This window comes from Sphingopyxis sp., from assembly GCF_051861155.1.
Taxonomy (GTDB): domain Bacteria; phylum Pseudomonadota; class Alphaproteobacteria; order Sphingomonadales; family Sphingomonadaceae; genus Sphingopyxis.
Map to the genome: position 1 here is coordinate 57,672 of NZ_JBHYDE010000001.1, position 53,915 is coordinate 111,586.

Annotated in this window: 58 protein-coding genes and 1 pseudogene (1 of these 59 only partly in view); 26 read left to right on the top strand and 33 right to left on the bottom strand. The window is 65.8% G+C overall.

Features of this window, described 5'->3' with window-relative positions:
- A protein-coding gene (locus ACTIFP_RS00240) for a peroxiredoxin (protein WP_439566718.1) crosses the window boundary here: on the top strand, nt 1-331 show its 3' portion. It extends 152 nt beyond the left edge of the window; 331 of the gene's 483 nt are visible here — the last part of the coding sequence; its start codon lies beyond the left edge, outside the window; the stop codon is at nt 329-331.
- Between the two features lie 291 nt (nt 332-622).
- Nucleotides 623-2,107, top strand: coding sequence for an AMP nucleosidase (locus tag ACTIFP_RS00245; RefSeq protein WP_439566719.1), 1,485 nt, complete (start codon nt 623-625; stop codon nt 2,105-2,107).
- Between the two features lie 122 nt (nt 2,108-2,229).
- On the opposite strand, the gene ACTIFP_RS00250 is transcribed toward ACTIFP_RS00245, so the two are convergent.
- Both ACTIFP_RS00250 and ACTIFP_RS00255 read right to left on the bottom strand, forming a co-directional pair.
- Nucleotides 2,230-3,039, bottom strand: a complete 810-nt coding sequence (locus tag ACTIFP_RS00250) for a hypothetical protein (protein ID WP_439566720.1) — start codon at nt 3,037-3,039, stop codon at nt 2,230-2,232.
- A gap of 118 nt (nt 3,040-3,157) precedes the next feature.
- Nucleotides 3,158-3,640 (bottom strand): SRPBCC family protein, encoded by a 483-nt coding sequence (locus ACTIFP_RS00255; RefSeq protein WP_439566721.1) that lies wholly within the window; start codon nt 3,638-3,640, stop codon nt 3,158-3,160.
- Nucleotides 3,641-3,688: 48 nt separating this feature from the next.
- Between ACTIFP_RS00255 and ACTIFP_RS00260 the strand changes: the two genes are divergently transcribed.
- Nucleotides 3,689-4,048: an ArsR/SmtB family transcription factor gene (locus tag ACTIFP_RS00260; protein ID WP_439566722.1), complete on the top strand. Its 360-nt coding sequence runs from the start codon at nt 3,689-3,691 to the stop codon at nt 4,046-4,048.
- Here the strand turns inward: ACTIFP_RS00260 and ACTIFP_RS00265 are convergent.
- The 4 genes from ACTIFP_RS00265 to ACTIFP_RS00280 all read right to left on the bottom strand — a co-directional run bounded on the left by ACTIFP_RS00265 (nt 4,027) and on the right by ACTIFP_RS00280 (nt 8,178).
- Nucleotides 4,027-4,863 (bottom strand): arylamine N-acetyltransferase family protein, encoded by an 837-nt coding sequence (locus tag ACTIFP_RS00265; protein WP_439566723.1) that lies wholly within the window; start codon nt 4,861-4,863, stop codon nt 4,027-4,029. The two genes, ACTIFP_RS00260 and ACTIFP_RS00265, sit on opposite strands and share 22 nt — an antisense overlap.
- A complete protein-coding gene (locus ACTIFP_RS00270) occupies nt 4,860-6,707 on the bottom strand; it encodes a M2 family metallopeptidase (protein ID WP_439566724.1) in 1,848 nt (615 codons plus the stop codon). The genes ACTIFP_RS00265 and ACTIFP_RS00270 overlap by 4 nt, the downstream gene beginning before the upstream one ends.
- A 77-nt stretch (nt 6,708-6,784) precedes the next feature.
- Entirely contained in the window at nt 6,785-7,534 is a 750-nt protein-coding gene (locus tag ACTIFP_RS00275) for an alpha/beta fold hydrolase (protein ID WP_439566725.1), read from the bottom strand.
- Nucleotides 7,531-8,178 (bottom strand): 2-hydroxychromene-2-carboxylate isomerase, encoded by a 648-nt coding sequence (locus ACTIFP_RS00280; RefSeq protein WP_439566726.1) that lies wholly within the window; start codon nt 8,176-8,178, stop codon nt 7,531-7,533. Before ACTIFP_RS00280 ends, ACTIFP_RS00275 begins: the two co-directional genes overlap by 4 nt.
- Before the next feature lie 126 nt (nt 8,179-8,304).
- Between ACTIFP_RS00280 and ACTIFP_RS00285 the strand changes: the two genes are divergently transcribed.
- From ACTIFP_RS00285 to ACTIFP_RS00305, 5 genes are all read left to right on the top strand, one after another.
- Nucleotides 8,305-8,751 (top strand): MarR family winged helix-turn-helix transcriptional regulator, encoded by a 447-nt coding sequence (locus ACTIFP_RS00285; RefSeq protein ID WP_439566727.1) that lies wholly within the window; start codon nt 8,305-8,307, stop codon nt 8,749-8,751.
- On the top strand, nt 8,751-9,869 hold the full coding sequence (locus tag ACTIFP_RS00290) for an HlyD family secretion protein (protein WP_439566728.1): 1,119 nt from the start codon (nt 8,751-8,753) through the stop codon (nt 9,867-9,869). The genes ACTIFP_RS00285 and ACTIFP_RS00290 overlap by 1 nt, the downstream gene beginning before the upstream one ends.
- 148 nt (nt 9,870-10,017) lie before the next feature.
- Nucleotides 10,018-11,607, top strand: coding sequence for an MDR family MFS transporter (locus ACTIFP_RS00295; RefSeq protein WP_439566729.1), 1,590 nt, complete (start codon nt 10,018-10,020; stop codon nt 11,605-11,607).
- A gap of 6 nt (nt 11,608-11,613) precedes the next feature.
- Nucleotides 11,614-12,063, top strand: a complete 450-nt coding sequence (locus ACTIFP_RS00300; protein WP_439566730.1) for a DUF5990 family protein — start codon at nt 11,614-11,616, stop codon at nt 12,061-12,063.
- Between the two features lie 291 nt (nt 12,064-12,354).
- Nucleotides 12,355-13,008: a hypothetical protein gene (locus tag ACTIFP_RS00305; RefSeq protein WP_439566731.1), complete on the top strand. Its 654-nt coding sequence runs from the start codon at nt 12,355-12,357 to the stop codon at nt 13,006-13,008.
- 153 nt (nt 13,009-13,161) lie between these two features.
- Here ACTIFP_RS00305 and ACTIFP_RS00310 read toward each other — a convergent pair whose 3' ends face one another.
- The 7 genes from ACTIFP_RS00310 to ACTIFP_RS00340 all read right to left on the bottom strand — a co-directional run bounded on the left by ACTIFP_RS00310 (nt 13,162) and on the right by ACTIFP_RS00340 (nt 18,407).
- On the bottom strand, nt 13,162-13,767 hold the full coding sequence (locus ACTIFP_RS00310) for a hypothetical protein (RefSeq protein WP_439566732.1): 606 nt from the start codon (nt 13,765-13,767) through the stop codon (nt 13,162-13,164).
- A 3-nt stretch (nt 13,768-13,770) separates the two neighbouring features.
- Nucleotides 13,771-14,388, bottom strand: coding sequence for a DUF2238 domain-containing protein (locus ACTIFP_RS00315; protein ID WP_439566733.1), 618 nt, complete (start codon nt 14,386-14,388; stop codon nt 13,771-13,773).
- Nucleotides 14,385-15,164: a dimethylarginine dimethylaminohydrolase family protein gene (locus tag ACTIFP_RS00320; RefSeq protein WP_439566734.1), complete on the bottom strand. Its 780-nt coding sequence runs from the start codon at nt 15,162-15,164 to the stop codon at nt 14,385-14,387. Before ACTIFP_RS00320 ends, ACTIFP_RS00315 begins: the two co-directional genes overlap by 4 nt.
- Nucleotides 15,165-15,233: 69 nt before the next feature.
- Nucleotides 15,234-16,259 (bottom strand): aspartate-semialdehyde dehydrogenase, encoded by a 1,026-nt coding sequence (locus tag ACTIFP_RS00325; RefSeq protein WP_439566735.1) that lies wholly within the window; start codon nt 16,257-16,259, stop codon nt 15,234-15,236.
- 110 nt (nt 16,260-16,369) lie between these two features.
- Entirely contained in the window at nt 16,370-16,747 is a 378-nt protein-coding gene (rplS, locus tag ACTIFP_RS00330; protein WP_058816170.1) for a 50S ribosomal protein L19, read from the bottom strand.
- 5 nt (nt 16,748-16,752) lie between these two features.
- Complete coding sequence (gene trmD, locus ACTIFP_RS00335; RefSeq protein WP_439566736.1) at nt 16,753-17,490, bottom strand: tRNA (guanosine(37)-N1)-methyltransferase TrmD; 738 nt, start codon at nt 17,488-17,490, stop codon at nt 16,753-16,755.
- Nucleotides 17,487-18,407 (bottom strand): LysR substrate-binding domain-containing protein, encoded by a 921-nt coding sequence (locus ACTIFP_RS00340; protein ID WP_439566737.1) that lies wholly within the window; start codon nt 18,405-18,407, stop codon nt 17,487-17,489. The genes trmD and ACTIFP_RS00340 overlap by 4 nt, the downstream gene beginning before the upstream one ends.
- Before the next feature lie 103 nt (nt 18,408-18,510).
- Between ACTIFP_RS00340 and ACTIFP_RS00345 the strand changes: the two genes are divergently transcribed.
- Nucleotides 18,511-18,690, top strand: coding sequence for a hypothetical protein (locus ACTIFP_RS00345; protein WP_439566738.1), 180 nt, complete (start codon nt 18,511-18,513; stop codon nt 18,688-18,690).
- Nucleotides 18,691-18,909: 219 nt separating this feature from the next.
- Nucleotides 18,910-20,133 (top strand): sensor domain-containing diguanylate cyclase, encoded by a 1,224-nt coding sequence (locus tag ACTIFP_RS00350; protein ID WP_439566739.1) that lies wholly within the window; start codon nt 18,910-18,912, stop codon nt 20,131-20,133.
- 9 nt (nt 20,134-20,142) lie between these two features.
- Here the strand turns inward: ACTIFP_RS00350 and ACTIFP_RS00355 are convergent, their stop codons facing one another.
- From ACTIFP_RS00355 to ffh, 5 genes and pseudogenes are all read right to left on the bottom strand, one after another.
- Nucleotides 20,143-21,645 carry a serine hydrolase domain-containing protein gene (locus ACTIFP_RS00355; RefSeq protein ID WP_439566740.1) on the bottom strand — a complete coding sequence of 501 codons (1,503 nt, stop codon included), beginning with the start codon at nt 21,643-21,645 and terminating at the stop codon, nt 20,143-20,145.
- 59 nt (nt 21,646-21,704) lie between these two features.
- Nucleotides 21,705-22,439 carry a metallophosphoesterase family protein gene (locus tag ACTIFP_RS00360; protein WP_439566741.1) on the bottom strand — a complete coding sequence of 245 codons (735 nt, stop codon included), beginning with the start codon at nt 22,437-22,439 and terminating at the stop codon, nt 21,705-21,707.
- The gene (gene rimM, locus ACTIFP_RS00365; RefSeq protein WP_439566742.1) at nt 22,436-22,927 is read right to left on the bottom strand and encodes a ribosome maturation factor RimM; all 492 of its coding nucleotides are present in this window, start codon (nt 22,925-22,927) and stop codon (nt 22,436-22,438) included. The genes ACTIFP_RS00360 and rimM overlap by 4 nt, the downstream gene beginning before the upstream one ends.
- 216 nt (nt 22,928-23,143) lie before the next feature.
- Nucleotides 23,144-23,596: pseudogene (gene rpsP, locus ACTIFP_RS00370) on the bottom strand (30S ribosomal protein S16); the annotation flags it as partial.
- A gap of 40 nt (nt 23,597-23,636) precedes the next feature.
- Complete coding sequence (gene ffh, locus ACTIFP_RS00375; protein WP_439566743.1) at nt 23,637-25,070, bottom strand: signal recognition particle protein; 1,434 nt, start codon at nt 25,068-25,070, stop codon at nt 23,637-23,639.
- 248 nt (nt 25,071-25,318) lie between these two features.
- Between ffh and ACTIFP_RS00380 the strand changes: the two genes are divergently transcribed.
- The 6 genes from ACTIFP_RS00380 (at nt 25,319) to ACTIFP_RS00405 (ending at nt 31,485) form a co-directional block, all read left to right on the top strand.
- Nucleotides 25,319-26,962 carry a putative bifunctional diguanylate cyclase/phosphodiesterase gene (locus tag ACTIFP_RS00380; protein WP_439566744.1) on the top strand — a complete coding sequence of 548 codons (1,644 nt, stop codon included), beginning with the start codon at nt 25,319-25,321 and terminating at the stop codon, nt 26,960-26,962.
- A 234-nt stretch (nt 26,963-27,196) separates the two neighbouring features.
- Nucleotides 27,197-28,003, top strand: a complete 807-nt coding sequence (dapF, locus tag ACTIFP_RS00385; protein ID WP_439566745.1) for a diaminopimelate epimerase — start codon at nt 27,197-27,199, stop codon at nt 28,001-28,003.
- Entirely contained in the window at nt 28,000-29,229 is a 1,230-nt protein-coding gene (locus ACTIFP_RS00390; protein ID WP_439566746.1) for a MiaB/RimO family radical SAM methylthiotransferase, read from the top strand. The genes dapF and ACTIFP_RS00390 overlap by 4 nt, the downstream gene beginning before the upstream one ends.
- Nucleotides 29,226-30,152, top strand: a complete 927-nt coding sequence (gene ftsY, locus ACTIFP_RS00395) for a signal recognition particle-docking protein FtsY (protein ID WP_439566747.1) — start codon at nt 29,226-29,228, stop codon at nt 30,150-30,152. The genes ACTIFP_RS00390 and ftsY overlap by 4 nt, the downstream gene beginning before the upstream one ends.
- Nucleotides 30,149-30,832, top strand: coding sequence for an inner membrane-spanning protein YciB (locus ACTIFP_RS00400; RefSeq protein ID WP_439566748.1), 684 nt, complete (start codon nt 30,149-30,151; stop codon nt 30,830-30,832). The genes ftsY and ACTIFP_RS00400 overlap by 4 nt, the downstream gene beginning before the upstream one ends.
- 80 nt (nt 30,833-30,912) lie before the next feature.
- The gene (locus ACTIFP_RS00405) at nt 30,913-31,485 is read left to right on the top strand and encodes a urate hydroxylase PuuD (protein WP_439566749.1); all 573 of its coding nucleotides are present in this window, start codon (nt 30,913-30,915) and stop codon (nt 31,483-31,485) included.
- Nucleotides 31,486-31,575: 90 nt separating this feature from the next.
- On the opposite strand, the gene ACTIFP_RS00410 is transcribed toward ACTIFP_RS00405, so the two are convergent.
- From ACTIFP_RS00410 to ACTIFP_RS00425, 4 genes are all read right to left on the bottom strand, one after another.
- Nucleotides 31,576-32,130: a gamma carbonic anhydrase family protein gene (locus ACTIFP_RS00410; protein ID WP_439566750.1), complete on the bottom strand. Its 555-nt coding sequence runs from the start codon at nt 32,128-32,130 to the stop codon at nt 31,576-31,578.
- Nucleotides 32,127-34,382: a spermidine synthase gene (locus tag ACTIFP_RS00415; protein ID WP_439566751.1), complete on the bottom strand. Its 2,256-nt coding sequence runs from the start codon at nt 34,380-34,382 to the stop codon at nt 32,127-32,129. The genes ACTIFP_RS00410 and ACTIFP_RS00415 overlap by 4 nt, the downstream gene beginning before the upstream one ends.
- A gap of 22 nt (nt 34,383-34,404) precedes the next feature.
- On the bottom strand, nt 34,405-35,403 hold the full coding sequence (hemB, locus tag ACTIFP_RS00420; RefSeq protein WP_439566752.1) for a porphobilinogen synthase: 999 nt from the start codon (nt 35,401-35,403) through the stop codon (nt 34,405-34,407).
- A gap of 182 nt (nt 35,404-35,585) precedes the next feature.
- Nucleotides 35,586-37,100 carry a M23 family metallopeptidase gene (locus tag ACTIFP_RS00425; protein ID WP_439566753.1) on the bottom strand — a complete coding sequence of 505 codons (1,515 nt, stop codon included), beginning with the start codon at nt 37,098-37,100 and terminating at the stop codon, nt 35,586-35,588.
- Nucleotides 37,101-37,399: 299 nt separating this feature from the next.
- On the opposite strand from ACTIFP_RS00425, the gene ACTIFP_RS00430 reads away from it, so the two are divergent.
- The 6 genes from ACTIFP_RS00430 (at nt 37,400) to ACTIFP_RS00455 (ending at nt 46,256) form a co-directional block, all read left to right on the top strand.
- Nucleotides 37,400-40,183 carry a helicase-related protein gene (locus tag ACTIFP_RS00430; RefSeq protein ID WP_439566754.1) on the top strand — a complete coding sequence of 928 codons (2,784 nt, stop codon included), beginning with the start codon at nt 37,400-37,402 and terminating at the stop codon, nt 40,181-40,183.
- Nucleotides 40,183-40,542, top strand: a complete 360-nt coding sequence (locus ACTIFP_RS00435) for an RNA-binding S4 domain-containing protein (protein WP_439566755.1) — start codon at nt 40,183-40,185, stop codon at nt 40,540-40,542. The genes ACTIFP_RS00430 and ACTIFP_RS00435 overlap by 1 nt, the downstream gene beginning before the upstream one ends.
- 113 nt (nt 40,543-40,655) lie before the next feature.
- A complete protein-coding gene (gene fdxA, locus ACTIFP_RS00440; RefSeq protein WP_439566756.1) occupies nt 40,656-40,994 on the top strand; it encodes a ferredoxin FdxA in 339 nt (112 codons plus the stop codon).
- A gap of 153 nt (nt 40,995-41,147) precedes the next feature.
- Nucleotides 41,148-41,798, top strand: a complete 651-nt coding sequence (locus ACTIFP_RS00445) for an ATP-dependent Clp protease proteolytic subunit (protein WP_439566757.1) — start codon at nt 41,148-41,150, stop codon at nt 41,796-41,798.
- Nucleotides 41,799-42,056: 258 nt separating this feature from the next.
- Nucleotides 42,057-43,328: an ATP-dependent Clp protease ATP-binding subunit ClpX gene (clpX, locus tag ACTIFP_RS00450; protein ID WP_439566758.1), complete on the top strand. Its 1,272-nt coding sequence runs from the start codon at nt 42,057-42,059 to the stop codon at nt 43,326-43,328.
- Between the two features lie 303 nt (nt 43,329-43,631).
- Nucleotides 43,632-46,256 carry a TonB-dependent receptor gene (locus tag ACTIFP_RS00455; protein ID WP_439566759.1) on the top strand — a complete coding sequence of 875 codons (2,625 nt, stop codon included), beginning with the start codon at nt 43,632-43,634 and terminating at the stop codon, nt 46,254-46,256.
- A 108-nt stretch (nt 46,257-46,364) separates the two neighbouring features.
- Here the strand turns inward: ACTIFP_RS00455 and ACTIFP_RS00460 are convergent, their stop codons facing one another.
- The 10 genes from ACTIFP_RS00460 to ACTIFP_RS00505 form a co-directional block, all read right to left on the bottom strand.
- Complete coding sequence (locus ACTIFP_RS00460; protein WP_439566760.1) at nt 46,365-46,775, bottom strand: SufE family protein; 411 nt, start codon at nt 46,773-46,775, stop codon at nt 46,365-46,367.
- Nucleotides 46,776-46,867: 92 nt separating this feature from the next.
- Nucleotides 46,868-47,122 (bottom strand): hypothetical protein, encoded by a 255-nt coding sequence (locus ACTIFP_RS00465; RefSeq protein WP_405053381.1) that lies wholly within the window; start codon nt 47,120-47,122, stop codon nt 46,868-46,870.
- 28 nt (nt 47,123-47,150) lie between these two features.
- Nucleotides 47,151-47,417, bottom strand: a complete 267-nt coding sequence (locus tag ACTIFP_RS00470) for a hypothetical protein (protein WP_439566761.1) — start codon at nt 47,415-47,417, stop codon at nt 47,151-47,153.
- Between the two features lie 32 nt (nt 47,418-47,449).
- A complete protein-coding gene (locus tag ACTIFP_RS00475; protein ID WP_439566762.1) occupies nt 47,450-47,722 on the bottom strand; it encodes a hypothetical protein in 273 nt (90 codons plus the stop codon).
- A gap of 11 nt (nt 47,723-47,733) precedes the next feature.
- Nucleotides 47,734-48,051, bottom strand: coding sequence for a hypothetical protein (locus tag ACTIFP_RS00480; RefSeq protein ID WP_439566763.1), 318 nt, complete (start codon nt 48,049-48,051; stop codon nt 47,734-47,736).
- Nucleotides 48,052-48,064: 13 nt separating this feature from the next.
- Nucleotides 48,065-48,364, bottom strand: coding sequence for a hypothetical protein (locus ACTIFP_RS00485; protein ID WP_120217313.1), 300 nt, complete (start codon nt 48,362-48,364; stop codon nt 48,065-48,067).
- 47 nt (nt 48,365-48,411) lie between these two features.
- Complete coding sequence (pspC, locus tag ACTIFP_RS00490) at nt 48,412-48,792, bottom strand: envelope stress response membrane protein PspC (RefSeq protein ID WP_439566764.1); 381 nt, start codon at nt 48,790-48,792, stop codon at nt 48,412-48,414.
- 1 nt (nt 48,793) lies between these two features.
- Nucleotides 48,794-49,072 carry an envelope stress response membrane protein PspB gene (gene pspB, locus ACTIFP_RS00495; RefSeq protein ID WP_439566765.1) on the bottom strand — a complete coding sequence of 93 codons (279 nt, stop codon included), beginning with the start codon at nt 49,070-49,072 and terminating at the stop codon, nt 48,794-48,796.
- A 12-nt stretch (nt 49,073-49,084) separates the two neighbouring features.
- Nucleotides 49,085-49,747 carry a phage shock protein PspA gene (gene pspA, locus ACTIFP_RS00500; protein WP_439566766.1) on the bottom strand — a complete coding sequence of 221 codons (663 nt, stop codon included), beginning with the start codon at nt 49,745-49,747 and terminating at the stop codon, nt 49,085-49,087.
- Between the two features lie 115 nt (nt 49,748-49,862).
- The gene (locus tag ACTIFP_RS00505) at nt 49,863-50,033 is read right to left on the bottom strand and encodes a hypothetical protein (protein WP_439566767.1); all 171 of its coding nucleotides are present in this window, start codon (nt 50,031-50,033) and stop codon (nt 49,863-49,865) included.
- A gap of 177 nt (nt 50,034-50,210) precedes the next feature.
- On the opposite strand from ACTIFP_RS00505, the gene pspF reads away from it, so the two are divergent.
- A complete protein-coding gene (pspF, locus tag ACTIFP_RS00510) occupies nt 50,211-51,245 on the top strand; it encodes a phage shock protein operon transcriptional activator (RefSeq protein ID WP_439566768.1) in 1,035 nt (344 codons plus the stop codon).
- 83 nt (nt 51,246-51,328) lie between these two features.
- Here the strand turns inward: pspF and ACTIFP_RS00515 are convergent, their stop codons facing one another.
- Nucleotides 51,329-51,850, bottom strand: a complete 522-nt coding sequence (locus ACTIFP_RS00515) for a hypothetical protein (protein ID WP_439566769.1) — start codon at nt 51,848-51,850, stop codon at nt 51,329-51,331.
- A gap of 230 nt (nt 51,851-52,080) precedes the next feature.
- Between ACTIFP_RS00515 and rplU the strand changes: the two genes are divergently transcribed.
- From rplU to ACTIFP_RS00530, 3 genes are all read left to right on the top strand, one after another.
- Nucleotides 52,081-52,572, top strand: a complete 492-nt coding sequence (rplU, locus tag ACTIFP_RS00520) for a 50S ribosomal protein L21 (protein WP_439566770.1) — start codon at nt 52,081-52,083, stop codon at nt 52,570-52,572.
- A 48-nt stretch (nt 52,573-52,620) separates the two neighbouring features.
- The gene (gene rpmA, locus ACTIFP_RS00525; protein WP_037513604.1) at nt 52,621-52,890 is read left to right on the top strand and encodes a 50S ribosomal protein L27; all 270 of its coding nucleotides are present in this window, start codon (nt 52,621-52,623) and stop codon (nt 52,888-52,890) included.
- Nucleotides 52,891-53,130: 240 nt separating this feature from the next.
- Nucleotides 53,131-53,727 (top strand): GNAT family N-acetyltransferase, encoded by a 597-nt coding sequence (locus ACTIFP_RS00530; RefSeq protein WP_439566771.1) that lies wholly within the window; start codon nt 53,131-53,133, stop codon nt 53,725-53,727.
- Nucleotides 53,728-53,915: the final 188 nt, after the last annotated feature.

Sequence of the window (53,915 nt, forward strand, 5' to 3'; positions counted from 1 at the left end):
CAAGCATCTGCCGGGTTTCGTCGACAAGGCCGCTGAACTGAAAGCCAAGGGCGTCGACGAAATCGTCTGCACCGCGGTCAATGACGCGTTCGTGATGGGCGCATGGGGCAAGAGCGGCAACGCCGATGGCAGCGTCACCATGCTCGCCGATGGCAACGGCGATTTCGCCGAAGCGGTCGGGCTGACCATGGACGGCAAGGCGTTCGGCATGGGCAAGCGCGGCCAGCGTTTCTCGATGGTCGTCAACGACGGCGTCGTCGAACAGCTGAACGTCGAAGCCCCCGGCGAATTCAAGGTGTCGAGCGCCGATCATATGCTCGAACAGCTGTAAGGCAAAGTCTTGCCCCTCCCCTTCAGGAGTGCCGGGTCGGTCATGCCCCCGGCATGACCTGAACAGTCCGGGGGACTGTTCACCCGGCACTGGGCAGCGAGACTTGGTCCGGCTCTTGCCGGACCTTTAGTCGAGCGGGGTGGGGCCATCGGCCTTGGGCAACCTCGCGAGCCCCCACCCGCTGCGACTAGGCAGCAAGCTGCCAAGTCTCGCAGCCCTCCCCTGAAGGGGAGGGCGTCCAAGATCGTGCCCCTCTTCCCTTTTGTCATATTTTCGTGCAACAGCGACGCGATGACATCATCATCGCAAAACCCCGACATCACCGACCCCACCGCCCTCGTCGACGCGATCATCGCCGAGCTCCAGACGCGGTTCCGCACCTCGGTCACCAACCTCAAAACCGCCATCGCCGACTATGTCCGCGACCGCACCCTGCCGCCCGCCGACGCCGCGGCCACCGGCCTGTTCGACTATCCGGCGATCCGGCTGACGACCACCGGCGAACAGCGCGAGGGGCAAAAGGGGCATAATCTCGCTTTCGGCCGTTTCGAGCGCGCCGGCACCTTTGAAACCACCGTGACGCGCCCCGACCTGTTCGCCGATTATCTGCGCGACCAGCTCATGCTGCTCGCACGCCATTATGACATCAGTCTCGAAGTCACGCGCACCGGGCAACAAATCCCCTTCCCCTATGTGCTCGACGCCAGCGACGGGTCGGACATGGGTGGGGTTACCCCGCTCGAACTCGCGCGCCATTTCCCGACCACCGAGCTCGCCGACATCGGCGACGAACTCGCCGACGGGCTGTTCGGGCAAGACCCGGCGGCGGCGCAGCCACTCGCCTTGTTCGACGCGCTGCGCACCGACTTCTCGCTCGCGCGCCTCCGCCACTACACCGGCACCGCGCCCGAGCATTTTCAGCGCTACATCCTGTTCACCAACTATCACCGCTATGTCGACGAGTTCGTCGCCTGGGCGGGCGCGCAGGTTGGCCAGGGCCGCTATACCGCGCTCGCCGGCGCCGCGGGACTCTATGTCGACCAGCCTGGCGTCAACGCCAGCGCGCTCGTCGCCGACAGCGCCTGGCGGCGGCACCAGATGCCCGCCTATCACCTGATCGCGCCCGACGGCGGCGGCATCACGCTCGTCAACATCGGCGTCGGCCCGTCGAACGCCAAGACGATCTGCGACCATCTCGCGGTGCTGCGGCCCGAAGCGTGGCTGATGATCGGCCATTGCGGCGGGCTGCGCCCCAGCCAGCGCATCGGCGACTATGTGCTCGCCCACGCCTATCTCCGCGACGACCATATTCTCGACGCAGTGCTGCCGGTCGAAATCCCTATCCCGCCGATCGCCGAAGTGCAGGTTGCGCTCGCCACCGCCGCCGAGTCCGTTTCGGGCACCAGTGGCGCCGATCTCAAAAAACGCATGCGTACCGGCACCGTCGTCACCACCGATGACCGCAATTGGGAGCTGCGCTACACCGACAGCGCGCTGCGCTTTTCGCAATCGCGCGCGATCGGCATCGACATGGAATCGGCGACCATCGCCGCGCAGGGCTACCGCTTCCGCGTCCCCTATGGCACCCTGCTCTGCGTCAGCGACAAGCCGCTCCACGGCGAACTCAAGCTGCCCGGACAGGCGAACCGCTTCTACGAGGAAGCGATCGCCGCGCATCTCCAGATCGGCATCCGCGCATGCGAGACGATGCGCGACGAGGGCGCCAAGTTGCACAGCCGCAAACTCCGCGCGTTCAACGAACCGCCGTTCCGGTAATCGATACGTCGCCCCCGCGAAGGCGGGGGCCGCAAGCGGGCTGCTCCCGCCGCGCCGTATAAACCGATAGCGCCGCCCGCCTCCGCGGAGGCGACAGCTATGTAAATGGCCGCGGCCCCGCCCTATTTCGCCGGTCGGCAATCCTTGAGCCACACCGACGACAGCCCATAATCGAGCTCGTCGAAGGTACCGGTCAGCTCGACATGCTTGTTGGGTTTCAACTGAAGCGCATAAACACTTTGCCCCGGGGCGAGGATGCAGTTGACCGAAAAACCCGCCGACGCGCGGCCCGGGACGATGTCGGTCAGCACGCTGGACAGCAATTTCCATTCGACGCGATAGCTGCCGCGCGCCGGCCCCACATAGGACACCGGCCCATAAAGGGTGAATTGCCGACCCTCATAGCGTTTCTGCACCGCGGCGTTATTTTTGTCGGCCTGGCCGGTGATGTCCTGCGAAAAGCGCAGCACGCTCATGCGGACGGGCGCGCTGGGCGCGCTGGCCGCACCCAGCCCCCTGGCAGCAAGCGCCTCGCCCGCCTTGCCGCCCTTCAGCTGGGCCAGGATGCCGCACATTTCGGCCTTGGCGGCGGCGGCGGGGATGCCCATTCCGGCGCGCAGCTTGGCCTCCATGCGAACCGTGCCCGCGCCGTCAGCGGCAATCTCGATCGGGAAAGGGCGCGACTTGCCGGTCGGCGGCGGCTCGACCAGCATCGCACCGCCGTCGGGCTCGACGGCCAGGATCGCATAGCCTTTTGACGCGACGATGCCGTTGAGCTGGCCGATCGCGCTCCGCATGCTCATATTCGGCACGGTGGTTGTCGCGACAAAACGCAGCCCGGTGACCGGATTGCCCTTTTTGACGAAACTATCTTCGCAGGTCGCGGCCTGCGCCGTCCCGGCACCCAGAAACAGGCCCGCGGCCGTCAGCATGACACGCTTCACTCGATTTGCCTTTCCTTGCATCAAAGGCAAATGTCATCGCCGCGCCGGTGCGCCGACGCTATCGCAAAAATGTACCGGGTATCTCGCCGCGGCGGCGGCGGGCGATTCAGCGATACATGTCGGCGCGCAAATGGATGCCGTGCTCGATCCAGACTTTCAGCGCGCACAGCATCTGCGACCAGCCCTGGCAATTGCCATAGCTTGCGCCGAGCGCGCCCTGATTCTCGCGCCAGCCCTCTTCGGCGATCTCGACCAGCGTCCGGCCGTCGTCGAGGCCCTTGAAACTCATCGTCACGCGCGTGCGATAGTCCGCATCCTTGGGCTCACTGCCTTCGACATTGTGCGCCTCGCCTTCGCTCGCCTGCCATTCGAGCACGATCTTCTCGTCCGCCACGACCTCGGTGACATAGACCGGAAACGCACCCGGAAAATCGTGGAAGTCCCACGTCACCGTCGCGCCGGTCTCGAGCCGCCCCTTGGCGCCGCCCGTGGTGAAATAGTTCGACAGTTTCGCGGGGTCGGCGACCGCCTCGAACACCTCATGCACCGGCTTCGCGATCCGCGCCGCGACTCGAAATTTCAATTCCATATCGATTCTCCGCTTGAGTCGCCTCTCTTTATGTTATATTTATATAACATGTCAATTCACGACCAGTTCGACGCGACCTTCAAGGCTTTGGCCTCGCCGATCCGGCGGCAGATATTGGACGATCTGAGGGATCAGCCGCTGACCACGGGGGTCTTGTGTAGCCATTTCGCCGACATCGACCGCTGTACGGTGATGCAGCATCTGAAGGTGCTGGAGGATGCGGGGCTCGTCATCGCCGAGCGCCGCGGCCGCGAGCGGTGGAACCACCTGAACGCGACGCCGATCCAGGACATTCACGACCGCTGGATCGGGCCCCACGCCGCCGCGGCAAGCGCGAAACTCGCGCGGTTCAAACAGTCGGTCGAGGCGAATACCCCGGCGCCGGGTCAGCCAGTACCAAACAGCTGAGTGTGGCGATCGACGGCGCGGCGCCACAGCCGCGCGACCTCGGGCAGCTCCATCGCGAAAACCTCGCGCCCGACCGCCGCCATTTCGTCAGCCGATTCCAACAAGCGCGTCGTTTTTCCGGCGGGCGTCAGCTGGGTGAGGACGCGGCCGCGCAGCGTCCAATGCGTGTCGCCGCGGCGCAGCTGGATCACCAGATTCTGGACGAACGGTGACCAGTCTTCGCGCGCGAGCGCCGATCGCATCGCATCCAGTACGCCTTCGTCTGCCGCCCCTGTGGTGAAATCGAAGCCGAAGGGCGCGCCGTCGCCGACGGTTTCGTCGAAGGTCCAGCGATCGCCACCAACCTGCGCCAGATGGATCGCATAGGGGCCGTCAACGCCCGCCCCCGGCACAATCGCGAGCGGCGCGGTGATCGAGCCGCCGAAGCCGACATCGACCAGATAGGGCCGGTCGAGATCGATGCGCAGGCAGAGGTGGTTGCCCAGCCGTTCGGCGACATCGCCGCCGCGCCGCACATCGCCGCTCAGCCGGGTGACGGCATAGCCGAGATCGGCGAGCAGAACGCCGAACAGCGTGTTGACCTCGTAACACCAGCCGCCGCGCCGCTGATTGACCACCTTTTCGAAGATGGCATCGACCGTCACCGGCGGAACGCGGCCGAGTTGCACGTCGAGATTCTCGAACGGCACATGGTCCAGATGCGCGCGAACAAGCGCGCCGAGCGCCGCCAGATCAGGGCGGACCGGCGCCGCGGCGCCGATCCGGTCCAGATAGCGCGCGCGATCGAACCCGGCGGGCGCGGACGATTGGCTCACCACCCCTGCGGCTTGCCCTTGTTCTGCTCGTCGAGCCAGGCCTTCAGGGGCGCGAAATAATCCGCCATCGCCTTGCCCGACATCTCGCGGCTGCCGGTGAAGGCCTCCAGCGCGTCAGGCCACGGTTTCGACGCGCCCATTTCGAGCATCGCATTGAGCTTCGCGCCGACCTCCTTGTTGCCATAGAAGGAGCAGCGGTGGAGCGGCCCGGTCCAGCCTGCCTGCTTGCACGCCGCCTCGTAAAACTGGAACTGCAGGATGCGCGCGAGGAAATAGCGGGTATAGGGGGTGTTGCCGGGAATGTGGAATTTCGCGCCCGCGTCGAAGGCGTTCGCCGGCCGCTCGCCCGGCGGCACGATGCCCTGATATTGGGTGCGCAGCTGGGTCCAGGCCGTGTTGTACGCGGCGGGCTTGATCGTGCCGTCGAAGACGCCCCAGCGCCAGCGATCGACGAGCAGCCCGAACGGCAGGAACGCGACCTTGTCCATCGCCTGGCGCAGCAGCAGCCCGGTATCCTTGTCGGCGCTCGGCACCTTCGCCTTGTCGAGCAAGCCGATGTCGACCAGATATTGCGGGGTGATCGACAGCGCGACGAAATCGCCGATCGCTTCGTGGAAACCGTCGTTGGCGCCGTTCAGATAGAGCAACGGCTGCTTGTTATACGCGCGCTGGTAATAATTGTGGCCGAGCTCGTGGTGGATCGTGGTGAAGTCGTCGGCATTCACCTTGATGCACATCTTGATGCGGATGTCGTCCTTGTTGTCGACGTCCCACGCCGAGGCGTGGCAGACGACTTCGCGATCGGCGGGTTTGGTGAACATGCTCCGTTTCCAGAAGGTTTCGGGGAGCGGCGCCATGCCGAGCGACGAATAGAAATTCTCACCGATCTTGACCATATCGAGCGGCGACTTGCCCTGCGCGGTCAGCAGTTCACCGACATCATAGCCAAGGTCGCCCGAACCTGCAGGCGCGACGAGCGGGTAGATATTGCCCCATTCCTGCGCCCACATATTGCCGAGCAGGTCGGCGCGGATCGGGCCGGTCTTGGGCTGCACCGCGTCGCCATATTTCTCGTTCAGTTTCCAGCGCGTATAGGTGTGGAGCGCCATGTAGAGCGGCTTCACTTCCTGCCACAGCCGCTCGGTCGTCTTGGCAAAATCCTCCGGCGACATGTCATAGCCCGACCGCCACATCGCGCCGGTGTTGGCAAAACCCAGCTCCTTGGCGCCTTCGTTCGCGATGCCTACCATGCGGGCATAATCATCTTTCATCGGCGCGCCGACATTGTCGTGCCAGCTGGTCCACATTTCGGCGAGCTCAGCGGGCGTCCGTTCGATATTGCCCATCTGCTCCTCGATGTCGGAGCCCGAAATTTCCTTGCCGCCGAGCGTCCCGCGACCCTTGCCATATTGCGACTGCAGGTTGGTTGCGATCTGGTTGAGTTCGGTGGCGGCGCCGGGCTTGGTCGGCGCGGGCAGGACAAGGCCGGTGCGCAGGATGTCGAGCTTGCGCTTCGTGTCGGCGCTCAACCCCGCAACATTTGCATATTTTGCGGCTTCGAGCGCATATTTGACCGATTTCTCGGTGCCGACGGCATTGATCCGCGCCGCCATCGCATCGGTGTCCTCGGTCAGATAAGTGCTGTTGACCCAATTCACCTGGCTCGCCTCGACCGTATAATCGAAAAGATCCTTTTCGGCCGCCGCGATAAAGGCGTCGGCGTCGGCAGCGGTAGGTTTCGCGGCTTTCGCGGTCGACGCCGCGGGCTTCTGCTCCGCCGCAATGCCGGGTCCGGCGATGGCGAGCGACAGGGCAAGCGAAAGGCTTGAAATCATGGCTTTCATGGGGATGGATCCTCTGGAATGATCGGACGGCGCTCTGCGGCGCGATGGCCGAAACTTGGACCGCGTCGGCGGCGTGGTCAAGCGGTCAGGAACGCCGCCATCGCCTCGCCCAGCTCGGGCTGGGTCACGCTCGACATATGGGTACCGGGGATCGTCGCAAGCTGCGCATTGGCGAGCGCCGCGACCAGCTCGGGCGCCGACCCATTGTCCTGATCCTGTTCGCCGCACACCACGAGCACCGGCATCGTCAACGCCGCGAGCGCTTCCGGCGGGGTGTCGGTGAAGCTGTCGAGCAAATGCCCCGCGGCGATGCGGTCGACCTTCATCGTCTTCATGAACTGGATCGACAGCCAGGTGTCGTCGCCGCGCCTGGCGCTCTCATATTCGGCGATGGCGCGCTTGAAGAACGCCCCGCGCCGCTGCCAACCGGCCAGCCCGGCGAGCCCCATGCCGCCGAGGATCAACCGGCGCGGTTGCATGCCCGCGACAACCGCGCGCACGCTGGTCCGCGCGCCGAGCGAAAAGCCGCCGAGGTCGAAATCGGTGAGGCCAAGATGGGCGATCAGATCCTCCAGGTCGCGCACCAGCACGTCGGGGGGATAATGTTCCTCGTCGTGCGGCGCCTCGCTCGATCCGTGGACGCGGAGATCGGGCATGACCACGTGGTAGCCGGCGGCGGCAATGCGCGCGGCGGTGCCGAATTTGATCCAATTGACCTCGCCGCTCGAAAACAGGCCGTGGAGCAGGACGAGCGGACGCCCCGCGCCCTGCTCGCGCCACGCGAGCCGCACGCCGTCGCGGGCCGCGAAAAATGCGGGCTCGCTCATCGCGGCCGCAGCCCCTTTTGCTCCATCCGCCACTTCGCCATTTCAATCCGGTCCTGCCCAAAGAAGGGCTCCCCCTCGAAAACCAACGTCGGCACGCCCCAATGGCCCGCGATTTCCAGCGCGACCTGGTTGGCCGCGATCTCGTTGTCGAGCAGCGCCGCATCGCCTTCCGCCTCGGCATCAAGTTCGGCGAGATCAAGCCCGGCCCGCCGCGCCGCATCCGCCAGATGGTCGCCGAGATGCCAGTCGACCGCACCGCCCCAGATCAGCTGCGCCGCTTCATGCGCGAACGCCAGACTTTTGCCTCGGCGCGACGCCGCCTGGCCGAGCCGGGTAAGGCGATAGATATACGGCTGTTCGGCGGCGATTTCGCGCGTCGCCAGATCCTGCACGATCGGGTCGGGGCGTGGCGGACCAAAAGGGATGCCATGGAATTGTGCGACGCGGATCATGTCGCGCATCGTGTAGCTGAGCCAGTTCGGGTGGTTGCGCTCGAAAAAATCGGGCTGGCGGATCGCCAGCGGATAGACCGGGCGGAGGTTGATCGCGAGGTCATGACTGGCCGCGAGTGCGCGATAACGGGCGATGGCCAGATAGCTGTATGGCGAGCGGAAGGACCAGAAAAGGTCGGCGGTCAATGTCATCGCCCTATCCTGCCCAAAAAGCCGGTCAACGCAAGCAGTGTAAAGAAATTTTACACCATATTCGAGATTGTTGGCAACAGGATCAGGCGGTTGAATATAGTAGCATCTGCTATTATATTGCATGCCATGAGTGAAACGATCGGATTCCTGCTGAACGATTCGGCGCGGCTGTTCCGCCGGGCGTTCAACGCGCGCACCCGCGACACCGGCATCACCGCGCTGCAATGGCGGCTGATCACCTATCTACGCCGCCACGAAGGCATCCGGCAGGGGCCGCTGGCCGAGCTGATCGAGGTCGAGCCGATCACCCTGTCGCGGATGATCGACCGGCTGGTCGAAGCCGATCTGGTCGAACGCCGCGCCGACCCGACCGACCGCCGCGCCTGGCTGCTGTATCTGACCCCGCGCACCGGCGACCTGCTGAACGCGATGCGTGCCGACATCGACGCGATGACCGCCGAAGCGACCGAAGGGCTGAGCGCCGCCGAACGCGACCAGCTGGTCGCGCTGGTCGAGCGCGTCCGCGCGAACCTGTCGCGCCGTATCTGCCAGAAAGAAGAGGCCGCCGCCTGATGGACCAGCTGTCCCCCACCCGCCCCGCGTCCGACGACGCAAAAGCAGCGCCCAAGGCCGACCCGCTGCCGCCCGGCAGCGCGGCGACCGCGGTGGACGCGAAGGACGCGCCGAAGTGGCGCACCCGCCTGCTGATGTTCGGCCTGCCCGCGGTGCTGATCGCGGCGGGCGGCTGGTACTGGCTGACCAGCGGCGGGTCGGTGTCGACCGACAACGCCTATGTCCAGATGGACAAGGTGTCGGTCGCCGCCGAAGTGGGCGGCCGGATCACCGAAGTGGCCGTGCGCGACGGCCAGCAGGTCGCGGCGGGGCAATTGCTGTTCCGGATCGACGGCGAAGCCTATGCGCTGAGCGTGGCGCAGGCGACCGCGGCGATCGACGCCGCTGAGGTCGAGGTCGGCAATCTGTCGGCCAGCGCCAACACCTCGACCGTCGATATTGCCGCGGCGCGCGAGGATGTATCGTTCGCCGAGGTCAATTTCGCGCGGCAGGCGGCGCTGATGGAGAAGGGTTTCACCACCAAAGCCGCCTATGACGCATCGCGCCATGCGGTATCGCAGGCGCGCGAGCGCGTCCGCCAGGCGCAGGCGGCGGCGGCCGAAGCGCGCACCAAGCTGGCCGCGGGTCCGGCAAGCGGGGTCAATCCGCAGGTCGAGGCGGCGCGCGTCCAGCGCTCGCAGGCGCAAGTGAATTTGGGCCGTACGACGGTTCGCGCCCCGAGCGCCGGGCGCGTCGCACAATCCGACCGCTTGCAGATCGGCCAGATGATGGTCGCGGGGCTGCCCGCGGTCACACTGGTCGACACCGCGCATCCGTGGGTAGAGGCGAATTTCAAGGAAACCGACCTTGCCGACATGCGCGTCGGCCAGCGCGCCGAGGTGAGCTTTGATGCCTATCCGGGGCTGAAGGTGCGCGGCCATGTGCTGACGATCGGCGCGGGGACGGGCAGCGAATTTTCGGTGCTCCCGGCGCAGAATGCGACGGGCAACTGGGTCAAGGTGACGCAGCGGGTGCCGGTGCGGATCGCGTTCGACGAAAAGCCGTCGCGCGAGATGATCGCCGGGCTGTCGGCGGAAGTGCGGGTATTTACCGATGGTGGTGCGGTGGCGGGGGAGTAGGAGTGCGTATTCCGTACCCACATCTCGTCATTGCGAGCAAAGCGAAGCAATCTCCAGCTCTCGATCTTGCGCAAGGCCGAGAGCTGGGGATTGCCGCGTCGCCTCCGGCTCCTCGCAATGACGATGGTGGGGCCGCGAGAAGCAAATAATGGCTTCCCGCTCTCTCCCTCGCCGCCCTGCCGCCACTGCGCTGCCCACCGATGACAGCGTCCCGCTGCACGCGCGCGTCCGTCATCGCGGCCTGCTGACCGTCGCGGTCATGGGCGCGTCGATCATGCAGATCCTCGACACGACGATCGCCAATGTCGCCATCCCGCATATGCAGTCGGCCTTGGGCGCGACGAGCGAGACGGTGACCTGGGTGCTGACCAGCTACATCCTGGCGAGCGCGGTCGCGATGCCGATCACCGGCTGGCTGGCCGACCGCATCGGCCGCCGCGAGCTGTTTCTGGGCGCGATCTTTGGCTTCATCCTGGCGTCGATGGCGTGCGGCGCGGCGCAGTCGCTCGAACAGATGGTCGCTTTCCGCTTCCTGCAGGGGGTGTGCGCCGCGTTCATCGCGCCGCTGTCGCAATCGGTGATGCTCGACATCAACCCGCCCGAACGCCATGCGCGCGCCATGTCGATCTGGGGCATGGGGATCATGATCGGGCCGATCCTGGGGCCGATACTCGGCGGTTGGCTGACCGAACAGGCAAACTGGCGCTGGGTGTTTTACGTCAACCTGCCCTTCGGCGTGCTGACGCTGGCGCTGATGTGGGCGCTGTTACCCGCGACGCGCCGGACGGATCGCCGCTTTGACCTGTTCGGTTTTTCGATGCTCGCGCTCGGGCTGGCGGCGCTGCAATTGATGCTCGACCGCGGCGCGCATGCCGACTGGTTCGACAGCGCCGAAATCTGGATCGAATGCGGCGTCGCGGTCGCCTGTCTGTGGATGTTCGTCGTCCATATGGCCACCGCGCGCGCGCCGCTGTTCAGCCGCGCGATGCTGGCCGACCGCAATCTGGTGACGGCGTTGGGGTTCATGGTCGTGATCGGGGTCGTGATGTTCGCGTCGATGGCGCTGCTGCCGCCGATGCTGCAAAATCTGTTCGGCTGGCCGGTGATCGACACCGGGCTGGTGCTCGCACTGCGCGGGATCGGCATCTTGATGAGCATGTGGGTCGCGGGTCAATTGCTGGGCAAGATCGACGCGCGCTGGATGGTCGGCATCGGGCTGGCCATCGCCGCTTACTCGCTGTGGCAGATGAGCCATTGGTCGCTGGCGATGGGGATGGAGCCGGTGATCATCAGCGGACTGGTGCAGGGGCTGGGCATGGGGCTGATCTTCATCCCGCTCAACACGATGGCCTTCGCGACGATCGCGCCGCAGTATCGCACCGACGGGTCGAGCCTGCTCAACCTGTTCCGCAGCCTGGGCGCATCGATCGGCATTTCGATCGTCACCACCTTGTTGGGGTCGAATATCCAGACCAGCCACGCCGACCTGGCCGCGCATGTCACCAACAGTTCGACCAGCCTGCTCGACGCCTCGACCGCCGACCGCTTCGGCGTCGCGGGCGACACCGCGCTGGCGATGGTCAATGCCGAGATCAACCGCCAGGCGGCGATGGTCGCCTATATCGACGATTTCTGGGTGATGATGTGGGTGACGCTGGCGGCGGTGCCGCTGGTGCTGCTATTAAGACCGCCGAAAGCGGGCGGGCCGACGGCGACCGCGGCGGATATGGGGCATTAGGACGTCATGGCGCGAACCGATCAGAGCGACATTGGCATGCGGATCGTCATCAACCAGCCCGTTGCCGGGGTACTCCACAGCCTGCAAGCCAAGGACGGCCATCCGCTCGATCCGAAATCGTCGGGGGCGGGTGAACCGCTGGCGTTCGATTTTGCCATCCGGGTCGGCCCCGGTCCGAAATTCTTTGGCGACCAGGTGCGGCGCGAAGGGCCCGAGCGGCGGTTCGTCTATATCCGGGTCGGGCAAGCGGCGGGTGACCCGTTGTCGCCATGGACCCGCCGGATGAAGATCGACATCCACGACATCGAGCAGGCATTGCTCGACGCGGCAGTCAGCGGCGCGGGCCGCATAGAGATATCGGTCAACGGCACCGGACAAGACGGAACGCCCGCGTGCGCCACCGTGCGGGCGACGGGGCGACGGCTGGTTGCGGCGACGGCGGATATGAGCCGTTAGGGTCGGTGGCTGATTGAGGGTGGAGAGCTGTCGTAGCTGACCCCCGGCAAGGAGGAGGATCGGCAAACTTGCCCGACCCCGCCCTGCCCGCCCGCCCTTGTCAAAGGTCCGGCGCCCCCCTATCCCCGCGAACCGCGCCTTCGGATACCCGCTGCCGGGTGCCGCCACCAAAGATCGCTTCCGCTGAGCCCTGTTTCCGCCACCCCCTATGTCGCACAGCTCAGCATCGGGGCGGGGCGGCGCGCGCTTGCCATCGGCCTGGCGATCCTGATCCCGGCGCTGCTGCTGTTGATGCTGCTGACCTTTGGCGTGGAAAAGCCGCCGCAGGTCGAGGAGGAGTGGGTCAGCGTGGTCAGCGTCGCCGCACCGCAGGCGGCCGATGAGGCCGCCGAAGCGAGCCCGCGCGCGAGCGAGCGGGCCGAGGCGGAGCCGCTGCCCGAGCCGCCGACCCCCAACGAGCCGGTGCCGCCGAAAGCCGCCGAGCCGCTCGCCGCGCCGACACCGCCCGCGCCGCCCCAGCCGCCGCTGCCGCCGCCGACGGTCCCGCGGATCGGGGCGCGTCCGCCGGGCGGGCAGGTTTACGGGCCGCCCAATAGCGGCGGGTCTTCCTCGGCATACCGCGACACCGAACGGGTGGGGACAGCACCGAACGGCGAGCCGCTTTATGCCGCCGCCTGGTACCGCGAGCCGAGCGATGGCGAGCTGCGCGGCTATTTGTCCACCGCCGACGGCCCCGGCTGGGGCCTGATCGCGTGCCGCACCGCGCCCGATTATCGCATCGAGGATTGCGTCGGCCTGGACGAATATCCGACCGGATCGCAGATCATGCGCGCGGTGCTGGCCGCCGCCTGGCAATTCCGGGTGCGACCGCCGCGGCTGGGCGGCAAGCCGATGGTCGGCGCGTGGGTGCGGATCCGGATCGATTATGGGATCCGGCGGCGTTAGGTCGGCAGTTTTGGGGTGGTGAGCGGACGTTCTCACCTAACTTCGTCATTCCCGCGAAAGCGGGAACCTCGCTTTTTTCCTTCACCGTCGCAAAGCGGGATCCCCGCCTTCGCGGGTATGACAGGAAATGGTCGCTAGCGGTCGCGACGATCGTCACCGAAAGAAGCAGTTCACCCCCGCGAACAGCGCATCGATCCTGGCCGCGTCGCCCGGCGCCGCGAACATGCCGCCCACCACATTGTCGCCGGTGCCGATGCTGAATTCTTCGCCCAGCGTGCTGTCTTCCAGATCGACGATCGACGCCGATTCCGCCGCCTTGGCGCGGGTGGTGCCGATGGCGATACCGCTCATCGTCGAATAGGCGGCGGCGCCGGGTTCGTTGCCGAGGAACCAGCCGGTGAATTTGCCGTCCTGAAAATTCAGCGTCATCGCGTCGTAGCGGGTGAATTGCATCGGGCCGGCGCCGCATTCGTCGTTGGTGCTGCGGTCGTCGGCCTGTCCCGCGACATTGGCGAGCGCTGCCTCGGCCTCTGCGCGCGGGACGCCAAAGGCGAGCAGGCTGGCCTTGCCGCTGTTCTTGTCGATAAAGCGCAGCCCCTCGCCGTCGAGACCAACCGCGGTGGTCGCGGCGGCGGGGCCGTCGGCTTTGGCGACGGGAACCGGGGGCGCCGCACCTTCGGTCGCGGCGGGCGTCTTGTCCGGCGCCGGTTTGCACGCGGCGAGCAGCGTAACCATCGCAACAACCATCAACTTACGCATCGCCTATCTCCTCCGCACCGTCACCAGCACCAATATCGCGCCCAGCGTCGCAAGCGCCATATCCTTTTGCGCGTCCCAGATGTCGCCCTGCTGACCATTGTAGCGGTCGGCGGTTTCGCCCGCGGCGACGATGGTGAGCAGCCATTCGAAGATTTCGTAGAGGCAAGAAATGGCCAAGACCCAGCCAAGCACGGTTAACGCCGCCCCGCGCGGCCCCAGCCCGCCCCAGCGCCGCGCGATCTCGGCCACCGGGATCACCGATAGCGCACCGAACGCGAAATGGACGAGCCGGTCATAATGGTTGCGGGTCCAGCCGAACGCATCGGACAGGCTGGTCCCGGTCAGCGTCCGCGCCCAATCGTCATAGGGGACATTGCTGTACGCATAGCGCCCGCCGAGGGTGTGGAGCGCCATGAAGGCGACGATGCAGGCGACGGATGCAGTCGACAGCGGCCAGCGCCGCAGCAGCGCGGGCGATGCGATGAGCAGCAGCATCGTCGGCAGATGCTGGAGCAGTGCTATCTCGGGATAGGGCTGATCGATCTGCGCAACCAGCAGCAGCGCGAGGAGCGCGCCGATCAGGCGGCGCTGCGCGGGCGGGGTAGCGGAGGCCGCGGTCACCAGCGCAGCGACATGCAGCTGAGCCCCGCATCGATATGCGCGATCTGGTCGGTCGGGAGCGCGCGGGTTGCGACCCCGCGCGCGGTGAGCAACGCGCGTGTCGTGAGCCAGCGGTCGCCGACGAGGACGGTGTCGCGGACGCGCAGGATGTTCGCCGCCGCCTCCTCGCCAAGCGGGGTCAGCACGACCTCCAGCCCGACGAACTGCGGGCAATCGGCGAGCGCCGGGACCGCGAGGATGGTTGTGTCGTCGATCAGCCCGCAGCCGGTCTTGAAATGGAGGACGCCCGGCGGGGTCTGCGCGATTTCGGCGGCGTGGCCGAGCGTGCCGAGCAGGCCCGCGAGCTCCTCGGCCCCCGTGCGATCGGTGCGATCGGAGAGGCCGATGACCACCCGGTCGGCGAGGCGCAGCACATCGCCGCCGTCGGCATGGCCCGGCCCGGTCATTTCGAGCAGGCGCAGATGCCGAGCGGCGAGCGCGGCGCGGATATGCTGGGCCTCGCCCGCGCGGGTCGGCGCGCCGGGGCGAAGCAGGATCGCGCCCTCGGGAAAGGTCAGCGCGACATCTTCGGTGAACAGCGCGTCGGGGAAGGCGTCGAGCGGTTCGAGGACATCGACGGTGAGGCCGAGATCGCGCAGCGCAGCGACATAGGCGGCATGCTCGGCAGTAAGGCCCGCGAAGTCGGGATCGGGGCCGCCGTCGGCGCGGATGCCGTGGATCGCCGAGGGCGCCGGGGCGCGGCAGAGGGCGTGTGTGAAGGCGTAGGGTGCGGTCATCGCAGCGGCATAGCTTGCCGAGCCGGAGCAAGTAAGCCCCTCCCCTGAAGGGGAGGGGTTCGCAGCGGCTTACCCCTTCTTCAGATGCCGCCGCCCGAGCAGCTCCGCGATCTGCACCGCGTTCAGCGCCGCGCCCTTGCGCAAATTATCGCTGACGCACCACAGGTTGAGGCCGTTTTCGACCGTCGGATCCTCACGAACCCGCGACACGAAGGTCGCGAAATCGCCGACACATTCGACGGGGGTGATGTAGCCGCCATCCTCGCGCTTGTCGTGGAGCACGACGCCGGGGGCTTCGCGCAGGATGCGCTGGGCGTCCTCGGCCGACAGCTCGTTTTCCATCTCGATGTTGATCGCTTCGGAATGGCCGACGAACACCGGCACGCGGACGCAGGTCGCGGTGACCTTGATCTTGGGATCGAGGATCTTCTTGGTCTCGACCACCATCTTCCACTCTTCCTTGGTCGACCCGTCGTCGAGGAAGCTGTCGATGTGCGGGATCACGTTGAAGGCGATCTGCTTGGTGAACTTCTGCACATCCTTTTCGTCGCCGACGAAGATCTGGCGCGTCTGGTTCCACAGCTCGTCCATGCCCGCCTTGCCCGCGCCCGACACCGACTGATAGGTCGAAACGACAACGCGCGTGATCTTCGCGACATCGTGCAGCGGCTTCAGCGCGACGACCATCTGCGCGGTCGAGCAGTTCGGGTTGGCGATGATATTGCGCTTGGTATAGCCGTCGATCGCGTCGGGGTTCACCTCGGGCACGATCAGCGGCACGTCGGGGTCCATGCGGTACAGCGACGAGTTGTCGATCACGACGCAGCCCGCCGCAGCCGCCTTGGGCGCGTGGATTTTCGTGGCTTCGCTGCCGATCGCGAAAATCGCCATGTCCCAGCCGGTCCAGTCGAAATTTTCGATGTTCTGGCATTTGACGGTCTTGCCGGTGTCGCCGATTTCGATCTCGTCGCCCTGGCTGCGCGACGATGCGACCGCCGCCAGTTCGTCGTACGGAAATTCGCGCTCGGCGAGGATGGCGAGCACTTCGCGCCCGACATTGCCCGTCGCGCCGGCGACAACGATCCGGTAACCCATGTGACTTTGCCCTTTATGCTGCTGCTGAAATGAAAAACGACCGGTTCTGCCTGTTGGCGGAACCGGTCGTTTTGGAAAGCTGTTTCGGCTTTGTGGGGAGAAACCTCTCCTTAGCCTTCGCCGGCTTCCGACCGGTAGTCGCGGCGCTCTGCAATACGCGCCGATTTACCAGTGCGGCCGCGAAGATAATAAAGCTTCGCACGACGCACCGCACCCTTGCGGATGACGGTAATGCTGTCGATGTTGGGCGAATAGAGCGGGAACACGCGCTCGACACCTTCGCCGAACGACATTTTGCGCACGGTGAAGTTGGAGCCCATGCCCTTGTTCGAGCGTGCGATGCACACGCCTTCGAAATTCTGGACGCGGGTGCGTTCGCCTTCGACCACCTTCACGCCGACTTTCAGCGTGTCGCCGGGACGGAAGGTCGGAATGGTCTTCGCCGCTTTGGCGATTTCTTCGGCTTCGATCGTCTGGATGAGGTTCATGTCCTCTAGTCCTTTTCTTTTCGCCGCGCGCCAGAGGCAGGCCCAACCCGAGCATCGATATGACGCTCCCAAAGGTCCGGCCTGCGTAACCGTGTCTGATCCTCGGCCTGTTGTTTCCGCCAGGCTGCGATCTTCGCATGATCCCCCGATCGCAGCACTTCGGGGATCGTGCGCCCTTCCCAATTTACGGGCCGGGTATAGTGCGGATATTCGAGCAAGCCGTTTTCAAACGACTCATCGTCCCCGCTAGAAGCCGCGCCCATTACGCCGGGAAGCAGCCGAATGCAAGCGTCGAGCAGCAACAGCGCCCCCATCTCGCCGCCCGACAAGACGATGTCGCCCATCGACACCTCTTCGATCGGCCGCGCGTCGAAGATGCGTTCGTCGAATCCCTCGAACCGGCCGCAAAGGATGATCGCCCCCGGACCCGCCGAAAGCTGCCGCACGCGCGCCTGCGTGATCGAGGTGCCGCGCGGGGTCATCGCGAGGATCGGCAGGCCGGGATGCGCCGCCACCGCATGGTCGATCGCCGCGCCGAGCACATCAGCCTTGAGCACCATCCCCGCGCCGCCGCCCGCGGGTGTATCGTCGACGGTGCGGTGCCTGTCGGTCGCGAAATCGCGGATCTGCACCGGCGCGCAGGCCCATGTCCCGCTTTCGAGCGCGCGCCCCGCCATGCTCTGCCCCAGAGGGCCGGGGAACATGTCGGGGTAAAGCGTCAGGGGGACGGCGGTGAAGGTCATGGCAGCGGCTGCCATAGCGCCTCGGGCAGCAGGTGGCGATCCTTCTCCAACTCGGCGCGCAGCCATTCGCGGAAGCGTTCGATCTTGCGGACGCCGACGCGGTTTTCGCGGTGGACGAGGAAATGCGCGGTGCCGGGCTGGAAGAGGGTATCGAAGGGCTGGACCAGCCGCCTAGCGTCGAGTTCGGTGCGCCACAGCAGCGGCGTCATCATCGCGATGCCATAGCCGCTCTGCACCGCGCTCGCTTCCTGCAACTGGCTGTCGAGTTCGATGCCGCGGCGCTGCGGCGGCGGCACGCTGTCGACCCCCGCGGCGGCGAACCAACCCGCCCACCAGGGATCGTTGGGTGCCAGCCGGTCGACGTTCAGCAGGTCGGCGGGTGCCGCGATGCGGTTGACGTCGAGAAAGACCGGCGCGCAGATTGGCGTCACATGGCTGCGGTACAGAAAGTCGGCGCGCAGCCCCGGCCAGCTTCCACGACCCACCCGAATGGCGACATCGACATTGGTCGCGTCGAAATCGACGAGGTCGTTGCTCATCAGCATGCGCACGGCAAGGTCGGGATAGGCAAGCTGGAACCCGCCGATGCGCGCGCTGAGCCAGGTGCCGCCAAAGGTTGTCATCGCGCTGATCGTCAGCACGTCGGCCTCGTCGCTGCCCAGCGCCGCAAACGCATCGCCCATCGCGCCAAAGGCGCCCGAGATCGCGGGAAGCAGCCGTTGCCCGGTTTCGGACAGGCGCACCCGCCCCTTTTCGCGCACGAACAGCGCGCGGCCGAGCCGGTCCTCCAATTGGCGCACCTGATAACTGACCGCCGCCTGCGTCATCCCCAATTCCTCGGCCGCGCGCGAGAAGTTCTGGAGTCTTCCGGCGGCTTCGAAGGTGCGGATCGCGGCAAGGGGCGGCAGTTTGGGCATCACCAATATATAAGCTGACCTTATGATACAACGCAAAGCTTTTGTTGGCGCGGCGCCCCCCCAAGGCGCATCTTGGGACCATCGGATCAGCAGGAGAAGACCGATGAAAGACGAACTTTGGATGCGGACCTGGAACGACGGTCACCCGCGCTTCAGCGATGATTTGCACCGCGGCTTGCTGTGGCTGTTCGCGCCGTTGCGGCGCCTTGGTGCCCGGATCGTGCGGCGTGCAGCCACCGCAGAACCGGCGCCTTTGACTGCGCCCCGGCGCGACGCAGCCTGACCCATGGCACAAGTCTGGTTAATGAAGAGGGCGGGCAAGCCATAGCCGCGAGCTGGTCGAAGGGAGTCCCCGCCCCCCGGCGCCCTTCGACCAGCTGGCGGCTATGGCTTGCAGACATCACCACATTCCGAACGCGCTGTTAACCAAAAATCAGCCGCTCCACGCCTAGCGTCCGCCGTTCATAATGACGGGGGTCGCATGGCGCGAGGAGCGCGAATATTGGCGTTGGGCGCGGGGCTGTTGGCCGCCGCGACGCCCGCGCGCGCGCAATCCTCGTTCGCCGATGCGACCAGCATGACCTGGGACGGGGTGCTGACCGGCGTTTTTCTGGGGCTGTTGCTGTTCTCGCTCGCCTATAATGCCGCCTTTTTCGGCCTGCTGCGCGAACGCTTCCTGATCTGGCAAAGCGCCCGCACCTTCTGCTATTTCGCGCTGGCCGTGGCCTTGTCGCCGCTGGCCATGGGGCCGTGGCTGGCGCCCGACGGCTTTGCGCGTCAGGTGTGGATCACGATCTTCTTCGACCTGAGTCTGGTCGTGTCGGGGGCGTTCCTGCGGTCCTATCTTGAGCCGGGGATGGTCGGCCCGCGGCTGTACCGCTGGCTCGGCTGGCCGCCCGTCCTGATCCTGCTGACCACCCCCGCGACGCTGATGCCCGACGTGTCGTCCTATATGATGCTGCGCAGCGGCGTGCTGGTCGTCATGCTGGCGCTGTGCGCCGCGACCGTCGTCATCGCGCTGCGCCGCGGCAGCCGCACCGCCCGCTATCAGGCGGCGGCGTGGAGCGGGATCGGCGGCGTTTATGGCGTCAGCCTGTTTCACGACCTGGTGCTGGGGCAGCCCTTTGCCAGTTTCCTGTTCCTGCTGTTCCCCGCGCTGGGGCTGGAAGTCATGCTCACCGCGCTTGGCATCCTCGACCGCCTGGTGCGCCTGCGCCGCGAACGACAGGAAGCGCGCGCGCAGGCCGAGGCGATGCGGATCATCGCGCACACCGACCCGCTGACCGGGCTGCCGAACCGCCGCGCGATCGAGGCGAGTTTCAACGACGACGCTCCGGTAGCGATCGCGCTGGTCGACCTCGACCATTTCAAGGCAATCAACGACCGCCACGGCCATGACGTCGGCGACCGGGTGATCTTTGCCGCGGGGGTCGCATTGGGATCGGGATCGGCGCTGGCGGCGCGGGTCGGCGGCGAGGAATTTGCACTGCTGTTCCGCGGCGCTCCCGCCGCGGTCGCGATCGAGGCCGAACGGCTGCGCCAGCGGATCGGCGCCTATGTCGCGCAGATGGTGCCGCTGCTCGAACGCCCGGTGACCGCGAGCATGGGGCTGGTCCATATCGGCCGCGACACAAGTTTCGGTGCCGCGATGAAGTCGGCCGACATCAACCTGTACGCCGCGAAGGAAAGCGGGCGCAATCGGGTGGTGTTTATCGAGGCGGCTTGAGCGCGGACCTCAAGGCACCACGACGCGAAAGCGCAGCGCCTGGATGGTTGCCGGGGTCGTCGGCGCCAGGAGCAGCATGCCGTCGAGCTGGCCCTTAGCGCAATTCAGGCGGAAGCTCGCCGACATCGCCCCCGTCGGGGCCAGCGGCTCGGCAGTCGGGCAATCGCCGACCGCACCTTTCAGGCGCGCCAACTCGGCGGTCCAATTCGCCGCCGACCGGTCGAGTAGGAAATTCATCGCCAGCTTGCCGTCGAGCGGCGCAAGATTGCCCGCCGCATAAGCCGCCCGCACAGCAGCATAGGCATCCGCCACCGCGGGCGTCACCGGCACCGCGCGTCCGGGCAGCAAACCCGCCTGATCCATCGCCACCGCGCTGTCCCACGCGGGCGCCGATGGCCCCGCATAGGTGCGGTTCGACAGCGCAAACACCCCGACGCCATGGTCGGGCATCAGCATCACATGGCTCCCGTAACCCGGATAACCGCCGCCGTGCGCCAGCGTCAGGCCGAGGTCGCAATCCTGCGCCACGCGCCAGCCCATCGCATAGGCCGCCGCCTGTTTGCACGCGGTGGCGCCGCTGGCGCCGATGCGGTTGGCTACCGTCACGAAATTGAGCCCCTGCGCCATTTCGCGCACCGTTGCGCGCTTGACCGGCCCGTGGTCGGCGGCATCGCGCGCTGGCCAGGCGGAGAGCAGGAACGCGACCCATTTGGCATAATCATTGGCGCTGACCTGCAACCCGCCCATCGCGTTGAACGCGCCGTCGATCATCTCGGGCTCGGGCGACCAGGCGTCGTTTTCCCATCGATAGCCGCGGGCGTAATGGGCTTTCGGCGTCTTCGTCACGTCGAACCCGCTGCTGGTCATGCCGAGCGGGGTCAGGATCGTCCGCTGGACATAGTCGGTATAGGCCATGCCAGAGGCATTGGCGACGATCCGCCCGAGCAGCGCATAGCCATAGTTGGAATATTCATGCTGGCTTTGCGGGGTGCGGCTGAACGGCACCCCGGCGGCGATCATTTTTGTGAAGTCCTGCTGCGACAAAATCTGTTGCCGGTCACCCCAGGGGTCGTCGGTGACGAGCCCGCCGACGTGGTGGAGCAGGTCGCGCACCCGGATGCGCGGGCTGTCGCTGGTCGGATAGGTCCAGCGCTTCATTTCGGGAATATGATCTTCAGCCAGGTCGTCGAGGCGCAGCTTGCCCTGATCGCGCAGGTGCAGGATCGCCAGCGCTGTGAACGCCTTGGTCATCGACGCGATGCGGAACCGGCTATCGGCGGTGACCGCGCGCTTGTCGTCAAGCGTCTGGACGCCGACGCCCTTTACATAGGCGAGCCTGCCATCCTGGACGATGCCATAGACCATGCCGGGGATATGCGCGTCGGCCTGAAACTTTAGAAACAGCGCGTCGATTTCAGGGGTAAGTTGTTCGAGTTTCCGGGGCGGGGCGTCCTTGGCCTGGACGGGAAGTGGTGCGGCCAGCAGGGCGGTAAGCAAAAACAACGTCTTCATGGAATCCCCTTCTCCGAATTCCATGGGGCTATCATTCGCGCGCTATGGCAGCAACATCGCTATCGGGCACGGCCCGTACGCAGCGCCAGCGCCCAGTCGCCGCGCCCCTCGCCCTCTGCCTTGCGCGCGGCGCTTTCATGGTCATAGGCGACCGCTACCAGCTCGACGGCGAGCGTGTCGCCATCGACGACGGCATAGCGGGCATCGGGCGAGCCGGTTTCCATGACGTGATAGTGCGGTCGGTCCCAATCATAGGCGGGAAGCCCGACGCTGCCCGGATTGGCAACCGTCCGTCCGTCGGACAGCTTCACCTGCCGCGGGGCGTGGCTATGCCCGCACAGGACAAGCCGCTCGCGCCGCTCAGCTACGCGCGCCGCCACCGCGTCGGGCGGCGTATCGATCACCCCCGCCTCGCTCACATCGTGCAGCATATAATCAAGGTCGCTTTCGAGCGTTCCGTGGCACAGATATATGTCAGGCCGCCACGCCAGCGTCGGCGGCAGGGTTCGAAGCCACGCGCGGTCGCCCTCGCCAATCACGGCGTCGGCATAAAGGTCCGACGCGCCCATTTGATCGCGCGTCTGGGTCAGCAATTGGCGCTCATGGTTGCCGGCGATCGTCGGCCAATCGAGCGGGCGCAGGAAGGCAGCGGTTTCGACCGGCCATAATGGCCCTGAGAGTATATCGCCCAAGTTGATGAACTGGTCGCAACCGCGCTGCCGCGCGTCATCGACGCAGGCCTCCAGCGCCGGGAGATTGCCATGAATATCGGAAAGAACCGCGATCCTGTTCATTCGACGAAATCGCTGGAAACCACCACTTGCTCACCCCACTTGGGAACGGCGCGGTCGTTCATCGGGACCATGAAGCGTTTGCCGTCGGGCTTGGCGATTTCGAGGATGTCACCGGCGCCGAAATTTTCGACCGCGACGACTTCGCCGATGGCACCACCGTCGGTCGAGACGCACGGCAGGCCGAGCAGGTCGTGGTGGTAATATTCGCCCTCGCCCAGCGGCGGCAGCGCCGAGCGCGGGACGGTGAGGACGGTGCCGCGCAGCGCCTCGGCGCCCGAGCGATCGGTAATTTCGGCAAAGGTTGCCACCGCGCCCTGATTGGCGGGGCGCACCGATTTCAGGGTCAGCTTGCGCGCGCCTGCGTCGAAAATGGAAAAGGCGCGGAGAGTGTCCGCGCCTTCACCAAACAGCTTGAGCCGCACCTCGCCCCGCACCCCATGCGCGCCGGCGATGGCGGCCAGGGTGACGGGACGATCAGCGTTGGCCAAGACTTAGGCCTTGGCTTCTTCGCCGGCTTCTTCAGCAGGCGCTTCTTCGGTGGCAGCTTCTTCAGCAACCGGAGCTTCTTCAGCCGGGCCGCCTTCGGCAGCCTGTTCGGCCATCGCGGTCGCGTCTTCGGCGGTCGCGTCGGCGGGGGTTTCGTCAGCGACGGCTTCGGCCACCGCTTCGGCGGTGGTTTCGCTCTTCACCGAACCGGTCGAGTCCGATTCAGCAGCTTCGGGAGCGGCAGCTTCTTCAGCGGCGGGCGCTTCGGCGGCAGCTTCTTCGGCCGGCGCTTCGACTTCGGGCTCAGGGGCCGGAGCGGCGGCTTCTGCGGCGTCAGCGATCTTCTGCGCCTTTTCCTCGGCGCGTTCCTTGGCCTTTTCGCCCGGGACCGCCTTGTTCGGGTTGTTGCGCGCGGCGCGTTCCTGGACACCGGCGGCGTCGAGGAAGCGGGCGACGCGGTCGCTCGGCTGGGCGCCGACGCTCAGCCAATGCTTCGCGCGGTCGGCGTCGAGCTTGACGCGCTCGGGATTGTCCTTGGCGAGCAGCGGGTTGTAGCTGCCGATGCGTTCGATGAAGCGGCCGTCGCGCGGGCTGCGCGAGTCAGCAACGACAATTTTGTAATAAGGACGCTTTTTCGAACCGCCGCGAGCGAGGCGAATAGAGGTAGCCATGATATTTTCCTTTTGTCTGTAAACTGAAATTCGGGTTTAATTACTTCTTTTTGTTCATAAAATTTGCGAGTTCCGGCGGGATGGATCCACCGCCGCCAAGGCCGGGCATTCCACCGCCCATGCCGGGGATGCCGCCGCCCTTGCCGAACAGCGCGCCAAGCCCCTTGAGCCCGCCCATCTTGCGGATCTTCTTCATCGCGCTGGCCATTTCCTGGTGCATCTTCAGCACCTTGTTGACCTGTTGCACAGTCGTGCCCGATCCGTTGGCGATGCGGATCTTGCGCTTCGCGGTCAGGATTTCGGGCTTCGCGCGTTCCTTGGGCGTCATCGACCCCATGATCGCGTCGAAGTGGATGAGCATCTTGTCGTCGGCGGCGCCCGCCGCCATCTGCGCCTGCGCCTTCTTGATCCCGGGGATCATGCCGGCGAGCGCGCCGAGGCCGCCCATGCGGCGCATCTGGTTGAGCTGGGTGCGGAGGTCGTTGAGGTCGAAGATGCCCTTGGCCATCTTCGCCGCCATCGCCTCGGCCTCTTCGGCCTGGATCGTTTCGGCGGCGCGTTCGACGAGGCTGACGACGTCGCCCATGCCGAGGATGCGGCCCGCGATGCGCGAGGGCTGAAAGAGTTCGAGCCCGTCGAGCTTTTCGCCGGTGCCCGCGAATTTGATCGGCTTGCCGGTGACCGCGCGCATCGAGAGCGCGGCACCGCCGCGCGCGTCGCCGTCCATGCGGGTGAGCACGACGCCGGTGAGCGGCACCTGATCGGTAAAACGCTGCGCGACCTGCACCGCGTCCTGACCGGTCAGGCTGTCGACGACGAGCAGGGTTTCGGCGGGGTTCGCGGTGCGCGACACCGCCTGCATCTCGTCCATCAGCTGCTGATCGACGTGGAGGCGGCCCGCGGTATCGAGCATCAGGACATCGAAGCCCTGAAGCTTTGCCGCCTGCATGGCCCGCTGGGCGATTTCAACCGGCTGCTGCCCCGCGACGATCGGCAGGGTTGCGACGTCGATCTGCGCGCCGAGGACGGCGAGCTGTTCCTGCGCGGCGGGGCGATTGACGTCGAGCGACGCCATCAGCACCTTCTTGCGCTCTTTTTCCTTGAGCCGCTTGGCGATCTTCGCGGTCGTCGTCGTCTTGCCCGAGCCCTGCAGGCCGACCATCATGATCACCGCGGGCGGGGTGACGGCGAGGTCGAGTTCGGCGGTTTCGGAGCCGAGCATCTCGGTCAGCGCGTCGCTGACGATCTTGACGACCTGCTGCCCCGGGGTGACCGAGCGCAGGACATTCGCGCCGATCGCAAGGTCGGTGACCTGATCGATGAAGCTGCGCACGACGGGCAGTGCGACGTCAGCCTCGAGCAGCGCGATTCGCACTTCGCGCATCGCGGCGCGCACGTCGGCCTCGGTCAGCGCGCCGCGACCGCGGAGCTTCCCGAAAACATCGCCAAGCCGGTTGCTCAGACTATCGAACACAGCCACAAATCCTTGTCTTCGACGCCCGCAACGCAAAACACGCCGGTGAGCGAAACCTCGCCAACCAGCGGTATCCGTGGACAGGTTTTCCGTCGCGGATGTCGATATGCCCATGCGCAATATGCGCCCGGACGCGGCGGCCTCTACACAAATATGGGTGCGAAGGCAAGCTGCGGCCGCGAACGCTCGCTTAACCCAAATTTCACCGCTTTGCGCGCATTATGGCCGCGATGGTGGGGAAAAATCATATGATATCGACGTCGAGCCAGCCCGATCGCAGCGAAAGCGCCAAACGCGACATCGTGGCGGGCGGAATCGTCGTCGCGGCGATCCTGCTGTTCGTCGGGACGGGCAGCAATGTCATGCAGGCGGTCGTCCGCACGCTGATTGGCATCGGCGGCGGCCCTGACCGCGCGCTGGCCGCGGCGCTGGTGCTCAACGTCGCGCTGATCCTGTTCGGCTGGCGCCGCTACGAAGATCTCAACCGCGAAATCCGCGAACGCACCGAGGCCGAACAGCGCGCGCGCTATCTGGCCGATACCGATCCGCTGACCGGTTTCCTTAATCGCCGCGCGCTGCTCGCGACCGGCCAGCAGCAGATCGTCGATGCGATCGCCGACAAGCGCCAGGTCGCGCTGTTCCTGCTCGACCTCGACCATTTCAAGACCGTCAACGACATCCACGGCCACGCCGCGGGCGACCGCGTGCTACAGGTCGCCGCCGAACGCATTTCGACGATCCTGCCGCCCAATGCGACCAAGGCGCGGCTGGGCGGCGACGAATTTGTCGCGATGCTGGCGTTCGAGCCCGCTGCGCGCGCCAACATCGACGCCCTCGCCGCCGAACTGGTCACCGCGCTCGACAATTCGGTCACCCATGACGGCCAGCAGATCCGCATCGGCGCCTCGCTGGGCATTTCGCTTGCCGAAGACGCCAGCGTGACGATGGAAACCATGGTCCGTCAGGCCGACATCGCGATGTATCACTGCAAGGACGAAGGCCGGAACCGCTATTGCTGGTTCGAAGCCGGCATGGAAATGGCGGTGCAGGTCCGCAACCAGATCGAAACCGGTATCCGCGAGGGCATGCCGCGTGGCGAATTCGTGCCGCATTTCGAACCGCAGGTCGACATCGCCAGCGGCCGCCTGGTCGGTTTCGAGATGCTGATGCGCTGGGAATCACCCGAATATGGGATGATCCCGCCCGAACGCTTCATCCCCGTGGCCGAAGAAAGCGGGCTGATCGGCGAATTGTCGCTCCAGGTGATCCGCAACGCGATGGAGATCGCCAAGCGCTGGGATCCCTCGATCATGCTCGCGGTCAATATCTCGCCGCAGCAGCTGAAGGATCCGTGGTTCAGTCAGAAGCTGACCAAGCTGCTGGTCGAGGTCGGTTTCACCGCCAGCCAGCTCGAGGTCGAGATCACCGAAAGCTCGCTGTTCGAAAATCTGCCGCTCGTCCGCTCGATCGTCACCAGCCTTAAAAATCAGGGCGTGTCGCTCAGCCTCGACGATTTCGGCACCGGCTATTCATCGCTGTCGCACCTGCGCGCGCTGCCGTTCGACCGGATCAAGATCGACCGCAGCTTTGTCGCGGCGATGCGCGGCAGCCCCGATGCGCAGGCGATCGTCGTCGCGATCGTGCGACTGGGCGAAAGCCTGGCGATGCCGATCACCGCCGAAGGGGTCGAGGACGAGGCGACCGCGATCGAACTGACCCGGCTCGGCTGCGCCAAGGGCCAGGGCTGGTATTTCGGCCGCGCCGCATCGGCCGCCGACACCGAACGCCTGCTCGCCGACCGCGGCTTGCTCCGCACGCCGATGGTGCCGCCGACAAGCCCCGATACCGGGTCCGACGCCGACGGCGCCGAACAGTTGCGCAAGACGGCCTAAACTGCTCCCCTCCTCCTTGATGGGGGAGGCAGCGAGACTTGCCAGCTCGCTGGCTTAGTCGCAGCGGTGGGGGTGCGCTTGCGCCCTGAAGCTACGGCGCAAGGACGCACCATCACCCCAATCCAACTCCGCCTAATCGCTGCGCGATAAGGCTGCATATCCTTCCCCCATCAAGGGGGAAGGTCCGTATGCCTCGCTAGACTTCCCCGTCCTGCACCCTTACATGCGCGGACTATGGCGGATCGCTTCACCAAGATGCACGGGCTGGGCAATGATTTTGTCGTCATCGACGCGCGGACAAGCGCGGTCGAGATGACCCCGGCGCGCGCGCATGCGATCGCCGACCGGCGGCACGGCATCGGGTGCGACCAGCTGATCCTGCTCGAACCGTCGATTAAGGCCGACGTGCGGATGCGGATATTCAACGCCGACGGCGGCGAGGTCGAGGCGTGCGGCAATGCCACGCGCTGTGTCGCGACGCTGATCGGCCAGCCCGCGGTGATCGAAACATTGGGCGGGATGCTGCGCGTCACGCCTGCGGACGGCGGCGCCGAAGTCGTGCTGGGCGAGCCGTCGTTCGACTGGGAGCATATCCCGCTCGCGATGCCGATGGACACGCGCGACATGCCGGTTGCGTGGGACGAGCTGGAGCATGGTGCCGCGGTCAATGTCGGCAACCCGCACATCGTCTTTTTCGTGCCCGAGGCCGACGCCGTCGCACTCGACGAGCTTGGCCCGCGGATCGAGACCGACCCGCTGTTTCCCGAGCGCGTCAACGTCAATGTCGCGAGCCTCGATGGCGACAACCAGTTGCAGCTGCGCGTTTGGGAGCGCGGGGTCGGGTTGACGCAGGCGTGCGGCACCGGCGCCTGCGCCACCGCGGTCGCGGCGATCCGCGCCGGGCTGGTCCGGTCGCCGGTGACCGTCGCCTTGCCCGGCGGCGACCTGATCATCCGCTGGACGGCGGGCGAGCCGATCGTGATGAGCGGCGCGGCGACGCGGGTATATGAGGGCGAGACCGACTGGGCGCAGTTCGGATGAGCGGTGCGGTGTTGGACGGCGGGCTTGACGTCGTCAATTTCGGCTGCCGGCTGAATATTGCCGAGGGCGAAGCGATCCGCGCCGCGGCGGTCGAAGCCGGTGCACGCGAGACGATTGTCTTCAACAGCTGCGCGGTGACCGACGAAGCGATGCGCCAGGCGCGGCAGGCGGTGCGGCGCGCGCTGCGCGAGCGGCCGGGGGCGGATGTTGTCGTAACGGGGTGCGCGGCGGAGCTGGAGGCCGAAAGCTTTGCCGATATGGGCGCGCGGGTGGTACGGAACGATGCCAAGGGGCTGGCCCAGAGCTATGGCAGCCGAACCGCCGCGCCGACGCGACCCGGCACCTATACCCCGGCCCTCTCGGGCGCCGACCACGCCCGCGCCTTTCTGGGCGTCCAGACCGGCTGCTCACACAGCTGCACCTTTTGCGCGACGGTGATGGCGCGCGGAACGGCGCGCTCGGCGACGGTCGAGGCGGTGGTTGAGGCCGCGCGCACCGCGCTGGATCGCGGGCAGCGCGAGATCATCCTGACCGGGGTCGACCTCGCGAGTTATGGCGACGACAGCAGCACCAGTCTGGCGGCGCTGATCGAGGCGCTGCTCACCCTGCCTGTCCAGCGTCTCCGCCTGTCATCGCTCGACCCGAACCGCATCGACGATGCGCTGTTCGCGCTGCTGACACAGGAAGCGCGCATCATGCCGCACGTTCACCTGTCGCTGCAGGCGGGCGACGATATGGTGCTGACCCGCATGAAGCGCCGCCACCGCCGCGCCGATGCCGTCGCGCTCGTCGCACGGCTCAAAGCCGCAAGACCCGCGATTGCGATCGGTGCCGACCTGATCGCCGGATTTCCGACCGAGGATGAAGACATGTTCGCCAATTCGCTGGCCCTGATCGACGATTGCGACATCGTCTTTGGCCATATTTTTCCGTACAGCGCGCGCGCCGGAACCGCCGCCGCGCGGATGCCGCAGGTTGGCCGCGCGGTGGCGCGCGAGCGCGCCGCGACGCTGCGCGAGGCCAATATGCGCCGCCGTCACCTATGGCTCGATGCGCAGGTCGGCCGCACCGCGGCGATGCTAGTCGAGCGCGACGGGCTGAGCGGACATGCCGAGAATTTTGCCGCGCTGACGCTGGGCGCACCTGCCGCCGCCGGAACGATCGTCCCGGTCCACATCGGCGCACGCGACGGCGACCGGCTGACCGCCACGGAGCAGGCGGCATGAGCGGGCAAAGCTGGAGCGACCGGTTGCTCGGCGGTTTCAAGCGCACGTCGGAACGGCTGGGCGAAAATCTGGCGGGGCTGACCGGCAAGGCACGGCTCGACGAAGATGATCTCGACCGCATCGAAGAAGCGCTGATCACCGCAGACCTGGGTCCGGCGATGGCGGGCCGCATCCGCGAGCGGCTCGCCGCGCGGCGCGATGCGGTCGCGGGCGGCGTCGAGGAGTTGCGCAAGATCGTCGCCGAAGAAATTGCGGCGGTGCTGCGCCCGGTCGCCGAACCGCTCGACATCGACGCCTTTCCGCGCCCGCAGGTCATCCTCGTGATCGGGGTCAACGGGTCGGGCAAGACCACCACCATCGCCAAGCTGGCGCATCTGTTCCAGGAACAGGATTATGGCGTGATGCTGGTCGCGGGCGACACCTTTCGCGCTGCGGCGATCGGCCAGCTGAAGGTCTGGGCCGAGCGGCTGGGCGTGCCGATCATGGCGGGGCCCGAGGGCGGCGACAGCGCGGGTATCGTGTTCGACGCAGTCAAACAGGCGACCGCGACCGGCATCGACGTGCTGATCGTCGACACCGCCGGACGCCTCCAGAACAAGCGCGAGCTGATGGACGAACTCGCCAAGATCAAGCGAGTGCTGGGGCGGCTCAACCCCGCCGCACCGCACGATGTCGTGCTCGTCCTCGACGCGACGACAGGTCAGAACGCGCTGTCGCAGATCGATGTGTTCCGCGAGGTCGCCGGCGTCACGGGGTTGGTGATGACCAAGCTCGACGGCACCGCGCGCGGCGGGGTGCTTGTTTCGGCGGCCGAACGCCACGGGCTTCCCATTCACGCGATCGGCATCGGTGAAACCTTGGGCGACCTTCGCCCGTTCGACGCGGACGAGATCGCCGCCATTATCGCAGGAAATATAAGATGACCGCCTCCCCCATCGACGTGCCGCCGACCGGCCCCGAGGCGATTCCGGCGGCACCGCCCGCCAAACATGGCTGGCTGAATTTCGTGATCGATTTCGGGCCGCTACTCGTCTTTTTCCTCACCTATAAATTCACCTCGGGCGGCGAAGGCGCGTTCGCCGCGACCGCCGCGGCGATCAAAGGCACTGTCGCCTTCATGGTCGCGATCGTCATCGCGATGGCGGTGTCGAAGTGGAAACTGGGCAAGATTTCGCCGATGCTGTGGCTGTCGGGGGTGCTGGTCATCGGGTTCGGCGCGCTGACCATCTGGTTCCACGACGAACGCTTTATCGTGATGAAGCCGACGATCATCTATGGCGCCTTTGCCGCGCTGCTGCTCGGCGGGTGGTGGTTCAGGAAACCGATGCTGAAATATCTGCTCCAGTCCGCGTTGGAGGGGGTGACCGAAAAGGGCTGGTTGCTGTTGTCGCGCAATTGGGGGCTGTTTTTTGCCGCGCTCGGCGTCGCCAACCATGTCATGTATGTGCTGATCCAGCAGGACCGGTTCAGTTTCGACACCTGGCTGACGGTCAAGGTGTGGGGGATCACCGCATTATCGTTCCTGTTCACGTTGACGCAGGTGCCGGTGATGCTGAAGAACGGGCTGGCGGTGCCCGACGAGGCGGCAACCGACAAAAGTTGAGTCCGGCCCCCGACGCTGGCATAGCGATGCCGTTCGGCACCGGGTCGCTTCCCGTGCCGCAAAAACAGGGGGAAACTGCAATGGACAAATTTTTCGGCAATTTGCACGCGGTGCTCGGCGCCGGGCTGGTGCTCGCGATCATCCTGATGCTCGGCCTCAATGGCCAGAATTTCGAGGACGGGATCGCCGCGGGCAATGCAATCATGCGCTGGCTGCACACTTTCTTTGGCGTGCTGTGGATCGGCCTGCTCTATTATTTCAACTTCGTCCAGATTCCGACGATGCCGAAGATCCCGGCCGAACTGAAACCCGCCGTCGGCAAGCATATCGCGCCCGCCGCGCTGTTCTGGTTCCGCTGGGCGGCGCTGATCACCGTGCTGCTGGGCGTCGCAATCGCGGGCCACGCGAAGTATCTGGTCCCCGCGCTGGGCCTGCAGGATCCCTACAAGCTGATCGGCGTCGGCATGTGGCTGGGCCTGATCATGGCGTTCAACGTGTGGTTCGTGATCTGGCCGAACCAGAAAAAGGCGCTGGGCATCGTCGAGGCCGACGATGCGACCAAGGCCAAGGCCGCCAAGACCGCGATGATCTTTTCGCGCACCAACACCTTGCTGTCGATCCCGATGCTCTATGCGATGGTGAACTTCAGCTAAACTGAGAACAGCGGTTCAAAAAGAAAGGGCGCTCCGAGAGATCGGGGCGCCCTTTCTTTTTCCGTTCGTGTCGACAGGCCGGTTTTGCAATCAACCCTCCACCGCCGCCTTGTGCATCCGGCCGTTCATCACATAATGCGCGACGCCCAATTGCATCCCCGCGGCCTGCGCATCGTCGATCTCGCGTACCCGCCGCGCGGGCGATCCGGCCCAGAGTTCGCGGGTTAGAATTTCCTTGTTCTCGGTGAGCAGCGCGCCCGCAGCGAGCATCGCGTCGCTGCCAATGCGGCACCCGTTCATCACCGTCGCCTTCAGCCCGACAAACGCCCGGTCGGCGAGCGTACAGCCGTGGACCATCGCGAGATGGCCGATCAGCACATCCTCGCCGATGATCGTTGGAAAGCCTTCGGGGCGGTGCGGCATCGGGCCGTCGCAATGGACGATGCTGCCGTCCTGAATGTTCGAGCGCGCGCCGACCACGATCCGGCTGACGTCGGCGCGCAGCACGCAATTATACCAGATGCTGACGTCGGGGCCGATCGTCACGTCGCCGATGATCCTGCACCCCGGCGCGATGAAGGCGCTGGGGTCGATCTGCGGCGTCTTGCCATTGACCGTAATGATGCTGATGTCGCGGTAGGTCATTGGTCGCGGTTCCCGATGACATTTTTCCACAAAAGAACCGGCAGCGTCGAGGCGTAATCGTCGGTCCAGCGCTCGAAGCCCGGGCGCGCGCTCAGCGGCACCCAGGCGCCGTCGCGCGCAGCGTCGCCGCGCGGCCGGAGCCCCCCGGTCAGCTGCTGCATCCGCTGCGGCGTCGCGGTCAGCGCGACCCAGTTCGACCCGGTCAGGTCACCGAGTTCGTCGTTGATCGGCCCCGGATCCCGGCGGATCGCGCTCGCCCAGCCGCGCGCCTTCGCCTCCGTCGCCAGCACCGGTTCCAACCCGAAGAAGCGGTTCGAGATATGGATCAGCAGCACGCCGTCGGGTTTCAGCGCGCGTTCGTAGATGCCGATCGCCTCGCTGGTCAGCAGGTGCAGCGGGATCGCGTCGGACGAAAAGGCGTCGATCACCAATATGTCGAAGCGCGCCGCGGGCTGCTCGGCGATTTTCAGGCGCGCATCGCCGATCACGATCGGAGTGTCGCCGGCGCAATCGGACAGGAAGGTGAATTTTTTGGGATCGCGGGCGATATCGACCATCACCGGATCGATTTCGAAAATCGTCCATTGCTGGCCGGGGCGGCGATAGCAGGCGAGCGTCCCCGCCCCCAGCCCGACGATGCCGATCGACGCCTGCGGCCCGGCGAGCGCTTCCGCCTTGGCGAGCGTCAGCCCGACCCCCGACTGCGGCCCATAATAGGTCGTTGGTTCGCGGCGGTGCGCCGGATCGGTGCGCTGCAACCCGTGCAGCGTCGTACCATGCGCCAGTCGGCGCTGTTTCTGCTGCGGATAGTCGGTGACGGTATAGACCCCGAAATAGCTGCGGACGCGCGCGTCCGAAAAGCTTTCCATGATCGTGCTCCAGCCGCCGAGGCCAAGCATCAGCAACGCCAGCACAGTGACAAAGGCCCAGCGCCAGCGGATCACCAATATGCCGATCGCAAACACCGCGACGCCCCACATGGCGACGCTGTCGAGCCGGCCGGTCCATTCGCCGGTCATGTGCTGGGCGGCGAACATCGCGAGCGCGATGAACAGCAGGAGGGCCAGCCGCACCGCGCGGTCGCCCAGTTTCAGCCACTGGTCCCACGGCAATAGCGCCGGCAGCGGCAGCAGCATCGCGGCGGCGAGGATCAGCAACGGATGCTCATACACCCAGTCGAAGATCAGCGGCGCAAACAGCGCCGCGAACAGCCCGCCAAGCACGCCGCCCGCCGACATGACCAGATAGAAAAGCGTCAGGTGCCGCGGCGCCGGGCGCAGATGATAGAGATAGCCGTGCAGCGCGGTCGCAACGACGAACAGCATCGCGAGGCTGGCCATGGCGACCAGCATCGAACCGATCCCCGAGCTCATCAGCCCGAGCCCGCCGACCGCGAGCAGCACCACCGGTGCGATCAGCGTGATGATCTGGACCAGCCGGTCCAGCGTCGAAAAGGCGATCACGAAGCTGAACAGGTACAGCCCCAGCGGCAATACCCACAGCAAAGGCATGGCGACGATGTCGGTGGTGAGATGCGTCGTCGTCGACAGCATCAGCCCCGACGGCACCGCCGCAATCAGCAGCCAGCGGAGCTGGCGCCGCCACGTCGGGCGCGGCTCGTCGGCCGCGGCGGCGGCGTCACCCGCCGCGTCGGTGGCGCGGCCACGCCAGCGCGCCGCGGCGCAGGCTGCAACCAGCAGGACGAGCAGCGCATAGCCGGCGGTCCAGCCCCAGCTTTGCGCCGCCAGCGGCAGGCTGGGTTCGACCAGCGCCGGATAGCTGATCAGCCCGGCAAAGCTGCCGAGGTTCGATGCGGCATAAAGATAATAAGGATCGCCCGCTTGGCGGTCGGCAGCAAACCAGCGCTGCATCAACGGCGCCTGCGCCGACACCACGAAGAAGACCGGACCGATCGAGGCGAGCAGCAGCAGCGGCACCCACAAAGCCTCCTGCCCCGGGCCGGGCGGCGCGATTTGCGCGATACTGATCGGCAACCACAGCGCGGCGACCAGAAACAGCACGACATGGATGATCGCCTGGCGCTGCACCGTGAAGCGGCCGAGCCAATGGGCATAGGCATAGCCACCGAGCAGCAGCGCCTGATAGACCAGCATCGCGCTGTTCCACACCGCGGGCGCGCCGCCAAGCTTGGGCAGCACCATCCGCGCGACCATCGGCTGGACTTGAAAGAGCAGGAAACTGCCGACCAGGATGGTCAGCACAAACAGCCAGCGCCGCGGTAACGCAGTCATAAAAAGCCCACCCCTTATTCGATTATTCGTTCAGCAGCCGCGCCGCGTGCAGCGCATGATAGCTCAAAACCCCCGATGCCCCGGCGCGGCGAAACGCCAGCAGCGTTTCCAGCACCAGCGCGTCGCGGTCGCCCGCGCCCACCGCCGCTGCGGCCTCGATCATCGCATATTCGCCTGACACTTGATACGCATAGACCGGAACCGCAAAATGATCCTTAACCGCGCGGACGATGTCGAGATAGGGCAGCCCCGGCTTGACCATCACGCTGTCGGCGCCCTCGGCCAGATCCTGCGCGACCTCGCGCAGCGCTTCCTCGGCATTGGCCGGGTCCATCTGATAGGTTTTCTTGTCACCCTTCAGCAGCCCGCGCGAGCCCACCGCGTCGCGGAACGGGCCGTAGAAGGCTGAGGCATATTTGGCGGCATAGCTCATGATCTGGACATGGCCGAACCCCTCGACCTCCAGCGCCTCGCGGATCGCACCGATGCGGCCGTCCATCATGTCGCTGGGCGCGATGATGTCGGCGCCGGCGCGCGCCTGATTGAGCGCCTGTCCGACGAGCACGTCGACCGTTTCGTCGTTGAGGACATAGCCGCTGTCGCCCAACAGCCCGTCCTGCCCATGACTGGTGTAGGGGTCGAGTGCAACGTCGGTGAGTACGCCGATGTCGTCACCGAGCGCCTGCTTGATCGCGGCGGTGGCGCGGCACATCAGATTGTCGGGGTTGAGCGCCTCGGCGCCATCTGCGCTGCGCCGGTCGGGCTGCGTGTAGGGAAACAGCGCAAGGCACGGGATGCCAGCGGCGACGGCGTCGCGCGCCCGATCGACGAGCCGATCGACCGACCAGCGCGACACCCCGGGCAAGCTGGCGATCGGCTCCTCGGCGCCCGAACCGTCGCAGACGAACAGCGGCCAGATCAGGTTCGACGGCGACAGCACCGTCTCACGCACCATCGCTCGGCTCCAGCCGGTGCGGCGGGTGCGGCGGAGGCGGAGGTCGGGAAAGGCGGCGTGGGTCATCGGGCGTGCATAGCGGGGTGCGGGCGCGGGGCAAATGGTTCTTCTAAAGCCCCTCCCCTTCAGGGAGGGGTTGGGGTGGGGGCCAGCGGCATAGCGAAACGCCTATGGGGCCCACCCGCTGCGACTAGGCAGCAAGCTGCCAAGTCTCGCTTCCCTCCCCTGAAGGGGAGGGCGAAGTTTCTTCAAATCCCGCCTTCTGCCCTTTTCGACGCCACATCGGCGAGGCTGCCGAGTTTTGGCCCCTCGATCTGTTTCGGCGCGATCGGCGCCAGTGCGGCGCCGGGGGCGATCGCGGTCAGGGCGCGGATGCGGGCGCGGAAGTCGGCGAGCGCCTTGCCCTCGAGCAAGGCGCGGGTGACAAAGGTCACCGACGACGGATTGACCGCGCGCCCGTTGCGATAGAGTTCGTAGTGCAGATGCGGGCCGGTCGACAGGCCGGTCGAGCCGATATAGCCGATCACCTGACCGCGACCCACCCGCTGGCCCGGGCGCACTGCGATGCGGCTCATATGGCCATAGCCGGTACCCAGGCCATTGCCGTGGTTGAGCTTGACGAAATTGCCATAACCGCCGTGGCGGCCGGCGATCGACACGACCCCGTCGGTGACCGCATAGATTGGCGCGCCGTACCCGCCGCCGAAATCGATGCCGCTGTGCATCCGCCGATAACCGAGGATCGGGTGGCGGCGCATCCCGAAGGTCGAGGTGATGCGTCCGTTGGTCGGGCGCGCCATGCCGCCGCGCTGTTCGCCGACGCCCGATGCCTCGAACCATTGCACGCGGCCGTCGACATTCCATTCGAGCATCGACAGCTTGGCTTTGCCGCCGCGGACCAGCCCCGCGTAGAGCAGCTTGCCGGTCTCGCTCTCACCGGTTTCGGCGCGGCGGTAATCGACGATGATATCGAATTCGTCATTGGCGCGAATGTCGCTGCCGACCGAAATCTGGCGGCCGATGACGCGCAGGTATGACTGGATCGCCGTCGCGGGCGCCCCGGCGGCGCGCGCCGAACGGTACAGGCTGTCGCCGACCCGGCCGCGGATGCGCAGCGGGGTATTGTCGACCGCGATCGGGATGCGCCGCATCACCAGCCGGTCGCCCTCGCGCTCCATTTCGATGCGCAGGTCAAAGCGCGCACGCATCGCCAGCGCCTCGACCGGGCGCGGCATCGTGCGCGCGGCGCGGCGGCCGAGGATCAGGTCGATCCGCGTCCCCGGCGCGATGTCGGCGAGCGGTACCGCGCTCGACACCTGATTCGCCAGCGCCTGCGCCTCGCCGCTGCCGACGCCCGAGCGTTCGAGCAGGCGTGCAAAGCTGTCGCCGCTGCCCAGGGTGGCGGTGAGTTCGATCTGCGGGCGTTCGGGGGTCTGGGTCAGTGGGCGGACCGCATCGGTCGCCGCCATGTGCCGCCCGGTGTCGCCGCCGAGCGCCAGCGGCACGATCATCTGCGCGCGTGCTTCGTTGAAGTCGGCGGTGTCGAGCGCCGGGGTACCACCGATACTAAGCGGCTGAATTCCCGGGAAAGTGGCAATCGCGGTGCCGCACAACAGGGTTAATGTCGCGAGCCCGCGCCACCATTCGGCCGACCCGATATTGTCCCCCAGGTCGGGAACCAGATCGAGCTGCGCCAGCCGGTCGCGCCAGCCGAGCGCGTCCGAATCCGAATCGGCACGCCGCAGCGGGATCGCTTGCGACATCGTGAGGGCGGCCGCATTGCCGGACATCCCCGCGATGGGTTCGTGACGCTGAAACAAACTGCAACCCCCGCTCGACGGGCCTCCCATAACCCGGCCGCCGAATGATATTTCGGCCGCCTGTCTGTAAAGAAAGGTCGTTAAAGTCAATTTAATGGCCGATTTGCCGCGGCGCGTTGCGGCCAGTTGTGGCGGGGGTGGGATATGATGCAAGGCCGGCGGAAAAATCGGCCGCTGCCCCGCGGTTCGACGATCCGCTGTTGCGCGGCGCTCGCGGCCATGCCAGCTTGGTACCCAAGATAATGACGTCATCCTCTTCCCAGCCGGTCAAGGCTGTCCTTGGCCCCACAAACACCGGCAAAACCCATTTGGCGGTCGAGCGCCTGACCGCCCATTCGAGCGGCATGATCGGCTTCCCGCTCCGCTTGCTGGCGCGCGAAGTTTACGACCGGGTCGTCGCGATCAAAGGCGCCGCGCAGGTCGCGCTGGTTACCGGCGAAGAACGGATCATCCCGCCCGACGCGCGCTACCTGCTCGGCACGATGGAGGCGCTGCCGATCGAACGCGACGTCGCCTTCGTCGGCATCGACGAAGCGCAACTCGGCGCCGATCCCGAGCGCGGCCATGTCTTCACCGACCGCCTGCTGCGCGCGCGCGGCCGCGAAGAAACGATGATCCTGGGGTCGGCGAGCATCCGCGGGCTGGTGAAAAATCTCGTCCCCGAAGCCGAAATCGTCACCCGCCCGCGCTTTTCGACGCTGAGCTATGCCGGCACGTCGAAACTGTCGCGGCTGCCCAAACGATCGGCGATCGTCGCTTTCTCGGCCGAGGAAGTCTATGCGATCGCCGAAATGCTGCGCCGTTTTTCGGGCGGCGCCGCGGTGGTGATGGGCGCGCTCAGCCCGCGGACGCGCAACGCCCAGGTCGCGATGTTCGAGGCGGGCGAGGTCGACTATCTCGTTGCCACCGACGCGATCGGCATGGGGCTGAACCTCGACGTCCAGCATGTCGCCTTTGCGAGCCTGCAAAAATTCGACGGGCGACGGCTGCGGCGGCTGACAATCGCCGAAATGGCGCAGATCGCCGGCCGCGCCGGGCGGCACCAGCAGGACGGCAGTTTCGGCACCGTCGGGCTGCCGCAGGGGGGCTTTACCCCAGAGGAAGTGGCGGCGATCGAGGGGCATCATTTCCCGCCGCTGCCCAGCCTGTTCTGGCGCAATCCGACCCCCGGTTTCGGCTCGCTCGACCAGCTGCTGTCCGACCTGGCGCAGCCGCCGACGCAGCCGGTGCTGCGCCCTGCCCCCGAGGCGGTCGACATTGCGGTGCTGCGGCATTTGGCCGGCGACATGGAGGTGCGCGCGCGCGGCGGCGATTTCGACGCGGTCCAGCGATTGTGGGACATTTGCGGCCTGCCCGATTTCGAACAATTGGGCGCCGAGCATCACAGCCGGACGATCTTCAAACTGTGGCAATGGCGGACCAGCGGCGACGGGATGATCGATCCCGACTGGTTCGCGCGGCGGCTGGCGAAGCTCAACGATGTCGAAGGCGACATCGACCAGCTCGCGAGCCGCATCGCCGCGGTGCGGACTTTGTGCTTCATCGCGCAGCGCGGCGACTGGATCGCGGGCGCGGCGGGGTGGACCGAACAGGCACAGGCGCTCGAATCGCGGCTGTCCGACGCGCTGCACGCGGCTCTGGCTCAGCGCTTCGTCGACCGACGGCTCGCGCTGCTGCTGCGCGATGCCGGACAGCGCAATGCGGCGCTGCCCGTTGCGGTCGGGCCCGACGGCACGGTGGCGGTCGATGGCGAGGCGATCGGCACCCTGAAAGGCTTTCAGTTCAAGGTCGACCCGGTCGCCAAGGCGAGCGATCACCGGATGTTGCTCGCCGCCGCCGAAAAACATTTGCGCGCCGAGCTGGCGCGCCGCGCGACAGCACTGGCAGAGGGTGACGACAGCGCTTTGTCGCTGGTCGCCGAAGCGGGCGCCGCGCCGCGGCTCGCGTGGCACGGTCATGCCATCGCCACGCTGGCGAAGGGGCCGACGCTGGTCCAGCCGTCGATCCAGGTCGACCCCTCGCTGCGGCGGCTCGAACCCGTCCAAGTGCAGGCAATTGCCGAGCGGTTGCAGCGCTTTGTCGCGCAGCAGCTGGCGCGCCACGCCGCGCCGCTCGCCGCGATGGGCGAGGCGGCGGGCGACCTGTTCACCCCGCCGCGGGTGCGTGCGCTGCTCGCGGCGCTCACCGATAACAGCGGGATGATCGGCCGCGCCGCGGTCGAGGATCAGCTGGCCGCGCTTGCCCCCGACGAGCGACCGCAACTGCGCAAGCTGGGGCTCACCATCGGGTCGCTCGACATTTTTCACCCGACGCTGCTGAAGCCCGAGGCGGTGCGCTGGCGCGCCGCGCTGACCGCTGCGCAGCAGGGATCGCCGGTGCCGGCGCTGCCCCCGCACGGCGCGGTGCTGCAAAAGACCGGCAGCCACGCCGGGCTGACGATCGCGGGCTTTCGCCGCTGCGCGTCGGGCTGGCTGCGCATCGACATGGCCGAAAAGCTAGCGCGGCAGGCGCATGCCGCGCGGATGCAGGCATCGGCGCCGCCGACCGCGCCGATCGCGGGCAGCGGCGATCATCACGACGACGATCATGGCGCGGGCGACGAGGCCGAAGGCGTTGCCGCCGCGCCGCCGCCCGGCTTTGTCATCGACCCCGCGCTCGCCACCTCGCTTGGGCTCGACGAGGAAACGCGGCGCGGGCTGCTCGGCAGTTTCGGGTTCCGCAGCGTCGGCGAACCGGCGCTGCATCGCTGGCGCTGGTCGGGGCTGCGCAAGCCCGACAAGCGGCCGCGCCGCAAACCGCCGCGCAAGGGCGGCGACGCCCCGCCGCGCGCCGCGACCAATGGCGATTTGCGCCGTCCGCCCGCCCAGGCGGCAAAGGGCAAGCGCGGCAAACCCGACACGCTGCAAAAACCGCGCGCCGATCCGCCGCGCCCGCCGCGTCCCGACCGTCCGGCGCGGCGCAGCCCGTCGCCGAACAGCCCATTCGCGGGCCTCGCGGCGCTGCTTGCCGAAAGCCGCAAGGACTGATGCGGACACCCGGCGCCGCGGGCAGCATCCGGCTCGACAAGCTGCTCTGGTTCCTGCGCTTTGCGCGCTCGCGCAGCCTGGCGCAGGCGCTGGTCGCGGCGGGGCATATCCGGCTCGACGGGCGGCGGGTGACGCGGTCGTCGTGCGCGGTGCACGTCGGGCAGACGCTGGTGCTGCCGATCGGCGAGCGGATCGAGGTGGTGCGACTGCTCGCGCTGCCGCTGCGCCGCGGCCCCGCCGCCGAGGCGCAGGCATGCTACCAGCAGCTCGATCCCGCACCACCCGCCGCCGCCAACCCAGCTATCAGCGGCGATGGAAAAGCTGTGCAGGCAAATCGCGCGCCCGACCCTAACCAATGAGAGTGATTCGCAACTGCTTGCTAGGCGTTGACGCGCCGCCGCCCTGCGGCATAGAGGCGAGCCGAGAGAGAGCCTGACGGCCCGATTGCCGTCGTCTGAGGGAGCCTGAAACCATGACCTATGTCGTCACCGATGCCTGTATCCGGTGCAAATATATGGACTGCGTCGAGGTGTGCCCCGTCGACTGTTTCTACGAGGGCGAGAATATGCTCGTCATCAACCCCAATGAGTGCATCGATTGCGGCGTCTGCGAGCCCGAATGCCCGGCCGAGGCGATCCTGCCCGACACCGAAAGCGGCCTCGAAAAATGGCTGGAAGTGAACACCAAGTTCAGCGCCGAATGGCCGAACATCACGGTGAAGAAGGACAGCCCCGCCGACGCCGACGAATATAAGGGCGTGGAAGGCAAGTTCGAAACGCTGTTTTCGCCCGAACCCGGTGCCGGCGACTGATCCGAAATTCGGCAATCCGATCGGGGCGGGACTTCCCGCCCCTTTCTTTTGCCCCCTTGAATCCATCCCGCGCGGCGACGATGTAGGTGACCGAGGGGCCAGCCCGCCGGATTCTCCGGCGCGGCATCCCGGAAACATAAGGACGCATTCCCAATGATCGACCCGCTCGCCGCTCTTGTCCCCGTCGTCGTCGAACAGACGAGCCGCGGCGAACGCAGCTTTGACATTTTCTCCCGCCTGCTGCGCGAACGGATCATCTTCGTCACCGGCGAGGTCGAGGATAATATGGCGTCGCTGATCACAGCCCAGCTGCTGTTCCTCGAATCGGAAAACCCGAAAAAGGACATCTGGATGTACATCAATTCGCCGGGCGGCGTCGTCACCGCGGGCATGGCGATCCACGACACGATGCAATATATCCGCCCGCGCGTCGGCACCGTGTGCATCGGCCAGGCCGCATCGATGGGCAGCTTCCTGCTTGCCGCGGGCGAACCCGGCATGCGCGTCGCGCTGACCAACGCCCGCGTGATGATCCACCAGCCGTCGGGCGGCGCCCGCGGCATGGCGTCGGACATCGAGATTCAGGCCAAGGAAATCCTGCGCATCAAGAAGCGGATGAACGACCTGTACGTGAAATATACCGGCAAGTCGCTGAAAGAGATCGAAAAGGCGATGGACCGCGACACCTTCCTCGAGGCCGACGAAGCCAAGGATTTCGGCATCGTCGACCAAGTGTACGACCGCCGCCCGGGCTTGCCCAGCGACGATGCGCCAAAGGACATCAGCGAAGGTCCGACGCCCTGATTCGATCAGGCTGCGGCACCGGCCTGCTCCCCCACCGCTCCAAGACGACGCGCAGCGTCCAAGAGCGGTGGGGGAGCAGGCCGGTGCCGCGCGGTGGCCGCCGACAAAGGCTTAACCGCATTTGTTGACGCCCATTTGGTGCCTTGGCGCTAGGCGGGACATTGCCGCGATGTCACCCAATTGCCATATTGTAATTGGGTGACCGCGAACTAGGATAAGGACGGCACCGCCATTTCGGCGCCTGCCAGAGGAAGTTTTATGACGAAATTGAGCGGCTCGGACAGCAAGAGCACCCTATATTGCTCCTTCTGCGGCAAGTCGCAGCACGAAGTCCGCAAGCTGATTGCCGGGCCGACCGTGTTCATCTGCGACGAATGCGTCGAGCTGTGCAACGACATCATCCGCGAAGAGATCAAGGGCGGGGTTGCCGCGCGCAAGGACGGCGCGGTGCCGACGCCGCTGGAAATCTGCCAGCATCTCGACGCCTATGTGATCGGCCAGAACACCGCGAAGCGCGTGCTGTCGGTCGCGGTGCACAATCATTACAAGCGTCTGGCGAACAGCGGCCGCGGCGACGATGTCGAACTGGCAAAGTCGAACATCCTACTCGTCGGCCCGACCGGCAGCGGCAAGACCCTGCTGGCGCAGACGCTCGCGCGATTCCTCGACGTGCCCTTCACCATGGCCGATGCGACGACGCTGACCGAAGCCGGCTATGTCGGCGAGGATGTCGAGAATATCATTCTCAAGCTGCTCCAGTCGTCCGACTATAATGTCGAAAAGGCGCAGCGCGGCATCGTCTATATCGACGAGATCGATAAAATATCGCGCAAGGCCGAAAACCCGTCGATCACCCGCGACGTGTCGGGCGAAGGCGTCCAGCAGGCGCTGCTCAAGCTGATGGAAGGCACGACCGCGAGCGTTCCGCCGCAGGGCGGCCGCAAACATCCGCAGCAGGAATTCCTGCAGGTCGACACGACCAACATCCTCTTCATCGCGGGCGGCGCATTCTCGGGCCTTGAAAAGATCATCGGCGATCGCCTGCAGGGCAAGTCGATCGGCTTCGGCGCGCATGTCGCGGGCCCCGACGAGCGCCGCACCGGCGAGGTGCTGAAGAATATCGAGCCCGAGGATCTGCTGAAATTCGGCCTGATCCCCGAATTCGTCGGCCGCCTGCCGGTCATCGCGACGCTCGAGGATCTCGACATCGACGCGCTGGTCAAGATTCTGGGCGAACCCAAGAACGCGCTGGTGAAGCAGTATCGCAAGCTGTTCGATCTCGAAGAGGTCGTGCTGACCTTTACCGACGACGCGCTGGTCGCGGTCGCCAAGAAGGCGATCGAACGCAAGACCGGTGCGCGCGGGCTGCGCTCGATCGTCGAGGCGATCCTGCTCGACACGATGTTCGACCTGCCCGACCTGACCGATGTGGTGGAGATCGTCGTCGACAAGGATGTCGTCGAAGGCCGCAAGGATCCGGTGCGCGTCTATGCCGACAAGGCGAAAGAAGCGGCGGGCGACGCCGCCTGAGTCGCGGCGGCTTCAGCCGTTCCCTTTGAAAATCGGCGAATCGTCCCGCTTTCCCCGGTAAAATTGTTGCAATGCAGCAACAGTTGCCGGGAAAAACGCAGTCGAGCCTGTGGATAAATCGCCGCCTGCGACGCAAATTCGCGATTTTTTGACCTTTTGTCCCAGCTTTCGCTGCGCGCCGCTTGCACTGTCACAATTGCTGTCACAATCGTGCCACATGCGGGCTTCAGGGGCGCTCGCAGGAGTTGCGCGCCCCATTTCGCGCGCCTGCCGAACGACACCACACCAAGGGGACATCCTGACATGAATTTCCGTCACACGCTTGCCGCCAGCTGCGCGCTGATCCCGGTCGCGCTGCTTTCCACGCCCGCCTTTGCCCAGTCAACGGGTTCGGTCGATTTCGACGAAGAAATCGTCGTCACCGGCGTTTCGGCAACCGATGTCGTCGGCATCTCGTCGCCCGACACGTCGAAAGCGAAGGCCGTTTTGGGTCAGGAAATCATCGAACGCCAGAATCCTGGCCAGACCATCCTCGACACGATCAACCTGTTGCCGGGCGTCAACTTCACCAATAACGACGCCTACGGCTCGGCCGGCGGCCAGCTGACGATCCGCGGCTTTTCGGCCGACCGCATCAGCCTGACCTTCGACGGCGTGCCGCTGAACGATTCGGGCAACTATGCCATTTATTCGAACCAGCAGCTCGACCCCGAGCTGATCGAGCAGGTCAACGTCAACCTCGGCTCGACCGACGTCGACAGCCCGACCGCCGCGGCGACGGGTTCGACCGTCAACTATCGCACCCTGACACCGACCGAAGAATTCGGCGTCAAGGTTTCGGGTTCGGCGGGCGAATATGAATTTTTCCGCATCTTCGGCCTCGTGAACACCGGCGAATTTACGCCGTGGGGCACGCGCGCCTTCCTGTCGGCATCGACCGCGTCGAACAACAACCCGTTCAACAACTATGGCCGCCTGCGCAAAAAGCAGTTCAACGGCCGCGTCTGGCAGCCGCTGGGCGATAATGGCGACTTCATTTCAGTCGCCGGCCACTACAACGTCAACCGCAACAACTTCTTCGGCTCGGTGCCGCTGCGCCTCGACGCCAACCGCGTCGTCGGTTCGGGTTCGGGCAACCGTTTCCCGATCGACAAGGACGAGCGCGAATATGACATCGCGGCGCCTTGCACCACGGCCGTCGCGGCGCGCCCGGGTCTTGCCGATTCGGGCTCGAACTGCGGCACCGAATTCGATCGCCGGTACAACCCGTCGAACACCGGCAATATTCGCGGTGCATCCAAGTTCACCTTGACCGAAGGGCTCGTGCTGACCGTCGATCCCAGCTATCAATATGTGAAGGCCAATGGCGGCGGCACGGTGTTCGCGCGCGAGCGTTTTCTGGACATTAATCCGGGCGCGGGTGTCACCAATGTCACCGGTTATTTGGGCGGCCGTCCCTATTTCGGCCGCGACCTCAACGGCGACGGCGACACCCTTGATGAAGTCGCGATGCTGGCGCCCAGCCAGACGCAGACGCATCGTTATGGCGTGATCGCCAACCTGCGCTGGGACATCAACGATTTCCACACGGTCCGCGCCGGCTTTACCTATGACCGCGCGCGTCACCGCCAGACCGGCGAAGTCGGCCTGCTGCAGTTCAACGGCGAACCGTTCAGCGTCTTCCCGGTCACGGACAATCCGCAGGTCGATAATACTGGCGTCATCCTGCAGAAGCGCGATCGCCTGTCCTATGCGATCCTGACCCAGGTTTCGGGTGAGTATCGCGGCGAATGGGCCGACGGCCGTATCATCACGACGGTCGGCATCCGTGCCCCGTTCTTCAAGCGCGACCTGAACAACAATTGCTTCACGTCGAGCGATACGGGTTTTGTCGAATGTTTCGGCAGCGCCACCGATCCGCGCAACGCAACCTATGCCGCGCTCAATCCGACGGTCCAGGGACCGCAGCAGCGCGTGTTGAAGTATGACGACATCCTTCCCAACGTCGGCCTGATGTTCAAGCCGAACAGCCAGATGTCGGTGTTCGCCAACTATTCGAAGGGTCTGCAGGTTCCGGGCACCGACGCGCTGTACAACGCGTTCTTCTTTGCCCCGAACACCGCGTCGGCACGTCCGGCGCCCGAAACCAGCGACAACTTCGACCTTGGTTTCCGCTATCGCACCAGCAAGGTGCAGGCGCAGATTTCGGGTTGGTTCACCAAGTATAACGATCGCCTTGCTTCGGCGTTCGATCCGGAAACCGATCGGAACCTGTATCGCAACCTCGGCCGCGTCGACAAATATGGCATTGACGGCAGCATCGCTTACCAGCCGATCCCCGAGCTCGCGCTCTACGTCTTCGGTTCGTGGATGAAGTCGGAAATCAAGGACAATGTCCAGTCGGGCGAGTGCACCCTTGCGCAGGTCAACGCCGTGCCGCGGATCGCTGGTTGCACCACCGTCGGTCAGCCGATCTTCGTCGCAACCGCTGGCAACCGCGAATCAGGGGCTCCGGAATACAGCTTCGGTGGCACCGTGCGCGGCACGCTGGGTCCGGTCGAACTGGGCATCACCGGCAAGCGCACCGGCGGCCGGTTCATCTACGACACCAACCTGCCCGTCTATGCTCAGACGCTGCCTGCCCCTGCGGCGCCGACCGTCGTCTATCCAGCGAAGACCAACGCCTATTGGCTGGTCAATCTGGATGCGCGACTCAGCCTCGAATGGGCCGGTCTGAACGACAAGACCTTCTTGCAGCTCAACGTCTATAACCTGTTCGACTCGCTCTATGTCGGCAACTACACCCCTGGCTTGAACCAGGGTGGCGTGCTCGGCCCGAACGTGTTCACCGGCACTCCGTCGGCGGTTCCAAATGCCCAGATCGGTGCCCCGCGCACGATCAGCGCGACGCTGACCGTCGGCTTCTAAGCCGGGCGATCGTCCAAGAAAATGGGGCGCGGGAGGCAACTTCCGCGCCCTTTTTCCTGCTTGATTGAAAGGTAGCGCGCGCAGCGCGGCGGGCGCGCCGTCGGCGGGTCAGCCTGCGGCGATGCGGCGGGCGGTGTCCTGGACCAGTGCGATCATGTTGGGGACGCCCTGGGTGCGGTTCGACGACAGCTGGCGGGTGAGCTCGAACGGCGCGAGCGCGGCGGCGACATCCATCGCGGCAACCTCGGCCGCGGGCTTGTCCTGCACCGCGGCGAGGACGAGCGCGACGATGCCCTTGGTGATCGCGGCGTTGCTGTCGGCCAGGAAGTGCAGGCGGCCATCGGCCTGCGGCACCGGATAGACCCAGACGCTGGCGCTGCATCCGCGCACCAGCGTCGCGTCGGTCTTGAGCGCGTCAGGCATCGGGCCAAGCTCACGGCCCAGATCGATCAGCAGGCGATACCGATCGTCGCCGTCGAGGAAGTCATATTCGTCGTGGATGTCGGTCAGGCTGCGCATGGCGGCGGCACTGACAGATTTGGGGCCGCGTTGGAAGGGGGCGCCATCCCCCTTTTCCGTTCGCCCCCGCGAAGGCGGGGGCGAACGGAAGGTTACAGGTCCACCCCCGCTGCGATCGCTTCGAGCTTGCGCAGCCGTTCCTTGAGGTCGGCGATTTCGATCCGCGATCCGGCGTGTGGGACAGCGGCGTCGTGGCCGATGCTGTGCCCGGCGGCGAGTTCTTCGCGCTTGAGCTGGATCCAGTCGCGCCAGCCGCGCAGCGCCGCCAGGCTCATGATGGTCAGCGCGGTCAGCGCGACGGCACTGACCATCAGGTTGGAGGCTAGGTCAGACGTAATGGTGGCCATGGGTTCGGCTCCTTCTTCGCCCTGGTCGTCAGGAGGGCGACCGGTCGCGCAGCTTCTCGATTTCCTCATCGAGCGTCACGGCGCGGTTGTGGTCGGTGGCGATGCGTTCGAGCACCTGGATGCGGTCCTTCAGCGCGCGGATTTCGGCGAGCAGCGCCTTGGTTTCGGCATTGTCGGCGGGGGCAGCGAAAAACTCGTTGCCCTTGTGGTCGCGGCGCACGCCATATTTGGCGCGGACGACGCTGCCGATCGTGACGATCAGGACAATGCCGATAACCATTTCAAACGGGTTCATGGGGGATCCTTCCGTATTTTCTTATCGTTGCTTCAATTGAGCGGCGCGTCGCGCAGCTTTTCGATCTCGTCGGCCACCTCAACTCCCTTGTCGGTAATAATCCGTTCAAGAACGCGGACGCGCTGTTCCAGCCGTTCGGTGTGCGCGGCATATTGCGCGGCCTTTTCGGCGGTTTCGTTCGACAGCAGGGTCAGCTGCTTTTCCTTGAACTTCAGGTGGCGCCGATACATGTCGCCGCCGATGCCCAGGATCACCGGGATGCCCACGACGATGAAGAAAAATCCCAGAACGAACGTGCCGCTCATAACCTAACTCCTCAGTTCGCGGGGCGCCGCAGCGCCTCGATCTCGTGGCTCAGCCGGTGGCTCTCGTCGGTGACGATGCGCTCGATCACCGCAAGGCGATCCTTCACCGAACCCAGTTCGGCGCGCAGCTGGGCGTTTTCCTGGCTGATCAGCTTGACGCGCTCCATCGCTTCGTCGCCGGTCTTGGGATAGACCGCCTGGCCCCAGGCACCGTCGAGCGGATAGCCGTTCTTGACGCGCAGCCAGGTGGTGAAAATCCAGCCGCCGATCGCGGCGAGGCCGAGGATCGCAGCCCCGGGGGCGAGGATATTCAGGACATCGAGATTCATTGGTCTATTCCCCTCAGCGCAGGCGGTCGATCTGGTCGGCGAGCTGCGCCGCCTGACCATGGTTTTCGGTGGCGATGCGTTCGAGCACCGAAATCCGCTCTTCAAGGCGGCTGACCTGGCCTGCCAGCTTGGCATTGTCATCGGTCAGCAGCGCGATTTTTCGATCAGCGTCGGGGTCGGTTCGATGAACCGTGCCACCCCATTCATTTTCAACCGGATAGCCGTGCTTGGCGCGGATCCAGGTGGTGAACATCCAGCCGCCGATCGACAATGCGATGATGGCGAGGACGAAACCGGTACCACCGAAATTCATCTATCTTCTCCCTGTTGCATCCAGCCCGCCCGGCTTGGCGCCCCGAATTACCGGAGCGCGTCGATCTCGTCGGCGAGGCGGCGGTTGTGGCTGGTGTAATATTGTTCGATGTCGGCAAGGCGGCGGTCGATGTCGCGAAAGCGCGAGCGGATGTCCCGGGTCGATGCGCTGGGGTTCGACCGGACGCCCTGCCAGAATTTCGCCTCTTCGTTCGAGCCATAGAGCGCGAAGGGTTTCGGCGTGCCCATCCAGGCGACCATCCAGTAAGCGATCAGCGTCCAGGGGAAGCCCCCCATCAGCGTCAGCAATACCGCGCCGACGCGGACCCACAGAACGTCGACACCGCTGTAGTCCGCGATCCCGGCGCACACGCCACTCCATTTGGCGTTTTGCTTGTCGAGGTAGAATTTCGTGCGGCTGGCAGACATCTCAGTTCCTCCTGGTCTTATGGTTTTCGATTTGCGCCAGGTCTTCATCGCTGCGTACCGCGGGGCGGAAGTCGGGATGGTCGGCGCTGATGATGCGTTCGACGGTGTGGAGGCGGTTTTCGAGCCGCCGGGCCGTGTCGTAAAGTTCGTCGAGCAGCTGTTCATCTTCTCCGGTCAGCGTCTTGGCCTGTTTCCACTTGGTGATGTAGTGGAGGATCAGCCAGGGCAGACCGAGGAAGAGCGTTCCGATGACGATCGGGACGATGATGATTTCTTCCATCGGTCCGGCTCCTTATTTCTTGGCCTGGGCGGCTTTCAGCGCGGCGAGCTCGTCGGCAACCTTGTCGGCGGCCTGGAGTTCGGCGATTTCCTCGTCGAGCGACTTTTTATAGCCCAGGTTCAGCGCATCGGCGCGGCCTTCGGCCTCGTCGACGCGGCGTTCGAGGATTTCGAAGCGCGAGAAGGCATCTTCGACGCGGTCGCCATTGGTCATCTCGCGCAGCTTGTAGCGGTTCTCGGCGCTTTCGAGGCGATTGACGACGCTCGACTGGCGCGCGCGAGCTTCCGAAAGCTTTTTCTGCAGCTTGGCGATGTCGGCTTCATAACCCTTCAGCGCCTCGTCGAGCGTCGCGATTTCGGCGTTCAGCTTCTCGGCCATGTCGCCGGCCTTCTGCTTTTCGACCAGCGCCGCGGTGGCCAGGTCTTCACGGTCCTTCGACAGCGCGAGTTCGGCCTTTTCCTTCCAGCTGTCCTGCAGGCTTTCCAGCTTGGCGATGTGGCGGCGCATTTCCTTCTGGTCCGCGATCGTGCGGGCAGCGGAGGCGCGGACTTCGACGAGCGTTTCGTTCATCTCGAAGATGATCTGGCGGATCATCTTTTCGGGATCTTCGGCCCGGTCGAGCAGGTCGGTGACGTTGGCGGCGATGATGTCGCGGGTGCGTGAAAAAATACCCATTTGAAAAACTCCTGTCGAAATCTTGAGACCCAATGTCTTTTTTGGGATGTCTGTTTTTAAAAAGGCTGGTGCCGGGGCGGGGCAAGGGGGGAGAGTGCCCCGGCACCAGTGCCGGTCAGGCCAAAGCGCTGACCGCCGGGGACATGGCAGCGGCAACCAGCGGCCCGGCAAGATTGCCGGAGACGCTGGCGGCGACCTGCGGCTGGTCGATCGCACCGACGAGAATGGCCAACGCTCCGGCCGTGCTCAGCACGAAAGTGGCGGTTTGGGCAAACATCGACTTCATGGATCAACCTTCCTTGGTTTTCGCTGCACCGGCACGATGTGCGCCGGTTCGTCTCATTCAATGCAGACACCGTGCCAATTGGCGAAAGCCGCACAAAAGCGTGCAACGTCACACGGAAATCCCCTTTTGCCCCGATTTACCTTGCCAATTGGCGGGAAATTTTGCCAATGATTGGGAATGGAGCGCGAGACCCAATTCATCGGCCAGTCGGCGGCATTTCAGGACGCGGTCGAACGCGCCAGCCTGGCCGCATCGCTCGACCGCCCAGTGCTGGTGATCGGCGAGCGCGGGACGGGCAAGGAACTGATCGCCGAGCGACTGCACCGCCTGTCGACGCGCTGGGACCGCCCCTATGTCATCCTGAACTGCGCCGCGATGCCCGAGACGCTGATCGAATCCGAGCTGTTCGGGCACGAAGCCGGCGCCTTCACCGGCGCGACGCGCACCCGCGCCGGACGCTTCGAGGAGGCCGACGGCGGCACCCTGTTCCTCGACGAGCTGGCGACGATGTCGATGGGGGCGCAGGAACGGTTGCTGCGCGCGGTCGAATATGGCGAGGTCACGCGCGTCGGGTCGTCGCGCCCGATCCGCGTCGACGTGCGCATCGTCGCGGCGACCAACGAACATTTGCCAGCGCTGGTCGATGACAATCGGTTCAGGGCCGACTTGCTCGACCGGCTGTCGTTCGAGGTCATCACGCTGCCCCCGCTGCGCGCCCGCGAGGGCGACATCGAGGTACTCGCCACCTATTTCGGCCAGCGCATGGCGGCGGTGCTCGGCTGGGACGAATGGCCGGGCTTTGGCCCGCGCGCGCTGGCGGCGATGGAGGGGCACGACTGGCCGGGCAATGTCCGCGAGCTGCGCAACGTCATCGAACGCGCGATTTATCGCTGGGCCGACCCCGAAAAGCCCGTCGATGCGGTGAATTTCGATCCGTTCGCCAGCCCCTGGCAGCCGGTGGTGCGCAAGGGGGCCGCGCCCGCGGATCGCGGCAGCGCGCCCACGGCGCCCGCCGACCCCGCGCCCGCATCGACAGCGATGCCCACCGGCCCGGTCCGCGACATGCGCGCCGCGGTCGACAGCTATGAACGCCAGATCTTGGCGGACACGATGGCGCGCTGCCGTTTCAACCAGAAAGTCGCCGCCGAGGCGCTGGGGCTGAGTTATGACCAGATCCGCCACGCGTTGAAGAAGCATGGGTTGAATCAATGATCATCGCCCCCCGCGAAGGCAGGGCCGCTGGAGAGATAGCGTAAGGCGGGCTGCGACCCCCGCCTTCGCGGGGGCGACGGTTTTTACTGCCCCGGCAACTGGCTGTTCAGCGCTTCCAGCACCGCATCCTGCGTCGACACCAGATCCGCCAGCCGCTCGCGCAGCGCGTAAATGTCGGGCAGGCCGTCGATCGCTTCGTCGACGCGGCGATCGAGATAGAGCCGGTCGATGTCGGCGAGCGCTCCGGTGAGCGGCGCGCGCGCCGCGGTCAGGCGCGAGATCGCCTGCTGGGCAACCACCCAGCGTTCGCTGGCGACCGGCGCCCCGGCGGCGGCGGATACCAGCGATGCGGTCCCGGCGCGTTCGGCGGCAAAGGCTTGCTGCGCCCCGGCGGCATCGGCTTCCCAGCGCGCCAGCCTGCCGCCCAGATCGGCGGGCAGCGGCCCCGGGGGGGTGACGACGACCGCGGGCGGCGCGACGTCGAATCGCCCCTCGACCGATCGTTTGGCGAGCGAGGGCGCACCGGTGCTTTGCGCCGCAGCACAGGCCGAAAGCGACAAAGACGTGGCGACGGCCAGCGACAGGGCAAGAAGGGTGCGCTTCATCGCCGCCTCTGATATGGGGGCTGGCTCAAGGCGGCAAGCACCGAATCGGCGGCATGCCTGGTCATTCGGTAACGGGCTTGCTTTTTGCGCGAAAAGCACGGAATTTGGCGGTTGACAGCAAAGCGCTGGCTCGCTAGTGGCGCTGACTTTCCCGCTTGCCGGAAAAATCGCCTGCCTTGGTGGGTGATCGGTAGCGCGGGTGATTTAGTTTTTTGATTGGATGGAAGACCATGTTCGCAATCGTGCGCACGGGCGGCAAGCAGTATCGCGTCGCCGCCGGAGACAAGATCGCCGTTGAAAAGATCGACGGCGAAGCTGGCGACACCGTGTCGCTCGGCGACGTCCTGCTGGCCGGTGACGGCGGCGAAGTGAAGAGCGCCGATGGCCTCGTCGTTTCGGCCGAAATCATCGCCCAGACGCGCGGCGAAAAGGTCATCGTGTTCAAGAAGCGCCGTCGGCACAATTATCGCCGTCGCAACGGTCACCGCCAGTCGCTGACGCTGCTGCGCATCCTGGCCGTCGGCGAAGCCAAGAAGGCAGCGCCGAAGAAGGAAGCCGCTCCCAAGGCAGAAGCTGCTCCGGCGACCGAAGCCAAGGCTGCTGCCCCCGCCAAGGAAGCTGCACCGAAGAAGGAAGCTGCGCCCAAGGTTGAAGCTGCCGAAAAGGCTGCCCCCGCCAAGAAGCCCGCTGCCAAAAAGGCAGCCCCCAAGAAGGACGCCTGAGCGCGGTAACGCGGCTCGGCCCCTGAAACGAATTAAGGAGCATCAGTCATGGCACATAAGAAAGCAGGCGGTTCATCGCGCAACGGTCGCGACTCAGCCGGCCGCCGCCTTGGCGTGAAGAAGTTCGGCGGTCAGGAAGTGATCGGCGGCAACATTATCGTGCGTCAGCGCGGCACCAAGGTTTACCCGGGTGTCAACGTTGGCATGGGCAAGGATCACACGCTGTTCGCAACCGCCGACGGCCAGGTCCGCTTCCACGATGGCAAGCTTGGCCGCAAATATGTGTCGGTCGACGCCATGGCGGAAGCCGCCGAATAAAGGACGACTTTGTACGGGTCGTCCATCAAGGGATGACCCGGAACGGTCCTTTCCGCCAACAGCGGAAACAAAGTTCGAAAAGAGGGAGACGGGTCACCCCCGGACTCCCTTTTTTCTTGCCCATTGTCCGCGGCTTGGCGGGCAGGCGTGAAAATCGGGCCATCCATCTCCCTCCGCATCGACTGTCGTCAAAGCGTCACCATCTGGCGTCAGGGCGACGGGCAATTGGGAGTGATAAATATGTTCGCGCGTACCGAAAGACTGTTGCTGCGGCCCGGCTGGCAGGAAGACGCCCCGGCGCTGGCCCGGGCGATCGGCGAAGAGGCGGTGGTCCGCAACCTCGCGACCGCGCCCTGGCCCTATGGCGAGGCCGAGGCGCAGGCGTTTCTGGCGAAGCCGATCGACCCCGCCCAGCCGCGGTTCCTGATCTTTGCCCGCACCGGCGGCGCCCCGCGCCTCGTCGGCGGCTGCGGCATCTCGCCCGACCCCGATGGCCGCCCCGAAATGGGCTATTGGATCGCGCGTCCCTATTGGGGGTTGGGCTTTGCGACCGAGGCCGGGCGCCAGCTGATGGGCATTGCGCGTGCCATGCACCTGCCCCGGCTGACCGCGGGGCATTTCCTCGACAATCCGGCGTCGGGCGCGGTGCTGCGCAAGCTGGGCTTTCGTCCGACCGGCAAGGTCGCGCAGCGGTACAGCCTCGCGCGCGGCGGCGACGGCGCGGTTGCCCTGTTCGAAGAGGGCGAGGCCGACGCCGACACCAGCGTCACCCCGATGCGAAGCCGCATCGGGGTGGACGAGGATTTCCGCGAGGAACTGCGCCTGATGGCGGCGTGAGCAATTTACGCCCTCCCCTTCAGGGGAGGGCAGCGAGACTTGCCAGCTTGCTGGCTTAGTCGCAGCGGGTGGGGTCCATCGGCCTTGCGCTACCTCGCAAAACCCCACCCCAACCCAGTGGCAGGTCGATCATGCCCCCGGCATGATCTAAACTGTCCGGGGGACAGTTTGCCTGCCACTCCTGAAGG

Excerpts from the sequence above, each read along its gene's own strand:
- rpmA (WP_037513604.1), top strand. The coding sequence starts at position 52,621 with ATGGCACATAAGAAAGCAGGCGGTTCATCGCGCAACGGTCGCGACTCA.
- pspF (WP_439566768.1), top strand. The coding sequence starts at position 50,211 with ATGGAGCGCGAGACCCAATTCATCGGCCAGTCGGCGGCATTTCAGGAC.
- ACTIFP_RS00405 (WP_439566749.1), top strand. The coding sequence starts at position 30,913 with ATGGACAAATTTTTCGGCAATTTGCACGCGGTGCTCGGCGCCGGGCTG.
- ACTIFP_RS00515 (WP_439566769.1), bottom strand. The coding sequence starts at position 51,850 with ATGAAGCGCACCCTTCTTGCCCTGTCGCTGGCCGTCGCCACGTCTTTG.
- ACTIFP_RS00360 (WP_439566741.1), bottom strand. The coding sequence starts at position 22,439 with ATGAACAGGATCGCGGTTCTTTCCGATATTCATGGCAATCTCCCGGCG.
- ACTIFP_RS00260 (WP_439566722.1), top strand. The coding sequence starts at position 3,689 with ATGTCAATTCACGACCAGTTCGACGCGACCTTCAAGGCTTTGGCCTCG.
- ACTIFP_RS00320 (WP_439566734.1), bottom strand. The coding sequence starts at position 15,164 with ATGACCGCACCCTACGCCTTCACACACGCCCTCTGCCGCGCCCCGGCG.
- ACTIFP_RS00455 (WP_439566759.1), top strand. The coding sequence starts at position 43,632 with ATGAATTTCCGTCACACGCTTGCCGCCAGCTGCGCGCTGATCCCGGTC.
- rplS (WP_058816170.1), bottom strand. The coding sequence starts at position 16,747 with ATGAACCTCATCCAGACGATCGAAGCCGAAGAAATCGCCAAAGCGGCG.
- ftsY (WP_439566747.1), top strand. The coding sequence starts at position 29,226 with ATGAGCGGGCAAAGCTGGAGCGACCGGTTGCTCGGCGGTTTCAAGCGC.
- pspC (WP_439566764.1), bottom strand. The coding sequence starts at position 48,792 with ATGTCTGCCAGCCGCACGAAATTCTACCTCGACAAGCAAAACGCCAAA.
- ACTIFP_RS00390 (WP_439566746.1), top strand. The coding sequence starts at position 28,000 with ATGAGCGGTGCGGTGTTGGACGGCGGGCTTGACGTCGTCAATTTCGGC.
- ACTIFP_RS00325 (WP_439566735.1), bottom strand. The coding sequence starts at position 16,259 with ATGGGTTACCGGATCGTTGTCGCCGGCGCGACGGGCAATGTCGGGCGC.
- ACTIFP_RS00250 (WP_439566720.1), bottom strand. The coding sequence starts at position 3,039 with ATGCTGACGGCCGCGGGCCTGTTTCTGGGTGCCGGGACGGCGCAGGCC.
- ACTIFP_RS00255 (WP_439566721.1), bottom strand. The coding sequence starts at position 3,640 with ATGGAATTGAAATTTCGAGTCGCGGCGCGGATCGCGAAGCCGGTGCAT.
- trmD (WP_439566736.1), bottom strand. The coding sequence starts at position 17,490 with ATGACCTTCACCGCCGTCCCCCTGACGCTTTACCCCGACATGTTCCCC.
- ACTIFP_RS00435 (WP_439566755.1), top strand. The coding sequence starts at position 40,183 with ATGCGGACACCCGGCGCCGCGGGCAGCATCCGGCTCGACAAGCTGCTC.
- hemB (WP_439566752.1), bottom strand. The coding sequence starts at position 35,403 with ATGACCCACGCCGCCTTTCCCGACCTCCGCCTCCGCCGCACCCGCCGC.
- ACTIFP_RS00290 (WP_439566728.1), top strand. The coding sequence starts at position 8,751 with ATGGACCAGCTGTCCCCCACCCGCCCCGCGTCCGACGACGCAAAAGCA.
- ACTIFP_RS00460 (WP_439566760.1), bottom strand. The coding sequence starts at position 46,775 with ATGCGCAGCCTGACCGACATCCACGACGAATATGACTTCCTCGACGGC.
- ACTIFP_RS00480 (WP_439566763.1), bottom strand. The coding sequence starts at position 48,051 with ATGAATCTCGATGTCCTGAATATCCTCGCCCCCGGGGCTGCGATCCTC.
- ACTIFP_RS00280 (WP_439566726.1), bottom strand. The coding sequence starts at position 8,178 with ATGACATTGACCGCCGACCTTTTCTGGTCCTTCCGCTCGCCATACAGC.
- ACTIFP_RS00245 (WP_439566719.1), top strand. The coding sequence starts at position 623 with ATGACATCATCATCGCAAAACCCCGACATCACCGACCCCACCGCCCTC.
- ACTIFP_RS00400 (WP_439566748.1), top strand. The coding sequence starts at position 30,149 with ATGACCGCCTCCCCCATCGACGTGCCGCCGACCGGCCCCGAGGCGATT.
- rplU (WP_439566770.1), top strand. The coding sequence starts at position 52,081 with ATGTTCGCAATCGTGCGCACGGGCGGCAAGCAGTATCGCGTCGCCGCC.
- ACTIFP_RS00270 (WP_439566724.1), bottom strand. The coding sequence starts at position 6,707 with ATGAAAGCCATGATTTCAAGCCTTTCGCTTGCCCTGTCGCTCGCCATC.
- ACTIFP_RS00425 (WP_439566753.1), bottom strand. The coding sequence starts at position 37,100 with ATGTCGCAAGCGATCCCGCTGCGGCGTGCCGATTCGGATTCGGACGCG.
- ACTIFP_RS00485 (WP_120217313.1), bottom strand. The coding sequence starts at position 48,364 with ATGAATTTCGGTGGTACCGGTTTCGTCCTCGCCATCATCGCATTGTCG.
- ACTIFP_RS00505 (WP_439566767.1), bottom strand. The coding sequence starts at position 50,033 with ATGAAGTCGATGTTTGCCCAAACCGCCACTTTCGTGCTGAGCACGGCC.
- ACTIFP_RS00285 (WP_439566727.1), top strand. The coding sequence starts at position 8,305 with ATGAGTGAAACGATCGGATTCCTGCTGAACGATTCGGCGCGGCTGTTC.
- ACTIFP_RS00340 (WP_439566737.1), bottom strand. The coding sequence starts at position 18,407 with ATGCCCAAACTGCCGCCCCTTGCCGCGATCCGCACCTTCGAAGCCGCC.
- ACTIFP_RS00355 (WP_439566740.1), bottom strand. The coding sequence starts at position 21,645 with ATGAAGACGTTGTTTTTGCTTACCGCCCTGCTGGCCGCACCACTTCCC.
- ACTIFP_RS00380 (WP_439566744.1), top strand. The coding sequence starts at position 25,319 with ATGATATCGACGTCGAGCCAGCCCGATCGCAGCGAAAGCGCCAAACGC.
- ACTIFP_RS00530 (WP_439566771.1), top strand. The coding sequence starts at position 53,131 with ATGTTCGCGCGTACCGAAAGACTGTTGCTGCGGCCCGGCTGGCAGGAA.
- pspA (WP_439566766.1), bottom strand. The coding sequence starts at position 49,747 with ATGGGTATTTTTTCACGCACCCGCGACATCATCGCCGCCAACGTCACC.
- ACTIFP_RS00430 (WP_439566754.1), top strand. The coding sequence starts at position 37,400 with ATGACGTCATCCTCTTCCCAGCCGGTCAAGGCTGTCCTTGGCCCCACA.
- ACTIFP_RS00465 (WP_405053381.1), bottom strand. The coding sequence starts at position 47,122 with ATGGCCACCATTACGTCTGACCTAGCCTCCAACCTGATGGTCAGTGCC.
- ACTIFP_RS00275 (WP_439566725.1), bottom strand. The coding sequence starts at position 7,534 with ATGAGCGAGCCCGCATTTTTCGCGGCCCGCGACGGCGTGCGGCTCGCG.
- ACTIFP_RS00410 (WP_439566750.1), bottom strand. The coding sequence starts at position 32,130 with ATGACCTACCGCGACATCAGCATCATTACGGTCAATGGCAAGACGCCG.
- dapF (WP_439566745.1), top strand. The coding sequence starts at position 27,197 with ATGGCGGATCGCTTCACCAAGATGCACGGGCTGGGCAATGATTTTGTC.
- ACTIFP_RS00305 (WP_439566731.1), top strand. The coding sequence starts at position 12,355 with ATGCTGCTGACCTTTGGCGTGGAAAAGCCGCCGCAGGTCGAGGAGGAG.
- ACTIFP_RS00415 (WP_439566751.1), bottom strand. The coding sequence starts at position 34,382 with ATGACTGCGTTACCGCGGCGCTGGCTGTTTGTGCTGACCATCCTGGTC.
- ACTIFP_RS00345 (WP_439566738.1), top strand. The coding sequence starts at position 18,511 with ATGAAAGACGAACTTTGGATGCGGACCTGGAACGACGGTCACCCGCGC.
- ACTIFP_RS00300 (WP_439566730.1), top strand. The coding sequence starts at position 11,614 with ATGGCGCGAACCGATCAGAGCGACATTGGCATGCGGATCGTCATCAAC.
- pspB (WP_439566765.1), bottom strand. The coding sequence starts at position 49,072 with ATGGAAGAAATCATCATCGTCCCGATCGTCATCGGAACGCTCTTCCTC.
- clpX (WP_439566758.1), top strand. The coding sequence starts at position 42,057 with ATGACGAAATTGAGCGGCTCGGACAGCAAGAGCACCCTATATTGCTCC.
- ACTIFP_RS00475 (WP_439566762.1), bottom strand. The coding sequence starts at position 47,722 with ATGAGCGGCACGTTCGTTCTGGGATTTTTCTTCATCGTCGTGGGCATC.
- ACTIFP_RS00310 (WP_439566732.1), bottom strand. The coding sequence starts at position 13,767 with ATGCGTAAGTTGATGGTTGTTGCGATGGTTACGCTGCTCGCCGCGTGC.
- ACTIFP_RS00445 (WP_439566757.1), top strand. The coding sequence starts at position 41,148 with ATGATCGACCCGCTCGCCGCTCTTGTCCCCGTCGTCGTCGAACAGACG.
- ACTIFP_RS00295 (WP_439566729.1), top strand. The coding sequence starts at position 10,018 with ATGGCTTCCCGCTCTCTCCCTCGCCGCCCTGCCGCCACTGCGCTGCCC.
- ACTIFP_RS00470 (WP_439566761.1), bottom strand. The coding sequence starts at position 47,417 with ATGAACCCGTTTGAAATGGTTATCGGCATTGTCCTGATCGTCACGATC.
- fdxA (WP_439566756.1), top strand. The coding sequence starts at position 40,656 with ATGACCTATGTCGTCACCGATGCCTGTATCCGGTGCAAATATATGGAC.